Origin of the sequence: Paenibacillus sp. Cedars (genome assembly GCF_003184205.1) — a bacterium.
Taxonomy (GTDB): domain Bacteria; phylum Bacillota; class Bacilli; order Paenibacillales; family Paenibacillaceae; genus Paenibacillus_AQ; species Paenibacillus_AQ glucanolyticus.
In genome coordinates, this window is the sequence record NZ_CP020866.1 from 4,213,646 (window position 1) to 4,271,316 (window position 57,671).

General features: G+C 50.4%; 47 protein-coding genes and 1 pseudogene (2 of these 48 running past the window's edge). 14 read left to right on the forward strand and 34 right to left on the reverse strand.

The genetic code is table 11. The features are described from left to right. From B9D94_RS21175 to B9D94_RS21195, 5 genes are all read left to right on the forward strand, one after another. On the forward strand, window positions 1–70 hold the 3' end of the coding sequence (locus B9D94_RS21175; RefSeq protein ID WP_006208925.1) for a hypothetical protein. The gene continues 122 nt to the left of window position 1, outside the view; 70 of the gene's 192 nt are visible here — the last part of the coding sequence; its start codon lies off the left edge, out of view; it ends in the stop codon at window positions 68–70. A 141-nt stretch (window positions 71–211) separates the two neighbouring features. Further along, window positions 212–556, forward strand: a complete 345-nt coding sequence (locus B9D94_RS21180; protein WP_148247933.1) for a hypothetical protein — start codon at window positions 212–214, stop codon at window positions 554–556. A 235-nt stretch (window positions 557–791) separates the two neighbouring features. Continuing rightward, the gene (locus B9D94_RS21185) at window positions 792–1,283 is read left to right on the forward strand and encodes a cation:proton antiporter regulatory subunit (RefSeq protein WP_006208923.1); all 492 of its coding nucleotides are present in this window, start codon (window positions 792–794) and stop codon (window positions 1,281–1,283) included. Window positions 1,284–1,286: 3 nt separating this feature from the next. Continuing rightward, window positions 1,287–2,531, forward strand: a complete 1,245-nt coding sequence (locus tag B9D94_RS21190; protein ID WP_006208922.1) for a cation:proton antiporter — start codon at window positions 1,287–1,289, stop codon at window positions 2,529–2,531. Between the two features lie 17 nt (window positions 2,532–2,548). After that, the gene (locus tag B9D94_RS21195; protein ID WP_148247934.1) at window positions 2,549–3,418 is read left to right on the forward strand and encodes a YitT family protein; all 870 of its coding nucleotides are present in this window, start codon (window positions 2,549–2,551) and stop codon (window positions 3,416–3,418) included. Window positions 3,419–3,600: 182 nt separating this feature from the next. Here the strand turns inward: B9D94_RS21195 and B9D94_RS21200 are convergent, their stop codons facing one another. The 5 genes from B9D94_RS21200 to B9D94_RS21220 all read right to left on the reverse strand — a co-directional run bounded on the left by B9D94_RS21200 (window position 3,601) and on the right by B9D94_RS21220 (window position 8,781). After that, a complete protein-coding gene (locus tag B9D94_RS21200) occupies window positions 3,601–3,816 on the reverse strand; it encodes a DUF2905 domain-containing protein (RefSeq protein ID WP_006208920.1) in 216 nt (71 codons plus the stop codon). A gap of 111 nt (window positions 3,817–3,927) precedes the next feature. Further along, window positions 3,928–4,761 carry a carbohydrate ABC transporter permease gene (locus B9D94_RS21205; RefSeq protein WP_006208919.1) on the reverse strand — a complete coding sequence of 278 codons (834 nt, stop codon included), beginning with the start codon at window positions 4,759–4,761 and terminating at the stop codon, window positions 3,928–3,930. A gap of 2 nt (window positions 4,762–4,763) precedes the next feature. Continuing rightward, window positions 4,764–5,657, reverse strand: coding sequence for a carbohydrate ABC transporter permease (locus tag B9D94_RS21210; RefSeq protein ID WP_006208918.1), 894 nt, complete (start codon window positions 5,655–5,657; stop codon window positions 4,764–4,766). A 71-nt stretch (window positions 5,658–5,728) separates the two neighbouring features. Beyond that, window positions 5,729–7,057: an ABC transporter substrate-binding protein gene (locus tag B9D94_RS21215; RefSeq protein ID WP_148248836.1), complete on the reverse strand. Its 1,329-nt coding sequence runs from the start codon at window positions 7,055–7,057 to the stop codon at window positions 5,729–5,731. A 224-nt stretch (window positions 7,058–7,281) separates the two neighbouring features. Continuing rightward, on the reverse strand, window positions 7,282–8,781 hold the full coding sequence (locus B9D94_RS21220) for an arabinosylfuranosidase ArfA (RefSeq protein ID WP_148248837.1): 1,500 nt from the start codon (window positions 8,779–8,781) through the stop codon (window positions 7,282–7,284). A gap of 411 nt (window positions 8,782–9,192) precedes the next feature. Between B9D94_RS21220 and B9D94_RS21225 the strand changes: the two genes are divergently transcribed. Next, entirely contained in the window at window positions 9,193–10,110 is a 918-nt protein-coding gene (locus tag B9D94_RS21225; protein WP_006208915.1) for an ArsR/SmtB family transcription factor, read from the forward strand. A 1,365-nt stretch (window positions 10,111–11,475) separates the two neighbouring features. Here the strand turns inward: B9D94_RS21225 and B9D94_RS21230 are convergent. From B9D94_RS21230 to B9D94_RS21280, 11 genes are all read right to left on the reverse strand, one after another. Next, on the reverse strand, window positions 11,476–12,666 hold the full coding sequence (locus tag B9D94_RS21230) for a sn-glycerol-1-phosphate dehydrogenase (RefSeq protein ID WP_148247935.1): 1,191 nt from the start codon (window positions 12,664–12,666) through the stop codon (window positions 11,476–11,478). 159 nt (window positions 12,667–12,825) lie between these two features. After that, window positions 12,826–14,496 carry a ribulokinase gene (locus B9D94_RS21235; RefSeq protein WP_148247936.1) on the reverse strand — a complete coding sequence of 557 codons (1,671 nt, stop codon included), beginning with the start codon at window positions 14,494–14,496 and terminating at the stop codon, window positions 12,826–12,828. A 51-nt stretch (window positions 14,497–14,547) separates the two neighbouring features. Beyond that, complete coding sequence (araD, locus tag B9D94_RS21240; RefSeq protein ID WP_006208910.1) at window positions 14,548–15,237, reverse strand: L-ribulose-5-phosphate 4-epimerase; 690 nt, start codon at window positions 15,235–15,237, stop codon at window positions 14,548–14,550. Window positions 15,238–15,334: 97 nt separating this feature from the next. Beyond that, window positions 15,335–16,423: a GntR family transcriptional regulator gene (locus tag B9D94_RS21245; RefSeq protein WP_036643023.1), complete on the reverse strand. Its 1,089-nt coding sequence runs from the start codon at window positions 16,421–16,423 to the stop codon at window positions 15,335–15,337. Between the two features lie 101 nt (window positions 16,424–16,524). Beyond that, window positions 16,525–18,012, reverse strand: a complete 1,488-nt coding sequence (gene araA, locus B9D94_RS21250; RefSeq protein ID WP_036643022.1) for an L-arabinose isomerase — start codon at window positions 18,010–18,012, stop codon at window positions 16,525–16,527. Window positions 18,013–18,262: 250 nt separating this feature from the next. Then, entirely contained in the window at window positions 18,263–18,958 is a 696-nt protein-coding gene (urtE, locus tag B9D94_RS21255) for an urea ABC transporter ATP-binding subunit UrtE (RefSeq protein ID WP_006208907.1), read from the reverse strand. Then, window positions 18,936–19,775 carry an urea ABC transporter ATP-binding protein UrtD gene (urtD, locus tag B9D94_RS21260; RefSeq protein WP_006208906.1) on the reverse strand — a complete coding sequence of 280 codons (840 nt, stop codon included), beginning with the start codon at window positions 19,773–19,775 and terminating at the stop codon, window positions 18,936–18,938. The genes urtE and urtD overlap by 23 nt, the downstream gene beginning before the upstream one ends. After that, window positions 19,750–20,838 (reverse strand): urea ABC transporter permease subunit UrtC, encoded by a 1,089-nt coding sequence (gene urtC / locus B9D94_RS21265; protein WP_036643021.1) that lies wholly within the window; start codon window positions 20,836–20,838, stop codon window positions 19,750–19,752. The genes urtD and urtC overlap by 26 nt, the downstream gene beginning before the upstream one ends. A 15-nt stretch (window positions 20,839–20,853) precedes the next feature. After that, complete coding sequence (gene urtB / locus B9D94_RS21270; RefSeq protein ID WP_036643019.1) at window positions 20,854–21,759, reverse strand: urea ABC transporter permease subunit UrtB; 906 nt, start codon at window positions 21,757–21,759, stop codon at window positions 20,854–20,856. Between the two features lie 53 nt (window positions 21,760–21,812). Further along, window positions 21,813–23,072 (reverse strand): urea ABC transporter substrate-binding protein, encoded by a 1,260-nt coding sequence (urtA, locus tag B9D94_RS21275; protein WP_063478896.1) that lies wholly within the window; start codon window positions 23,070–23,072, stop codon window positions 21,813–21,815. Between the two features lie 320 nt (window positions 23,073–23,392). After that, a complete protein-coding gene (locus B9D94_RS21280; RefSeq protein WP_036643018.1) occupies window positions 23,393–24,292 on the reverse strand; it encodes a glycerophosphodiester phosphodiesterase in 900 nt (299 codons plus the stop codon). A gap of 291 nt (window positions 24,293–24,583) precedes the next feature. Between B9D94_RS21280 and kduI the strand changes: the two genes are divergently transcribed. From kduI to B9D94_RS21300, 4 genes are all read left to right on the forward strand, one after another. Next, window positions 24,584–25,417, forward strand: coding sequence for a 5-dehydro-4-deoxy-D-glucuronate isomerase (gene kduI, locus B9D94_RS21285; protein WP_148247937.1), 834 nt, complete (start codon window positions 24,584–24,586; stop codon window positions 25,415–25,417). 40 nt (window positions 25,418–25,457) lie between these two features. After that, window positions 25,458–26,207 (forward strand): DeoR/GlpR family DNA-binding transcription regulator, encoded by a 750-nt coding sequence (locus B9D94_RS21290; protein ID WP_148247938.1) that lies wholly within the window; start codon window positions 25,458–25,460, stop codon window positions 26,205–26,207. Between the two features lie 83 nt (window positions 26,208–26,290). Further along, window positions 26,291–27,043, forward strand: a complete 753-nt coding sequence (gene kduD, locus B9D94_RS21295; protein ID WP_148247939.1) for a 2-dehydro-3-deoxy-D-gluconate 5-dehydrogenase KduD — start codon at window positions 26,291–26,293, stop codon at window positions 27,041–27,043. Between the two features lie 270 nt (window positions 27,044–27,313). Next, complete coding sequence (locus B9D94_RS21300; RefSeq protein ID WP_148247940.1) at window positions 27,314–28,195, forward strand: transporter substrate-binding domain-containing protein; 882 nt, start codon at window positions 27,314–27,316, stop codon at window positions 28,193–28,195. A 118-nt stretch (window positions 28,196–28,313) separates the two neighbouring features. Here B9D94_RS21300 and B9D94_RS21305 read toward each other — a convergent pair whose 3' ends face one another. From B9D94_RS21305 to B9D94_RS21360, 12 genes are all read right to left on the reverse strand, one after another. Next, window positions 28,314–28,940 carry a 50S ribosomal protein L25 gene (locus B9D94_RS21305; RefSeq protein ID WP_148247941.1) on the reverse strand — a complete coding sequence of 209 codons (627 nt, stop codon included), beginning with the start codon at window positions 28,938–28,940 and terminating at the stop codon, window positions 28,314–28,316. A gap of 197 nt (window positions 28,941–29,137) precedes the next feature. Further along, window positions 29,138–31,498, reverse strand: coding sequence for a type I pullulanase (gene pulA / locus B9D94_RS21310; protein WP_253806010.1), 2,361 nt, complete (start codon window positions 31,496–31,498; stop codon window positions 29,138–29,140). 341 nt (window positions 31,499–31,839) lie between these two features. Next, the gene (gene ptsP, locus B9D94_RS21315) at window positions 31,840–33,561 is read right to left on the reverse strand and encodes a phosphoenolpyruvate--protein phosphotransferase (RefSeq protein WP_148247943.1); all 1,722 of its coding nucleotides are present in this window, start codon (window positions 33,559–33,561) and stop codon (window positions 31,840–31,842) included. After that, on the reverse strand, window positions 33,554–33,829 hold the full coding sequence (locus B9D94_RS21320) for an HPr family phosphocarrier protein (protein WP_006208895.1): 276 nt from the start codon (window positions 33,827–33,829) through the stop codon (window positions 33,554–33,556). Before B9D94_RS21320 ends, ptsP begins: the two co-directional genes overlap by 8 nt. Window positions 33,830–33,886: 57 nt before the next feature. Continuing rightward, the gene (gene ptsG / locus B9D94_RS21325) at window positions 33,887–35,968 is read right to left on the reverse strand and encodes a glucose-specific PTS transporter subunit IIBC (RefSeq protein WP_148247944.1); all 2,082 of its coding nucleotides are present in this window, start codon (window positions 35,966–35,968) and stop codon (window positions 33,887–33,889) included. Between the two features lie 276 nt (window positions 35,969–36,244). After that, a complete protein-coding gene (locus tag B9D94_RS21330) occupies window positions 36,245–37,102 on the reverse strand; it encodes a glucose PTS transporter transcription antiterminator GlcT (RefSeq protein WP_006208893.1) in 858 nt (285 codons plus the stop codon). A 163-nt stretch (window positions 37,103–37,265) separates the two neighbouring features. Beyond that, window positions 37,266–38,801 (reverse strand): flotillin lipid rafts scaffold protein FloT, encoded by a 1,536-nt coding sequence (locus tag B9D94_RS21335; protein ID WP_006208892.1) that lies wholly within the window; start codon window positions 38,799–38,801, stop codon window positions 37,266–37,268. Between the two features lie 4 nt (window positions 38,802–38,805). Next, window positions 38,806–39,339 (reverse strand): NfeD family membrane protein, encoded by a 534-nt coding sequence (locus B9D94_RS21340; RefSeq protein WP_036643002.1) that lies wholly within the window; start codon window positions 39,337–39,339, stop codon window positions 38,806–38,808. A 201-nt stretch (window positions 39,340–39,540) separates the two neighbouring features. Continuing rightward, window positions 39,541–40,704, reverse strand: a complete 1,164-nt coding sequence (locus B9D94_RS21345; protein ID WP_063478892.1) for an iron-containing alcohol dehydrogenase — start codon at window positions 40,702–40,704, stop codon at window positions 39,541–39,543. Window positions 40,705–40,871: 167 nt separating this feature from the next. Next, window positions 40,872–42,470 (reverse strand): UDP-glucose--hexose-1-phosphate uridylyltransferase, encoded by a 1,599-nt coding sequence (locus tag B9D94_RS21350; RefSeq protein ID WP_148247945.1) that lies wholly within the window; start codon window positions 42,468–42,470, stop codon window positions 40,872–40,874. Window positions 42,471–42,489: 19 nt separating this feature from the next. Beyond that, complete coding sequence (galE, locus tag B9D94_RS21355; RefSeq protein ID WP_148247946.1) at window positions 42,490–43,479, reverse strand: UDP-glucose 4-epimerase GalE; 990 nt, start codon at window positions 43,477–43,479, stop codon at window positions 42,490–42,492. Between the two features lies 1 nt (window position 43,480). Next, window positions 43,481–44,659, reverse strand: a complete 1,179-nt coding sequence (locus tag B9D94_RS21360; protein ID WP_148247947.1) for a galactokinase — start codon at window positions 44,657–44,659, stop codon at window positions 43,481–43,483. A gap of 187 nt (window positions 44,660–44,846) precedes the next feature. On the opposite strand from B9D94_RS21360, the gene B9D94_RS21365 reads away from it, so the two are divergent. Next, complete coding sequence (locus B9D94_RS21365) at window positions 44,847–45,719, forward strand: AraC family transcriptional regulator (protein WP_148247948.1); 873 nt, start codon at window positions 44,847–44,849, stop codon at window positions 45,717–45,719. A 107-nt stretch (window positions 45,720–45,826) separates the two neighbouring features. Here the strand turns inward: B9D94_RS21365 and mgrA are convergent, their stop codons facing one another. The 3 genes from mgrA to B9D94_RS21380 all read right to left on the reverse strand — a co-directional run bounded on the left by mgrA (window position 45,827) and on the right by B9D94_RS21380 (window position 48,533). Next, a complete protein-coding gene (gene mgrA / locus B9D94_RS21370; RefSeq protein ID WP_006208885.1) occupies window positions 45,827–46,852 on the reverse strand; it encodes an L-glyceraldehyde 3-phosphate reductase in 1,026 nt (341 codons plus the stop codon). A gap of 124 nt (window positions 46,853–46,976) precedes the next feature. Further along, window positions 46,977–47,729 (reverse strand): NAD-dependent protein deacylase, encoded by a 753-nt coding sequence (locus tag B9D94_RS21375; protein WP_006208884.1) that lies wholly within the window; start codon window positions 47,727–47,729, stop codon window positions 46,977–46,979. Between the two features lie 36 nt (window positions 47,730–47,765). Beyond that, the gene (locus B9D94_RS21380) at window positions 47,766–48,533 is read right to left on the reverse strand and encodes an HAD family hydrolase (protein WP_148248838.1); all 768 of its coding nucleotides are present in this window, start codon (window positions 48,531–48,533) and stop codon (window positions 47,766–47,768) included. A gap of 210 nt (window positions 48,534–48,743) precedes the next feature. Between B9D94_RS21380 and B9D94_RS21385 the strand changes: the two are divergent. Both B9D94_RS21385 and ilvD read left to right on the forward strand, forming a co-directional pair. Further along, window positions 48,744–48,983, forward strand: a pseudogene (locus B9D94_RS21385) (KGG domain-containing protein); the annotation flags it as partial. A 238-nt stretch (window positions 48,984–49,221) separates the two neighbouring features. Then, the gene (gene ilvD, locus B9D94_RS21390; RefSeq protein WP_063478887.1) at window positions 49,222–50,910 is read left to right on the forward strand and encodes a dihydroxy-acid dehydratase; all 1,689 of its coding nucleotides are present in this window, start codon (window positions 49,222–49,224) and stop codon (window positions 50,908–50,910) included. Between the two features lie 131 nt (window positions 50,911–51,041). Here ilvD and B9D94_RS21395 read toward each other — a convergent pair whose 3' ends face one another. Further along, window positions 51,042–52,424: a polysaccharide deacetylase family protein gene (locus B9D94_RS21395; protein WP_148247949.1), complete on the reverse strand. Its 1,383-nt coding sequence runs from the start codon at window positions 52,422–52,424 to the stop codon at window positions 51,042–51,044. A gap of 142 nt (window positions 52,425–52,566) precedes the next feature. Here B9D94_RS21395 and B9D94_RS21400 point away from each other — a divergent pair, with 142 nt between their 5' ends. Next, window positions 52,567–53,736: an AI-2E family transporter gene (locus tag B9D94_RS21400; protein WP_006208878.1), complete on the forward strand. Its 1,170-nt coding sequence runs from the start codon at window positions 52,567–52,569 to the stop codon at window positions 53,734–53,736. On the opposite strand, the gene B9D94_RS21405 is transcribed toward B9D94_RS21400, so the two are convergent. Beyond that, window positions 53,679–55,475 carry a peptidoglycan D,D-transpeptidase FtsI family protein gene (locus B9D94_RS21405; RefSeq protein ID WP_148247950.1) on the reverse strand — a complete coding sequence of 599 codons (1,797 nt, stop codon included), beginning with the start codon at window positions 55,473–55,475 and terminating at the stop codon, window positions 53,679–53,681. The two genes, B9D94_RS21400 and B9D94_RS21405, sit on opposite strands and share 58 nt — an antisense overlap. A gap of 169 nt (window positions 55,476–55,644) precedes the next feature. Next, a protein-coding gene (locus B9D94_RS21410) for a methyl-accepting chemotaxis protein (RefSeq protein ID WP_040680437.1) crosses the window boundary here: on the reverse strand, window positions 55,645–57,671 show its 3' portion. The gene runs 148 nt beyond the window's last position; only the last 2,027 of its 2,175 coding nucleotides appear in the window; its start codon lies beyond the right edge, outside the window; the stop codon is at window positions 55,645–55,647.

Sequence of the window (57,671 nt, forward strand, 5' to 3'; positions counted from 1 at the left end):
GGATAAGGATGAAACGAAACTCGATATCGAACCCCAGACAGAAAATTACGATAAACTTCGGAAAAAGTAGAATTAGACAAGCTTCAATATAATGTAAAAAATATAATCGATCTGTAAAAGTGTTTGAAAATTATTTATCGTTCTCATTTTGAGAACGATTATTTTTATGTTATGATTAACATAGAAGCTTGGGACGAAGGGGGGAGTAACTGTGAACCGTTTCTTAAAAACAGCAAGAGTCGTATGGATGCTGATACTTGTTTTGGTTACGGCATTTGCTCTTTACATTCCCGTCCAAGAGTATTACAGCAACGAAATTGAAGATGATCGGTACGTCTACAAGAACGACCTTCATCTGAAAGCGGCTGTTCTGAAACACTCTCAAATTCTCTCCAAACTTAAGGCAGCTGGCAACTCCTTGCCATTGTTCTTAATGTTTTCGGCCGTCCTTCTGCAGCAGGCTCCCAGAACACGTCTGCCCTATCGGCCGATTATTCCACTTCGGCTCCGGCTTTTATTATTATTCCCCATTAAATACACATCCATATTCGTTTAGTTATTCCTCCCTTTCGCATTCAAACTGACTGCGGTTTCTTAAATTCGCCAATTTTTCATCACTCATGCAGCAACACAACGAGCCTGTGCTGATTGACCTATGCACTTAGGTTTATATAAGACTGTGCAGAACATCATGAATGGATTGTTTTATTTGGCTACTCGTAATTTGGATATCCGTGTGACGTTGGTCTACCCATAACTAAAAGTGTATTTTCTTAGGAGGATTTTAACCTATGCATGTTCGCGAAACGGATTTACCCGGAATTGGCAAAAAATTTGTAATCGATACCCGTGGTGGTGATAAGCTGGTCATCATCATTCATGACGACGGTCGCCGTGAAATGTACCATTATGAATATGACGATCCGGAAGAAAGCATCTCCATGATCTCCCTGGATGATGATGAGGCTCGTCAAATTGCCGCCATCGTTGGCGGTCTGACCTATAAACCCAAGGCGCTAGAAACAATCGATATGGCGCTGGACGAATTGATTATTGAGTGGTACCGCATCGAGCCCCACTACTATGGGGCAGGCAAATCCATTGGTGATCTGGGCGTACGTCAAGCTTCAGGTGCAACCATCATTGCGGCAGTTCACAAAAACAGCAAACATATCAATCCCGGGCCTGACGTTATTATCACGCCAGATTCGACGCTTGTCGTCGTTGGCGAACGTCAACAACAGCGGCTATTTAAACAAATCTTGATGAACGGACGTGGTTGATGAATGGATCATTTGGTTTTAGAAGTCGGACTGGCGATTGCGTTGATCGCCCTGGCGGGGTTGCTATCAGCTAAACTCCGGTTTTCCGTCGTCCCTTTCTATATTCTTGTAGGGATGGCGGTAGGGCCCCACGCATTTCATTTTGGATCATTTGATTTTCGTTTTATAGAAAGTGCTCCGCTCATTGATTTCATGGGGCGGATCGGCGTACTGTTTCTTCTGTTCTACCTCGGCCTGGAATTCTCTGTCGGCCGGTTAATCAAATCAGGCAAATCCATCGTTGTCGGTGGGAGCATCTATATTGCCATTAACTTTACACTTGGACTTATGATCGGAATTTTTTCCGGATTTCCGGTGGCGGAAACACTGATTGTTGCAGGAATAACCACAATTTCATCAAGTGCTATCGTAGCCAAGGTGCTCGTTGACTTGAGAAGGACAGCTAATCCGGAGACCGAAATGATACTCGGGATTATCATGTTTGAGGATGTATTCCTGGCCGTATATATCTCTATTCTGTCCGGTCTCGTATTAAGCGGATCTTCTTCGCTGGGTGGAGTATTGATATCTGCGGTTATTGCACTCGGGTTTATGCTGCTTGTCATTATTCTGGGCCGAAAAGCCGTGCCGCTTCTGAATCGGGCGCTGAATATACGGTCTAACGAATTATTTGCACTGGTTGTTTTTGCCGCATTGTTCCTGCTGGCAGGCTTCGCTGAAACGATTCATGTTGCGGAAGCCATCGGTGCACTGCTTGTCGGGCTTGTCCTGGCAGAGACAGAGCATCGTGAACGGATTGAGCATTTGATTTTGCCATTCCGCGATTTCTTTGGCGCTATATTCTTCTTTAGCTTCGGTTTAACGATCGTACCATCCGAGCTTGGTGGAGCTGTATGGTTATCGTTGATCGCCGTTGTCATCACGCTGTTGGGTAACTTTATTGCAGGTATGCTTGCCGGACGCAGTGCCGGATTGTCTTCCAAAGCGTCCTCCAATATCGGTCTGACGATTGTCTCCCGCGGGGAATTTTCCATTATTCTCGCCAATATGGGTAAAGCCGGCGGGCTAGCTGCCTTCATTCAACCGTTTGCAGCCTTGTATGTGCTCATTCTTGCCATACTCGGACCATTGCTGACCAAGGAATCCAAGCATGTATACAACTTCTTGAACAAAATATTTAAATTTAAAGACCATAAGGAGAAGAAACCGGTTAAACCGAAGCTAAAGGATGAAAGTCTTGGCGGATAAAGGAGGGTACATTGCCTATGGTTCAAGTCCCGGTTCGTGTCACGAACGGTGCACAAGACGCCGCAAGCAAGGCAAGTACACCCAGAAGATTGATCATGGCTGCCATCGGAGGACTGATTGCGGCGTTCGGCTTAGATCTGTTTCTTGTACCTAGCGGAATCATTGCAGGCGGTGTGACAGGAATTTCAGCACTCGCTTCGCATCTGACAGGGCTTCATACAGGCATGTTTCTATTTGCACTCAATTTACCTTTGCTCCTGCTTGTTTATTACAAGTCCAATCGGGAAAAAGCCATTGCGGCAACGATCGGGCTGCTGACCTTTTCCATATGCTCGATCCTGTTCTTCCCGATGCCTGCTCTACTGGACAGCAAGATCGGGAGTGCAGGCATTGGCGGCATTTTCCTTGGGCTTGGCATCGGGATCTGCCTTCGTTACGGGGTTGTCCTCGATACCCTTCAATTACCCAAGATGCCGCAGCAGCTATCCCATCTGCTGACCCGGTTGAAGCTGCCCCACAACCATATCTTTATCAATATCATGGTACTGACATTGGCAGGGCTGCTGCTTGGCTGGGAACATGCGATGTATTCTGCCATCGCATGCCTGATGGCGCTGGAGACGGGTCGCATTACGACCTCCCGTCTTCCGCTTAAACGGGAGGTTCGGATTGATAGTACGAGTGAAGCAGAGATCAAACACAGTATGAAAGCCATCATGGGATATGAACCCCAAACGGAGAGTTTGAATGAAGATACAGGATTTGAGAACAACTCATTAAAATCCTCCCGGCTTGTCTACCGGGTTCATATTCTGGAGATGCCCAGACTAAAAGCGATCGTGAGAAGCCTTGATCCGAATGCGGAGATTACCATCATTCAGAAGTAAGTGTTCTCTCTTCCATGGAAACAGGCCGGCTTAGGGTTTGCCCTAGCCGGCCTGTTTTTTTAGATATCAGAGAGTGTAAACTCCGAAGTTTAGGCCTTCCTGATATCACAAGAAAAACATCCCCTAACCGCGGTCAGTCTTCTGAGAAAATACGTCGATAGACGTTTTTCTTATGAATTTCGTTATTTGCGAAACTGCTGGATCAGAAACAAAATCAAGGAGCCCACCACGCTGATGACTAAGCAGGTTACAATCGGAAAATAGATTTTGACATTGGGCTTATCCACAACGATGTCGCCTGGCAGCCTGCCGACAAATCGGCCAATGACAGGCCATAGCAGCCCAATCACGATCAGGGCGCCCCCTATCCATAACAGTGCCCTTGTTACAGGATGCAAACTATTTCACCTCATTCATCAAATCAATTCATCATACGAAAGGTTTCCTTGTATCATAATGGATTTGATGGACTCGCCGCAAGGCACGCGCACCTCGCCTACAGACGTGTTCTAGCCTTTCACTGCTCCGGCCGTCATCCCGTCGATAAAATACTTCTGGAAGCCCATAAACAAGATGAAGATCGGAATAATCGAGAAAAAAGAGCCCACAATCAACAAATCATAGTTGTTCCCGTAAGGGGTCAGCAGTGTCTTCAAGCCAATCGGAAGGGTATATTTGCTGTCATCGCTGAGTACCATGAACGGCCACAGGAAGTTGTTCCAGCTGTTCATCCCGTTCAGGATCGCCATGGCTGCGAAGGATGGCTTCATCACCGGCAGGATCAACCGCACATAGATCCCGTATTCCGTAGCACCGTCCACCCGCCCTGCCGCAATCATTTCTTTTGGAATCCCTCTTAAATACTGCCTGAAGAAGAAGATCGTAGCCGCGCTTGCAATCCCCGGCAGCACAATGGCCGAGTATGAGTTCATAAGGCCGAGATTGTAAATCAGCGAATACAGTGGAAGAAGAAGAATTTCAAAAGGAACCATCATGATGAGCAGCACGCATATAAACAGGAAATTCTTGCCGATGAAATCATAAGCTGCAAAACCATACGCAACGGTTGCGCTCACCAGCAAAGTTAATGTAACCTGTACCACCGTAAGCAGCAAGGAGTTGAAAAACCACATAAAATAAGAATGATTCCCTGTAAACAGATACGTGAAATTGTCCAGGTTCATTACCGACAGATCGAATTTTAAATTCAGGCCATAACGAATCAAGTCCTCACCGGGCTTAAAGGACGCGATGGTAACGGCGTAAAAGGGTACCAGGATCAGAAAACACAGTGCGGAGAACAAAATCAAGAGGATCACTTTGATCAGTGTTTCTCTTCTCATCCTCAATCCTCCTTCTTGAACATTCCTGAGAGTTTCAGCTGCGTCAGATTAATGATCATGGTAATGGCCAGAAGCACAATCCCCACAGCGGCCGCATACCCCAGATTGTTCTTCTCGATGCCTTGACGGTACAGGTAACCGACAATCGTAAGGCCGATATTTTTGGGAGAATTGTTGCCGTTCCACAGCATCATACTCTCAATAAACATAGCCAGCCCTGCATAAATGCTGATCGTTAATACATAAATCGTGGTCGGTTTCAATAATGGCATCGTGATTTTGGTAAACTTCTGAAAGGCCGAAGCCCCGTCGATGGATGCCGCCTCATAATAGTCATCCGGGATGTTCTTGAGTCCGGATAAAAAATACAGCATATTAACCCCCGTCCACCGCCATGTGGCCAGAGCCACCAAAGCAATGAAGCCGGTAACCTGTCCCTTCAGAAACTTCACCGGATCCACCCCGAACCAGCCCAATATGCTGTTGATGAGCGACCCTTCCATCTCTCCAAACATCAGCCGGAAGATAGTACCCGCCACAACAACCGACGTCAGTGCCGGGAAGAAAAAAGACGATTTGAAAAACTCTCTTCCCCACATAAACTTGTTGTTGATCAGCACGGCAAACAGCATCGGAAACGGAATCAGAATAAGGAGTGTCAGCAGCATGTAAATCGCACTGTTCATGACCGCCTTCAGAAAAATGCCGTCCCCCATCAGCTTCTCGTAATTAGCCAAGCCGATCCAATCAGCTTCCTGACCCAGCTGGATCTTCTGAAAGCTCATGCCAAATGAGCTGCCTAACGGAAGTACCCAGAACACAAGGAAAACCAGAATAAACGGCAGCACAAAAACATAAGGAGCAACCTTTTGAGAGTACAGAAATTTTTTAATCATCACTTTACTCCTTTGATAAGAGCCGCCCATCGTATGAGCAGCCCTTCGTTATGGTTACCGATGAGCCGGAATCATTTTAATTCCTGTTCGATTTGCTTCTGGGCATCGTTCAAAGCTTCTGTAATGTCCTTGCCATCCTCAAAAATCTCATTAAATGTCGTTGTGCACAGCACGTTGTTGATGGTGGGCGAAGCGGAGGTCGATTTGATTAACCGGATTTCATCCCGGATCTCATTCAGAACATCAAACGGGTTGTTCACAAAATATTGGACAAACTGATTCTCAGGGTTGTGCGTGACATCCTTCATATCCCAGACATCCATATTGACCGGATCAAACCCAAGCGTGTTCCATATCTCTTTGTTGGCATCCAGCGACAATTTGGCAAACGCCAGGAAGTCTTTCGCCAGTTGAACATCCTTTGCGGTCTTGGTAACAACGGTACCGGTTCCGCCGCCGCCAACGGATCTTGGCATGCCTTCTTCAATTACCGGGATCGGTGCGATCGCTATTTTTCCTGATAAATCGGACATGTAGTTGGTGTATCTGGACATTTGCCACAGCGGCATGAAGGCGGTAGCATAATTCCCTGCATTAAACTCCCCATAAGCCTCTTCCGTATCAGGCTGACCACCGGCGATAGTCGCAATGGCATTGCTGTCCTGCAGATCCTTGAGCAGTGTCATAGCCTTGATCATGGGCTCCGAATTCACGACCGGATTGCCAGAATCGTCGGTGAGGTCGGCCCCTTGCTGCGCCAACAGCATGGATGCCTGCCAGGCTGCACTTGTATCCGCCGTTCCCATATATTTGCCGGTTTTTTCATAGACCTGGATGCCGGCCTGCTTGAAGTCCTCCCAGGTCACGATATCCTGATAGTTAACACCAGCCTCCTCCAGGATTTCGGTATTATAGAAGGCCACGGAGGCTCCAACATGAGTTGGGACGCCGTAATTCACGCCATCCTTGCTGTAAAGATCAATCCGGGATTTGACGATGGTATCTCGGTATGGATCAATAACGTCATTGAGCGCTTCCAGCTGCGGAGTTCCAGCTAGAAAATCCGGGAATTTGCCTAACTCGATATCGGCAATATCAGGGGCACCCGTGCCGGACTGAACCGCGATGGATAGTTTATTGTGCATGTCGTCATATGGCATGACCGTCACGTTCAGCTTAATCTGGCGATCCGGATTCTCGGCGTTCCATTTGCCCAGCATCTTCTCAAAATGCTGTCCGTGCAGCTCAACGAATGTCCAATAGGAAAGCTCCGTGGCGCGTTCTCCCGCCCCTCCGTCCAGAACCGAGGTTTCTCCCCCTGTATTGTTCGCTTTACCGCATCCCCACAGGAACAGCGTCATGCCTAACACCATAAGCACCATTATCCATTTTTTCCTCATCATACGGGACCTCCCTCAATTTTCATTCCTATATCCTCTACACTCGAAAACAGTACTTCAGCCTTCAGTTCTTCAGTCTTCAGATCTTCAATACTTTAGTTCTTCAATACTTCAGCTCTTCAGTACTTCTGTATCCTGCTGAATAGAAAGCGCTTTCATATTGTGTGTAATTTGATATGATTTTGAGAGATGGAGCAGCCCTTGGGACCGCTCCATAAGTTAACTCAGGCCTTTTTCAAACGAATAACATTCCAGGATGCCTTGGCAAGTCGTGCCGTCACATGTCCGCTGTCAAGATTGGCTTCTCCCCGGTTGTGGGGTTTTACCGTCTCCTCCGACGCGGTATTCACGGCCTTGAGGTCGTCATGCTCCATTACGATATGCTCGATAAGCCGGTATCCTTCAAAGCTGCGCACATCGCATTCGAGGTCCAATGCTTCCTCCAGATGACGGTTCACGGCAAAGATCGTAATCTCTTCGTCGGCTTCGTTATGAACAACCGCACTATCCAGGTACGGAACATCGGTAAAGTCCTTGGAATCATACTTCGGCGAGTCGACGATCGGCAGCAGCGATACACCCCGGCCATACTTCGAAACGTGAAGATATGGATAAAATATCGTCTGCTTCCAGGCGCGTCCCCCATTCTCTGTCATGATCGGAGCAATCACGTTCACGAGCTGCGCCAGACAAGCCATCTTCACCCGATCTGCATGACGCAGGAACGTAATGAGCATGCTGCCCACCAGAATGGCGTCCTCGAAATTGTACACATCCTCCAGCTGAGGCGGAGCCACGCTCCAAGGATCGATCTGCCTGTCTGCATCGTTGGAATGATACCAAACATTCCATTCATCGAAGCTGAGGTACATCGTCTTTTTGCTGCGTTTCTTGGCCTTGATATAGTCGCAAGTGGACTTGACCGTATGGATAAAGTGATCCATATCCAGCGTAAGCGCCAGGTAATTGGCCGTATCGTTGTCGCGGTTACCGTAATACTGATGCAGGGATATGTAGTCCACCGCCTCATACGTATGATCCAGCGTTGCGGCTTCCCATTCAGGGAATGTTGGCATGCCGGTGCTTGAGCTGCCGCACGAAACCAGTTCAATCGAGGGATCAACCAGCCGCATCGCTTTTGCCGTCTCCAGTGCAAGCCTGCCATATTCCGCAGAGGTTTTGTGTCCAATCTGCCATGGTCCGTCCATCTCGTTGCCAAGGCACCACGTTTTGATCTTGTGGGGCTGTTTATAGCCGTGACTGCGGCGCAGATCGCTCCAATATGTACCTCCAGGATGGTTCGTGTACTCCAGCAAATTTCTGGCGGCATCAATACCCCGGGTGCCCAAATTCACAGCCATCATGACCTCCGAGCCAACCTCCTTGGCCCAGGAAATAAACTCGTTCGTGCCTACCTCGTTCGGTTCCAGCGTCCGCCAGGCAAGCTCCAGCCGTTTCGGCCGCTCGGTCACGGGTCCTACTCCATCCTCCCAGTTGTAACCGGAGACAAAGTTCCCGCCGGGGTACCTGATAATGGGGACATTCAGTTCCTTAATCAATTCCTTCACGTCACTTCGAAAGCCCCCTGCATCCGCCGTCTCATGACCGGGCTCGTAAATCCCTCCATACACAGCACGACCAAGGTGCTCAATGAATGAACCATAAATGCGGTTATCAACTTGCGCGATTCGAAACGACTTATCCACGATCATCCGTGCCTTCATTTTCTCAGCTGCCAAGTCCTTCACCTTCCGTTAAAATAATTATGAAACATTTTAAATAAACCTGAATGAATTCGTTTTCAGATATAAAATATCATATGAGGAGTGCTATGTAAATATACAAATATAAAATGATTTATATAAATAAATAATAAATGAATTTTCAGTAGAGAATTTAGTTTATTTTTGTCGAAATTCGCTTATTTTGTTGATATCCATGCTTTTTATCTTGATATAAACCTCAAATAAAAGAAGTGTCTGCTATCAAAATGATCTTTTTCTTCACAAGATTCTCGAAGATTTGGAACACATCTTTATTTCGCGCTGGTGTTGATTTATAATTATTTGAAATAAACATCATTCCCTGTACACATCGTTATTTAATCCCTTAATCGGAAGAAGGTTCGAGATAAAATGATCTACATTAAAGATTTAATGAGCGGGCTTGATATCTTTAAAGCCCTTAGCTCCGAAATTCGCATTCAAATTCTGGAGCTGCTGGCCAAGAACCAAAGCTTGAACCTGAACGATCTGGCAAATAGGCTGAACCTCAGCAACGGTGCCATCACCATGCATATCAAGAAATTGGAGGAGAGCGGTCTGATCGAGATCAACACCACAGGCGGGAAGCACGGCATACAGAAGATTTGTTACTTGAATAAAGACACACTGATGGTTGATCTTCGCAGCAAGGACATTGATAATTTGTACGAGGTGGAGATTCAGGTTGGGCATTACAGCGACTACCAAGTCATTCCGACCTGTGGATTAGCCACCAAGGACAGTATCATCGGGGATTTTGACGATCCACGCTATTTCGCAGATCCAGAGCGGATTCATTCGGAAATCATCTGGCTTACCGAAGGTTTCCTGGAATACCGGATTCCGAATTATTTGAAGTCGAACCAGTCATTCCGCGAGATCCAATTCTCGTTGGAGCTCGGTTCTGAGGCTCCGGGATATTGCGATAACTATCCATCGGATATTTTCTTTTATGTCAACGGCATCGAGATTGGCAGCTGGACAAGTCCCGGTGATTTCGGCGACAAACGCGGCACCTTCAATCCCGAATGGTGGCCGCCCCATTTGAACCAGTACGGCATGCTGAAGCTGATCCGGATCAACAAGGAAGGCAGCTTCATCGATGGATGCCGCATTTCGGACGTAGGCCTGGACCAGATTCAACTGGATTACAAGAGCGAGCTCACCTTCCGGGTTGCTGTCAACGAACGATCGGTCAACAAGCGCGGCTTAACCATTTACGGCAAACATTTCGGCAACTACAGCCAGGACCTGCTGGCGCGTGTGCTGTATGATGTGAAGGAAGAGTAAGGGTACATGATGGGGAAGTTCTGCGTAGGCAGCTTCTACTCAACATCGGACATATGAACAAAACAGCTGGATGCAGGGAAACCCTGCTCCAGCTGTTTTTCTGCCGAGGGTGGCCGGCCTCTGGCGAGAGCGGTGGACTCTGCTGTAGGTGGCTGACCTCTGGCGAGGGCGGTGGACTCTGCTGCAGATTGCCGGCCTCTGACGAGGGCGGTGGCATCTGCTGTAGGTGGCTGACCTCTGGCGAGGGAGATTGCCACTACTGCAGATTGCTGACCTCTGACGAGGGCGGTGGCATCTGCTGTAGGTGGCTGACCTCTGGCGAGGGCGGCTAACTCTGCTGCAACTCGTGGATTTCCCAGGGCTAACGGACTGAGAATCCGTTATTCACGCCAAATGGCGTTATGTAGAAAACTAACGGACACGAAAGACGTTATTCTGTAGAAATTGCCGGAAATCAAACTGATTTTGTGATAATAAGGACTCCTGAGTCCGTTAAACTCCAAATTGGAGTCGATTACGGAGAATAAGAGCAATGGAGTCCGTTAACGCGCCGGGGGATGCAAAAAGAACGCAAAGAGCAGAGCTAACAAGGATCCTTGAACAGCACGCGAGCGATCGAGCCGCCTTCATCGGTCTATGACTTTCTGGAGGAGGATAATATGGTGCAAACAGTGACAGGTAGAACAGTAAAATAAGGAGTATGACTAGAGGAACAGTCACAGAAAGACAGCCACAGGATGAACAACACTGGAGGGAACATAACTGAAGGAAAAGTGGCATAAGGAATAGTTACTGAAGGAACAGTTGAGGAACACAGGAGGGATAGAACACCTATAGGAGGAGCAACCACAAGTCATCAACCACAAGTCATCGATCACAAGTCGAACTGCCTCAATTCGAACAACCACATGTCAAACTGCCTCGAGTCATACAAAACTCAAGTCGAACAACCACGAGAGTAACTGTATGATAGTATAAGAGCGTCTAAACAGAACAAAAAGGGGCATCCACTAGAATTCAGATCTTTTGGACGCCCCACCTCATTAACCAAACAAACGATCTCTCATATATGGTCGCCAGCATCGAGCCTGCCCTTGACCACGCACCGTGCGCAGTGGGAAGTTGCATCACCACGCGCAGGGAGCCCCGTCTGCACCAATTCACACTGTACGTACAGGGAACCGTACATGCAGGGAGCCGTGCATGCAGGGAGCAATGTGCACCATGAACACACACGCACAGGGAACTGTACGCACCTCGCACAAAATGCAAACGAACAGCCAATCCCATTTCCAAGTTATATTCAGTCCAGTTAATTTCAGTACCTGTAGTCACCAGTTAATCATCCACTATCATGTTATCTCCCTATCGATTTGCCCCAACTTTTGCCTCATTTAAAGCCCTTAAAATAGTATGGCGGTCACGGAGCGCGTGCGCCTCCTTCAAGCTCTGATGAAACAGCTCCTCATCGATTCCAAGCTTCTGGAGGCTTGAAGGTCCTCCAGCCTGCTGCAGTAAGATAGCAAGCTCTTCCTTCGCAGGAACCTTTCGCAGCCATTCCTGAACTGACGTTCGGTACTGCTCCCAATCTGTAGGCTCGGCATACGGATAAACTCCGTGATCTGCCGCATCATGATAAAGGCTTGAAATCTCGCTGCAAGCCACCCCCACCTTGGCACCATGAAGGAGCGCGCGCTTGCCCAGGCGCAAATACGCCATCTCCCAATAATGGGACAGATGATGCTCCGCCCCTGAGGCGGGATGGGACTGTCCGAACAGCAGCATCGCGATGCCGGATTCAATCAAGGCCGTCATCAGAATGCGGATGCCTTCCTCCGTGCGATCGCCGATGGCCTGCACATGCTTGACGCAAACCTCCAGCGCCTGTTCTGTAATGGCGGCCACTCCTTCATCATAGGGCTCGCCTGCCGTGGTAGAAGAGAATTTCCAATCCAGCAGCGATGTATATTTGCCAAGCATATCGCCAAAACCGGCGGCAACCAGCGGCTGGGGTGCCTTAACAAGTATATCCAGGTCAGCGAATATGGCGAGGGGAGCCGTAGCCGCAAAGGTCTGCTTGATTCCCCGGACTACAATCGGCGCGCCTGCTGAAGTAAAACCATCCACAGAAGGAGCCGTAGGTACCGAAATGAACGGCTTGCCGGTCCGGTGAGCTACAAAGCGGGTAATATCATGAATCGTGCCAGATCCCACAGCGATCAGGCATCCTGTCCGCTCCGGCTCCACTTCAATAAGCAGCTGCATCAGCGAGCGTTCATCCGCCACAACGTCTCCTTGCTCATCGGGCTTGATCAGACACAGCCGGGAATTCACACCTGCTGCTTCCAGGCAGTTCATCAACGTTTGTCCGGCAGCTTCATATGTGTTCGTATCCGCTACCAAGACCGGTGACTGAAGACCCTGCCGAATCAGATACAGAGGCACATCAAGAATAACTCCCCGCTCAAGCGCCATATCATCAAGACCACGGAACGTTGGCTGGACTTCCTTCATCTGACTCATCAAACGTTTTGCGTAGTTCAGAGATTCCGTCATGCAGTTCCTCCCCTTCATTCTATCCATGTATGATCCTTGCCAATTTCTCTCGATCTATTCCCATCCTGACAGCAGAGCTGACCTTGCGAAGCTATAACCCGATAGCCATCCCCGGTATCCCACGCTCAACCCTTCCAGCTGTTTCTACCTGCCTATGGTTTATTCAGCCGACTGCTTAATCCGCTTCAGCCGTTTCATCACGTCATTTTCGCCCCGTCCAAAATAATCATGCAGCTTGCTGTACTCCCGATACAGCTGCTCGTACACTTCCACATGCTCCGGAATCGGTTTAAAGGTTTCTTCCTTCACCCGAGCCATCTTCGCGGCAGCATCGATAATCGAATCATATCCGCCCTGTGCCTGACCCGCAGCGACAGCGGCAAACATGGCAGCCCCGAGCGCCGGTGTCTGCTTGGAGTCGGCCACCACAATTTCACGGTTGGTGACATCGGCATAGATTTGCATTAAAAGGTGGTTCTTCTGCGGCAGTCCGCCGCAGGCATAGAGGACGTCCACCGGCACGCCATTCTCGTGAAAGGCGTCCACGATTTTGCGTGTACCAAACGCCGTTGCTTCCAGCAAGGCACGGTAGATTTCCTGCGGCTTCGTCAGCAGAGTCATCCCTAATATCAGCCCGGTCAGGTCTGTATCCACCAGCACCGAACGGTTGCCATTCCACCAGTCCAGCGCGAGCAGACCGGTTTGGCCCGGCTTGTAGGCAGCCGCTTCCCGCTCCAGCCACTGGTGAATGCCGATTCCGTCTGCAGCCGCAGCTTCTGTTACATACGCGGGAAGCGCTTCCTCAACGTACCATTCAAAAATATCGCCGACGGCCGATTGTCCCGCTTCATAACCGTACAATCCCGGGATAATGCCGTCTTCCACGACCCCGCACATCCCCTCAACCCGCTTCTCTTCGGTACCGAGGATCATATGACAGATCGACGTTCCCATCGCCATGACCAGCTTGCCTGGAGTAACCACACCGACAGCCGGAACCGCCGCATGAGCGTCAACGTTGCCCACTGCAACAGCGATACCGGGGGTTAAACCCATCACCTCGGCCATGGTTTCTGTAAGTCCACCCGCTCGGCTCCCAAGGGGTCTGACCTCGCCCCGGAGCTTGGTTTCCGCCAGATTCTCCAATCTCGGATCCAGTGCTTTAAAGTAGGCCTTGCTTGGGTATCCATCCTGCTTATGCCATATCGCCTTGTAACCAGCCGTACAGCTGTTTCGGACCATATTGCCAGTCATTTGGGAAATGACCCAATCCGTCGCTTCCAGAAACATATCCGCACGTTCATATATAGCCGGCGCTTCATCGAGAATTTGCCATACCTTAGCCATCATCCACTCGGAGGAGATCTTCCCGCCGTAACGCGGCAAAAAGGATTCTCCGCGCTCAGCGGCAATGGCGTTGATCTTGTCAGCTTCGGGCTGCGCGGCATGATGCTTCCACAGCTTCACCCAGCTGTGCGGCTGATCCGCCAGCTCCGGGTGGAAGCAGAGCGGCTCGCCAAGCTCGTCAACCGGCAGCATCGTGCATGCCGTAAAATCAATGCCGATGCCAATCACATCCGCCGGATCAATACCGGATTGTTCAATGACAGTAGGCACGGAGACCTTCAGAACCTCCAGATAATCCCCCGGATGCTGAAGCGCCCAGTCATACTCAAGTTTCTGTCTGGAACCCGGCAAAAACTCATCGATGACATGATGCCGATATGGCGTAACATGATCCGCGACTTCCTGCCCGTCTGCCAGATTAACCAATACCGCACGTCCGGACTGCGTCCCGTAATCGACGCCAATGGTATACTTTTTCCCCATCTCATTTCCCCCCACAGATGAAATCATGAATGATGATGACCATGACAAATTTTACTTTTGACCGTAATAGGCATTAATCCCATGCTTCCGCAAAAAGTGACGATCCAGCAAATTCTGATCCATCGGTTCAATAGCAGGGTTGATTTGCTGCATGCGAGCCGCAATCTTCGCGCACTCTTCCAGAACCACTGCATTATGCACCGCATTATGGGCATCCTTGCCCCATACAAACGGCGCATGAGAATGGACAAGCACGCCGGGCACCCGATTCGGATCCAGATCCGCGAAACGCTCCACGATGACGTTGCCCGTCTCCCGTTCGTAAGCCCCTTCGATCTCTTCACGGGTCATGGGACGCGTAACCGGAATCTCCCCGTAAAAATAGTCGGCGTGCGTTGTTCCATAGGCAGGAAGCGCGCGTCCGGCTTGGGCCCAGCTCGTTCCCCATGGCGAGTGGGTGTGCACAATCCCGCCAATCTCTTTAAAATTCTGATAGAGCACCAGATGAGTCGGCGTATCGGAGGAAGGCCGTAAATCGCCTTCAACTACGTTTCCCTTCAGATCGAGCACGACCATGTCATCGATTGTCAGCTCTTCATAAGGAACGCCGCTGGGTTTAATAACAAACATCCCGCGTTCCCGATCAATGCCGCTTACATTCCCCCATGTAAATGTGACAAGTCCGTACTTCGGAAGCTCCAGATTTGCCTCCAGCACCTGCTGCTTTAAATTCTCCAACATGAACAATCTCTCCTCTCTATATTTGAAAAATATAGTTGTACGTACAAGTTGGCATGCAGGGGTCCGTCTTTCCGGACCTCAAATCTTCTATAATGACCTACTGTTTTTTCACTGATTCTCTCTCCACCAGCTCAGGCTCATAAATCGTATCGGAAATTTCCGTTTGATTCTCGATCATACTGATCAATTGTCTCGCGGCAGTGATCCCCATCTCCGTCTTTGGATGAGTCATCGTTGTCAGCTTCACACCGGAAGCAATCGCAAGTGTCGAATCATCGAAGCCGACCATGGATACATCCTGTGGAACCTGTAGTCCGCATTGCCCCGCGGCCTCCACCAGAGACACGGCCAGCTCATCGTTGTAACATACGAGCCCTGTCGGGCGCTGCTCATCCGGCTGCTTCAGCAGTTGTACGGCCTGATCGTAAGGGAAGCTCCCCTTCTGCTCGGTTGTGTAGGTAACCACCCGCTCCGGCGATACGGGAATGCCCGCCTCTCGATGTGCCCGCAAGAAGCCTTTTAGCCGATTCACGCCCTGAAGATCGTCCCGCTTGAAAAACCCGGCAATCGCCGTGTGTCCGTTCTCGATCAAATGGCACGCTGCCTTGTAACCGCCTAACTCATCATCAAGCTTGAGGCAAGGACAATCCAGCTCCCGATACTTCTCGTTAATCATCAGAAACGGAATTCCCTTCTCCTGCAAGGATAAGAAATACGACAGGTTTGGATTGCCTTCCGCACTCTTGGTCGGTTCAATAATCAGCCCGCTAAGCGGCTGGCTGGTCATAAGCTGAAGGCTGTCCATCTCCTTATCCTTGTTATTATCCGTGCTGGAGAGCAGCAGGCGATATCCCTTGCTTCGCAGCTCGGCTTCGGCTCCCCGGACAATATGCGGAAAGATGTAATCCGAGATGTACGTCGTAATGATCCCGATCGTCTTGACCTGCTCGCTCTCCCGGCGCTCCGGATTTCTTGCAAACGTTCCTTTGCCCTGTATCCGTTCCAGCCAACCTTCCTTCTCAAGCTCGCCGAAGGTCTGGCGTACCGTCTGCCGGCTTACGCCGAACTGATCCGCAATTTCATGCTCCGAAGGGACCTGTTTACCCGCCTGAAGCCGGCCCGATTCAAACCAGGAGAGCAGTTCGTTTTTTAATACAATATATTTGGGTATCCGTCTATTATTCATCATTCACCTCTAGCCTCACGCACTCATTATGTTAGGATTTGGAGTAATCCCAAGTTATCTCGCTATTGTAACACAGGCCAGGCGAATGCCGACAGAACCAGTTACCGCAGGCGATAGGCCGCTTCGCTCCAGCGGAGCTCATTCTTAAACCGCTGCAAGGTGGTATCCTTGTCAATAATAACCGCTTCAATACCCGCCATATCGGCCCAATCGCTCAGATGCTCAGACGTCATTGCATAAGAGAGGACGGTGTGATGCGCCCCGCCAGCCAATATCCACGCTTCTGCAGACTCGCGAAGGGATGGCTGCGGCTTCCATAACACACGGGCCACGGGCAGCTTCGGCATCGGCTGCTCTACCTTGACGCCATCGACCACGTTCACGAGAAGTCTGAAGCGATGTCCCAGATCAATCAGTGAAGCGTTGACTGCCGGACCGTCCTGGCCGTTGAACACGAGACGGGCCGGGTCTCCCTTTCCTCCAATTCCGAGCGGATGAACCTCCAGCGTCGGCTGATCCAGGGCGATGGTCGGGCATACCTCCAGCATATGAGATCCAAGAATCATATGGTTTCCCGGCTCGAAGTGATAGGTGTAATCCTCCATGAAGGAAGTGCTTTTATTGCCCGCAAGGACCTTGAGTACGCGCGTCAAAGCCGCTGTCTTCCAGTCCCCTTCGCCGCCGAAGCCGTAGCCGGATTCCATCAGCCGTTGAACGGCCAGTCCCGGAAGCTGCTTCATGCCGTGCAGATCCTCAAAGGTCGTCGTAAATGCGCCAAACCCGCCCTCTTCCAGGAAACGGCGCAGTGCAATTTCGATCCGGGCTTGATACGCAATGGAATCACGCACATGCCCCTCGCTAAGCCCTTCTTTTGCTATCGAATACCGCTCTGCATATTCATTCAGGAGCGCCTTTACATCCTCATCTCCCACTTCATTCATGGATTGCACAAGATCGCCAATGCCGTAACCGTTGACGGACCAGCCAAGCTTAATTTGGGCCTCCACCTTATCTCCTTCGGTTACCGCGACCTGGCGCATATTGTCACCGAAACGCGCCACTTTCAGCCTGCGGCTTTCGGCATAAGCCGCGGCCGTCCGCATCCAGCCGGCGATGCTGTCACGAACTTCCCCATCTTCCCAATGACCCACAACCACCTTGCGGGCAATGCCGAGACGGGCACCGATATGACCATATTCACGATCACCGTGGGCGGACTGGTTCAAGTTCATAAAGTCCATGTCAATCGATTCCCAAGGAATATCCCGGTTGAATTGGGTATGGAAATGAAGGAGCGGCTTTTGAAGTTGGGATAGGCCTGCAATCCACATCTTGGCCGGAGAGAACGTGTGCATCCAGGTCATTATGCCTGCACAGGACTCATCGTTGTTGGCCTCCAGAATCAGATTGTATATTTCATCCGGTGTCGTTACGATCGGTTTGAACAGAATAGGGTACGAAAATACAGGATCTTTCCCCATCTCCGTTGCCACAATGCGGGAATGCTCAGCTACCTGCTCCAGCGTTTCAGGACCATACAAGTGCTGGCTTCCGGTAACAAACCAAAAAGAATGCGGTTTCAATTTCATGATTAGAACGCCTCCTGAATGAATGCTTTGTCACTATCTTGTACATACCTATGATTAAATTATTTGTTTTATGATAAATTGTACGCACAAGTAGAATCACTCACATTCTACCCCCGCTCCTGAAAAATAGCAAGACGAAAATAAAAAAAGAACTGTCCCATAGGCTGAAAATGCCGGCCTATATGACAGCCCCTGCTCCCTCCCTCAAACTGCATGTTCCCGGTCGCGATAACCTAAGATTCAAGCAGCTCTATACCGTCAAATAATGCTCGAACTGCTCCATGTCAATGGCATCTTGAACGCCTTCGGCTACAACCGTGCCTTTATCCATGACATAAATATAATCCGCTACGCTCCGCACAAACTCGATGCTCTGCTCCACCAGGATAACCGACGTTTCTCCTTTGGCTTTGATCCCGCGGATCACGTCTTGAATTTCCTCCACGATGGACGGCTGAATGCCCTCCGTCGGCTCGTCAAGCAGCAGCACCTTGGGCCGAGAGGCCAGCGCCCTGGCAAAGGCGAGCTGCTGCTGCTGTCCGCCGCTCAAATCTCCGCCCTGACGATGGTACATTTGCGGCAGTACGGGAAACAAGGCTAACACATCCTCCGGAAAAACCTTGCTCCTGGGCACGCATGGCTCAAGCCCGAGCAGCAAATTCTCTTTCACGGTGAGCTGAGGGAATATCTCGCGCCCTTGCGGGACATACCCGATGCCTCCACGCGCTCTTTTGACAGAATCCCAGCCGGTAACCTCCTGTTCTCCCAGACTCATCCGCCCCTGACGGATCTTCAGCTGTCCGGTTAAAGTGCGCATAAGCGTAGTCTTTCCAACGCCGTTGCGTCCGATCAGACATACAACCTTCGCCGGGTCGACTACCATGGATACGCCGCGCAGGACGGCGCTCTCTCCATAACCCGATTCAATGCCCTGCAGCTTGAGCATTGGTCTCCCTCCTTTTGCCCAGATACACCTCGGCAACCATCGGATCGCGCTGAATTTCCGCCATGGAGCCTTCCTTCAGCAGTTTCCCTTCATGCATCACCGTAACCTTCGCGGCAAAAGAACGAACGAAATCCATATCATGCTCAACCACAACAACGGAACATGCCTTGGCGATATCCTGAAGAAGCATTCCTGTCTTCATCGTCTCCTCATCCGTCATTCCGGCTACCGGCTCATCCAGCAGCAGCAATCGCGGCTTCTGAAGCAGCAGCATGCCGATTTCCAGCCACTGCTTCTCCCCATGCGACAGAGAACCTGCCCGAACATGGAGCCGATCAGGAAGCCCGATCTGCTCCAGCACCTTCTTCATCTCGAACGTGGTGCATCGATTTCTCCTTACCTTAAGCGCCCGAAACACACTTCGATCGGGATCGAGTGTCAGCTCCAGATTCTCTTTAACACTCAAGTTTGCAAAAATCGAGGGTGCCTGGAATTTCCGCCCGACACCGAGACCTGCAATTTCATAATCCCGCTTTTTAGTAATGTCCAGGCCGTCCCCCAGCAGCACGCGTCCGGCAGCAGGCCTTGTCTTCCCGCAGATCACATCCAGCATCGTGGTTTTTCCAGCACCGTTTGGGCCGATAAGAAAATGCAGTTCATTCTTGCGAAGCGCCAGATTCATGCCGTTTACCGCCACGAACCCGCCAAAAGTCACCGTGATATCCTCTGCGGACAACACGATTGGTGAAATGCCGATTTCTCTCACTTCTCCACGGACTGGGACGGAAAAATCAACCTTCTTTGCGTACGGCTGCATGGACAGTACCTCCTCTTCGGGATAATGACGAAACCACCTTGCTCCATACTCCTACCAATCCTTTTGGCATCAACACAACCACAATGACAAACAAAGCGCCCAATACGAGCAGCCAGCCTTCCGGGTAGGCTTCGCTGATCCCGGTTTTGGCCGAATTCAGCAGCACTGTACCGATAATCGCGCCGATAAGGGTCCCCCTCCCGCCCAGAGCCACCCATAATACCATTTCAATGGACGGGACAATCCCCATCATGGAAGGGGATATAATGCCTACCTGAAGTACAAACAGCATTCCGGCAAGCCCGGCCAGACCGCCCGAGACGGCAAAAGCAAACGTCTTGTAACGGGAAGGGTCAAATCCGAGAAACCGCACCCGGTTCTCTCCATCCCTTGACGCTTCCAGCACTTGACCCACGCGGCTGCTCACAATCCTTCTGCACAGCACATATGCCCCTGCCAAAGCAGCCAGCGTGATGAAATACAATCCGATTTTGGTTGACGGCGTGTTCAGGTTAAAGCCCAGAATCGAAGGGTATCCAGTCAGTCCGTTCGTGCCCCCCGTCCACTCCTGCTTGCCTACAAACAGCGTGACTACAATCATGACCAGAGCCTGGGTCAGAATCGTAAAGTACACGCCCACGATCCGGTTGCGGAACGTAAAGAAACCGAGAATCAAAGCGAGCAGCGCCGGAAGCAGCATCCCGAGTATCAGGGCAGCGGGAAACGACCGGAAGGGCTCCCAGAACCAGGGCAGTCCCTCCACACCGCTCCAGCTCATAAAATCGGGCAGGGACGTCCCGCTGGCCTCGAGCTTAAGATACATCGCCATAGCATAAGCGCCAAGTCCGAAGAATACACCGTGTCCAAGACTTAGAATACCGCCATATCCCCAGATCAGATCAAGTCCGACCGCCAGAATCGCCAAAGCCAGAAATTTTGTCAACAACCCCAAGCGAAAAGGGGTCATGAACAAAGGAGCCATACACATGAGAAGCAGCAGAACACTCCACAGAATCCGTTTTGTCCGGCTGCCGGGATTTCCTGTCAACCATTTCAGCACCATACCATCCCCTCCTCTCTAATCCAGACTGCGCGTTCGAAGTGCAACAAGCCCGCGAGGCTTCCACTGCAGGAAAGCCACGATTAAGGCGAACACCAGCACTTTGCCGATGGAAGCCGAAGTGTAGGTCTCAAACAGCGTATTAAACATACCGATTCCCAGCGCCCCGGCAACCGTTCCGATCAATTTTCCAACACCGCCAAGCACGACCACCATAAAGGCATCCACGATGTAGTAGGTTCCAATCGACGGACCGATGGGTCCGAGCAGCGTCAATGCGCAGCCGGCAATACCCGCGATACCCGAGCCAATCGCGAACGTGAGACCATCCACACGCCGGGTTGAAATGCCAAGGCATCCCGCCATGTTCCGGTTCTGCATCACCGCTCTCATCCGCCTGCCCTGAACCGTTCGATAAATATAGAGATACATTGCCGTCAGCACCAAGGCCACCAATACAATAATGAACAACCGTTTATAAGGAAGCACGATGCTTGAAGTGATCGCAAGCCCTCCGTTCAGCCAGGATGGGCTGGTTACGGCCACGTTCGGAGCGCCGAAGATGAACCTTGCGATCTGCTGCAGCATCATCCCGACACCCCATGTAGCCAGCAAACTGTCCAGCGGCCTTCCGTACAGGTGCCGAATCAGAATCATTTCAAGCAGCCAACCGATGAGGGCAGCAACCACAAAGGAAACCAGCAGCGCCGCTATGAAATAAGTATCAAACCAGGATTTCGGCATATACGCGGTAAACAAGCCCTGGGTGACATACGTGGAATAGGCGCCGATCATGATCAGCTCGCCATGGGCCATATTAATAACATTCATCAATCCGAACGTCACCGCCAAGCCAAGTGCAATCAATAATAAAATCGAGCTGACACTCAATCCGTTGAACACCTGCAGGATTGTCATTTCCATTTCGGGAGCCTCCTTTCACGAAAAGGCCCGGGAGCCTTTTCGTGCCTACTGCTTTATTCTCCGCTTAACCCCTTCGCCCAATCGTACGTTTTCAGATACGGATCGGGTTTAACAGGTTCTCCCGAGTTCCAGAGCTCTTTAAACTGACCATCTGCCTGCACTTCGCCAATGCGCACCGTTTTGTAGATGTGCTGATTGTCGCCGTCAATAGTGACTTTGCCTTCCGGTGCAGCAAACTCGATGCCTTTAGCCGCTTCCTTGACCTTGGCTACCTCTGTTGAACCGGCCTTCTCTACCGCAGCCTTCCATAAGTACACAGCGGTATATCCCGCTTCGATCGGATCGGCTGTAACCCGGTCGGAACCATACTTCGCTTTGTATTTATCAACAAAGGCTTTGTTCTCCGGCGTATCCGTAGACTGATAATAGTTCCAAGCTGCCAGATGCCCCTCAAGAATGTCAGCGCCTATTCCGCGAATTTCCTCCTCCGCCACGCTTACGGACAACGTGGTCATATCCTTGGAAGTGATGCCCGCATCCTTCAGCTGCTTGAAGAATGCCACGTTACTGTCGCCATTCAGCGTGTTATAGACGATATCGGGTTTCGCCTCTTTGATCTTGGCAATAATCGTACTGAAATCGGTATGACCCAGCGGTGTATATTCCTCTCCCGCAAGCTCCCCTCCCTCTGCAGTCAGCTGTGCCTTGATAATTTTGTTGGCCGTCCTCGGGAACACATAATCCGATCCGAGCAGGAACATTTTGCTGCCCCGATTCTCAAGCAGCCAGGATACCGAAGGCACGATTTGCTGATTGGTTGTTGCACCTGTATAGAAAATGTTAGGGGAAGATTCTAACCCTTCATATTGGACCGGATAAAATAAAAGACCGTTGTTTTGTTCGAAAACAGGGAGCATCGCTTTACGGCTGGCGGAGGTCCACCCTCCGAACACGGCAGCAACCTTATCCTGCTGCAGCAGTTTGCCCGCCTTCTCGGCGAAGGTCGGCCAATCCGAGGCACCGTCCTCGATCACAGGTTCGATCTGCTTGCCCAGCACACCGCCTGCCGCATTAATTTCTTCGATCGCAAGCATTTCGGCATCCTTGACGGATACCTCGCTGATCGCCATCGTTCCGCTTAGGGAGTGAAGAATGCCGACCTTGATTGAATCACCTTTGGCTTCGATTGGCGCGCTGCCGTTATCCGCTCCGGCATTCGGAGCAGCTTCCTTTTCCGTAACACAGCCTGACATCAAAATGGCGCATAATACAAAAGAGGCCCATCCCTTTACAATTACGCTCTGTTTCTTCATACGCTCCCAACTCCCTTTTTCTGTTTCCGAACATTCTGTCTGCATCTTCTTATCTCTGTTCGTTAATCCACATTATAGTTGCCTTATATTTCCTGTGTCAATAATACTCACATAAATTTATTTATTTTTTTCGTTTTTAGTAAAATCGTCGCAATTTTTCAATATTAAATGTTAATTAACATAACATTAAATCAAAATTACAAATCGAATGATCGTCAATTTTTAATTTATGTAATATATTATTACACAAAAATAAAACAGCCTTTTCTTAAAAAGGCTGTGGTGTAGAGACTATCTATAAAGGTTGTTTATGTTTTTGACTATCGGATGGTCTTCCTGTTCGTAATTGAGATAGGTACCCGATCCGGATAATCCGTAATGATTCCGTCTACGTTAATCTGAAGCACATACGGAATTTGCAGCATATCCCGAATGGTCCAGACAAAGGTTTTCATCCCGGATTGATGGATCTTTTGAACTAATCCCTTGGTGACAAGCCTCATCGAGACATTCACGTATTCCGCGTAAGCTTTCATATCCTGCATTCGCTCTCTGGACAACTCGCCTGAACTGGTGATGACCACACCAAGCGGAATATCTGGCATCAGTCTATGAAACCGGAGCAGCGCATCCGTGTCTGCCGACTGGACAACAACCATTTCCTTATATCGCTGAGGTCCGTTAGCACCCTTCATAACCTTTTTCAGCCCATCTGCAACCCCCTGCTCAATGCCTGGGTACAAATCAGGCGATTTCAATTCGATCAGCAGCCCGATTCGTCCCCCGAAATGCTCAAGCACCTCCGACAGTGTCGGAATCAATTCGCCTTTGTATTCCGATCCGTACCATGAGCCGGCATCCAGCTGCCGCAGCTCCTGAAAGGTTAAATCCCCCACATTTCCTTGACCGTTCGTCGTCCGATCAACCGTCGTATCGTGGATGACCACCATTTCTCCGTCCTTGCTCATCTGGACGTCCAGCTCCAGCATGTCTGCTCCCATATCAAAAGCTTTGGCAAAGGAGGCCATCGTATTTTCAGGAGCGGCGCCCGACGCCCCCCGATGAGCGATATTGATCCAGGACTGATTGGCGTCACCCTCGGACCCGATCCAGGCTGCCTGTTCTCTTATGTCATGCAAAGGATAATTCGGCACATCGGCAGATATTCGGAAACCGGTAACCATGAGCGCAGCCGTCATGATAACGATCATTTTTTTCATATGCTATCAATCTCCTATTGGATCGAACCCTGCTGATTCATAATAGATACCTAGCTTACACTCAAGCTGAACCAGCTTTCGTTATCACTTCTGATGCTAATTCTTCCCTATACAGCCGAATTTCAGTCAGCCCGACTTCCCCTTACAGATAGATCGTGCAGAGCCTGGAGGGAATCATTTTTGTGCAATTAATATTTTTGGTATTGTAATATGAACGTAAATGGAGTAATTTGTACTTATATGAACATTATTTGATTTATTTACAATAGAATAACGAGGAGATGAATGATAATGGAAAGACGTTATGCCTCACACCCTAATGAAGTGAAACAATTTGACACGGACCGGCTCCGCAAGGAATTCCATATTCCCGCCCTGTTCACACCTGACAAGCTGGAGCTTGTCCTTACCCATGAAGACCGTTTGATTATTGGCGGTGCTGCTCCGGTTCGGGAACCCATCACACTGGAAACCGACCTTAAAGAGCTGGGCGTTTCCTCTTTCCTGGAGCGTCGTGAGCTTGGCATTATTAATATTGGCGAACATGGAACCGTACGGGTGGACGGCACGGAGCACGAGCTCAGCAACAAAGAATGTCTCTACGTTGGCATGGGGGCGGAAAAAGTCATTTTCACAAGCACGGATCCTGAACATCCTGCCAAATTCTATTTGAACTCGGCTCCGGCGCATCAAACCTTCCCGACTGCCAAAGCTACCCTTGAAGAAGCCGATTCCAGCGCATTGGGCGATATCAAAAACTCCAATGATCGTGTCATCTATCGGTTTATTCACCAAAAAGGCATTCAGAGCGCCCAGCTCGTGATGGGTATGACCCTGCTGAAGGAAGGAAATATGTGGAACACCATGCCTGCCCATACCCACCCAAGACGCATGGAGGCCTATCTGTATTTTGATTTGCCGGAAGATGCGGTTGTCATCCATCTCATGGGTCAGCCAAACGAGACACGGCACATCGTGATGCGCAATGAACAAGCCGTGATTTCGCCAAGCTGGTCTATCCACAGCGGAGTAGGCACAAGCAATTACACCTTTATCTGGGGTATGGCCGGAGATAATAAAAGATATGATGATATGGACCCCGTGTCCATGAAGGATTTAAAATAGAGGGGATTCATCATTAAGCTACGGAAGAGTTGAGATTCATATGAACCCGTTACGACGCTATGAAAAAATAATGGAATTCCTTCTCACCCACAAAGAAGTGACTGTCGCGGATTTGAGCCAGCAGCTGCAAGTGACAGGGAAAACAATTCGCGAGGATCTGACCAAGCTGGAGGAACAAGGCCTTATCGTTCGTGTGCACGGCGGAGCTGTCCTCGCCCACAGCGATCAGTTTGGCATCCTGCCATCCAAAGAGCCGCTGGCAAAGAATCGGGACGAAAAGACCGAGATTGCGCTAAAAGCACTGGCCCATATCAACACCGGCGACATCATTGCGCTGGATGGAGGCAGCACCACACTGGAGATTGCCCGCAGACTGGATGATGTGTCCTTAACAGTCATCACGAACGATGTGTACATCATCAGTGAGCTGGCCACCAAGAACAACATCCGACTTGTGGTTCCAGGCGGCTACCGGGTAAGGAACATGCTTGCAGGTCCTGAAGGCGTATCGTATGTGAAGCAGTTGAACATTCAAAAAGCCTTTATCTCGGCCACCGGCGTTCATCTTGATCATGGATTGTCCATTTACACCGGGGATCTGATCCCGTTCAAGCGTGCTTTAATCGAAACCGCGCTTTCGGTTTATGCCGTTGTTGACCACCATAAATTCGGTCAAACCGCACTGAGGACCTTTTCCACCCTTCAGGAGATAAGCGGCATCATTACCGATACAGGCCTGCCCTCCGATACGATAAAACAATATGATGCAGCGGGTGTCACCATGCTGTAACTCGCTTGCTTGAAAGGAAACACTCGAGCAAGCCACTTAATTTCAACCTTATGAATTGAACAAAATGAGAGGGGATGCTGTGCATGAACAGGTTTGATTTATCTGGCAAAACTGCAATCGTAACCGGATCTGCTCGCGGTCTTGGCCAAGGAATCGCGATTGCCCTTGCCGAAGCCGGTGCGGATATCGTCGCCGTGTCCATGAATACGAGCGCGGAAACAATTGAGGCGATCACATCTTTTGGCAGAAAGGCTTCTGAGATCAGGGTGGACTTAAGTGACCAGAGCCAACTGCAGCATACCTTCGACCAAGCGCTGGAGCTGACGGGACACGTGGATATTCTGGTGAACAACGCCGGCATTATCCGCCGGACGCCGGCCAAGGATCATGCTGCCCAAGATTGGCTCGATGTAATGGATCTGAATCTGAACACCGTATTTATGCTGTCCCAACTGGCAGGCAGACATATGATTGAGCGCGGCAGCGGTAAAATCATCAATATTTGCTCCATGCTTTCCTATCAAGGCGGAATCAACGTACCCGGCTACACCGCAAGCAAACATGGTGTCGCCGGTTTGACCAAAGCGCTGGCTAACGAATGGGCGGCCAGCGGCATCCAGGTCAACGGAATTGCCCCGGGATACATTGAAACCGATAACACGGCAGCTATCCGCCAAGACGAGGACCGCCGCGCTTCCATAACGGATCGCATCCCAGCCGGTCGCTGGGGTAAACCTGAGGATATCGGCGGACCTGCTGTCTTCCTAGCTTCCGCCGCTTCGGATTACATGAATGGACATGTGCTTTGCGTTGACGGCGGATGGATGGCCCGCTAACATCAATACACGGTTCAACCTGAACCTGACGTTATCATAAAGCTCCTACTGGACGGACGTTTATAAGGTTACGCCTTCTGCTGCTATTATGCGCAGAGATAGCGCAACCTCTTTTTTTGTAATTGCACCCTCTCTTTAAATGATTCAACTCTCCCGATCCTCACTAAAGTCCTGACATTTCACGAATATACGAACCATCCTTTGGGACATGCTAACTTTACGATATGGGCCTCGAAGGACCTTGAATAAAGAAAGGATGGTTTGGGCGTCATGCGCGGAACAAAATCGATACAACGTATCCGTTTGCTCTCCCTGTTCACACTGATCGGTTCCATTATGCTTGCCGGATGTACGGTCAACAGCAACGACCGGGTGCCAACCCCGAATATGGGTGTAAATCCGTACCGGGTGAACACCGGCTACCTGCTTCGGAATGCCGTGGAGCGCGGAACCTTGCGAATTGCGACAGAACGGGATTATCCCCCCTTCAGCTACCATGGAACAGGTGGAAGACTAACCGGGTTTGATGTGGAGGTTGCCGAAGAGGTTGCACGTCATATGGAATTAAAGGCAGAATTTGTGGAAACCGAGTGGAAGAATCTGCTGCCGGGTTTAACGGAAGGCAAATATGATGCGGTATTTAACCAAATCGAAGACCGCCCCGACCGGAGGGCACTTTATGATTTCTCCGTAGCTTATCTGTCCTCTACTCCGGTTCTGCTCGTGCGTTCAGACGAAGATCAGGTCCGTACCTTCCCGGATATTAAGGGAAAGCGCGTTGGTCTGAACCCAACAGGAACCTATAATGATATTGCCAAAAAACATGGGGCGATAATCGTTCCGGTCAAATATATATATGACGCAGCCCGTATGCTCGCAAGGAGTGATCTTGACGCCATAATTTCAGACCCGCTGTCTGTGACCAACCTGAAGCAGCAGTTTCCGGATATGCCGGTTACTACCGTTCAATCGGCCAACCAGACGTTCGAGGTCTCTGCCGCCTTCGTAAAAGGCAATCCGGATCTCGTAGCCGCCGTTGATAACGCTCTGGCTACCATGCAGCAGGACGGAACCTATCTGACCATATGGAACAAATACTTTGGAGATGCTCCATCAAGTTACAAAGGCATTCATGATCGCAAGAATAAGTAAAAATGGCTAGTGAATCTTGAGGACAACCATGCACCACTTTCAAAATTGTCATCTCACCAAAAATAAGACGCCTGCTCCGCTGGTTACCAGCAAAACAGGCGTCTTTTTATCGTGCATATTAGGATTCTTCGGTTGTCTCTTCCGCATTCGCTTCCTCAGTACCTGCGTCCTCGGTCTCTGCAGCCTCCACAGCGCGAGGCACGATGACACTTGCCAGCACTTCCTCCTCCGATGCGTGTAAGGTAATGCCCTTCGGAACTTTGATATCCGCAACGGTGAGTTTGTCCCCAATCTCCAGAGCGGATACATCCACTTCAAGGGTCGAAGGCAAATCACCCGGCAATCCTTCTACGTCTATCGCATTCAGCTGGGTTTGCAGAATACCGCCCGTCTTGGTGCCGACAGCAGTCCCCTGAAAATCCACTCCAATGCTGACGCGAACCGGCTTGTTCATCGAGATCCGCAGGAAGTCCACATGGGAGACATTGCCGCGTCTCTTCTGAATGTCCTTAATCAACACCGGGATTTTACCGGAGCCTGGAATATCAAGCTGGAACACCTCTGAGCGGCCCGTATGGAACAGCTTGGACGTATCTTTGAAATCAACAGCTACAGGGATGCTTTCCTCACCCGCACCGTATACGACACCGGGAATTCCACCATTCTCACGAAGCACACGGCGAGAAGCCCGCGTAAATTCATTTCGAACATCGGCTTTGAGTTGAACGTTGTTTCCTTTTGACATGAGTGACATCCTCCTTTATCGAAAACAAAGTCTATCTCATTATTACCCTATTTAGCTGCTAACTAATCATGCAAAAAAGATGTTTTGCAATTCAAGTCAGAGGGTAATACATAGTACCCCTTTTGAAAATATAAAAACGGGAGCCCCCTCTTCAAAAATGAAAAGGAGGCTCCTTATTTTTTTGCGCTGAAGATGTTTCAGCTGGCCATATCCCGCTGACCTTTCTTGTTGAATCCTTCGTCCTTCCCGCTTCGAAGTGAAAACCGGACTTCCACTTCATCTGGCGGAATATCGATAAACCAGTCATTCTCGCCTTCCCGATCCTCCCAATCGTTAAGCCTGACGATGCAGCCGACCCGCTTGGTTCCGGAAGCGACATGGAAGACCACCCGGGCTTTACCGCTGCTGCCCTGGGTAAACAGTACACTGCCATCCTGTACACCCGTTCCCCATACCCATACGTTCCAGCCATCATACGCCTGGTCACGTCTCTCGTACTCAACCTCAACGGTGACGAGCCCCTTCTTCATTTCGGTTCTATCCTCATACAAAACCATCAGGGATAGTCCTGGCACGGTGACGGCCCCTTGATCCGACGTCTCAATCGTCTCGGTTCCTGCATGTTGTTCATTCACAACGATATTCCAGCGATACAGGGTCGGCGGGAGATCAACCGTCATTTCATGTTCATTCCCGTTAACGACAACCACGATCTGGCTCCAGCTGTCACCTGCAGCATTATTCATGAGCCGGTAGGCGATAATCCGGTCGCTGCTGCGCAGCACCTCCATATGCTCTTCGATCTCTTCTCTTGTGGTCATACGAAATGCCGGGTGGGCTTTCCGCAGGGCGATAAGACCCTTGTAATAGTCAAAGACGGGTCTGAAGCGTTGTTTGTTGCTCCAGCGGATCGCATTAATGGCGTCCCCGCTGCGGTAGCTGTTATGATCGCCGAATTTCGTGCGAAGCAGCTCATCACCGGCATGCAGCAGGGGAATCCCCTGGGAGAGAAGCACGATGCCATTAGCCAGCAAGCTGCGGCGAACAGGCACTGCCCGCATCACATCTTCATCCGATACACCGGCATATGGATTTGAAGCAGCCGTTGCCTGCCATACATCGCCGCCGTCTGGCAGCTTCCCGTCCATCAGATGCAGCAGACCCGCCTGCTGCTCCATCCCTTCTGCAATTAAGATTTTGTCCCACAGGTTTAAATTATCGTGAACTGTGACGTAATTAACCGTCTCGCTCGGATGAAGGGCAAAATCATGGATGGACCCCATCATCCCTTCCACAACAGCCCCTTCATACCACGGCTCGCCAGTAGCAAACCCCCGGCCCCGCCCGTCATTGTCGCCCTTGATGGCATGCCGGAAATGATCATTGAATACAGCAAAGCCTTGATCACGCTGACTTCCCTTGACGGTCTGCTCCGTCAGCGGGCTCATTCCCCCTGTCCAGGGCTCACCATAAAACAGAAGAGAGTTATCCACCTCATGACGCAGCTCGCTTACAATCTCTCTCATCGTAGTGGTATCGATCAAAGCCATCAGGTCAAACCGAAATCCGTCGATATGAAATTCTTTGGCCCAGTATCTTAGAGAATCCTTAATATATTTGCGCACCATCGGTTTCTCCGTGGCCAGCTCATTCCCTACGCCGGAGCCATTCGACAGGGCACCGCTTACGTCCTTCCGGTAGAAATACCCCGGAGCCAATCGTTCAAAGGGACCATCATCCACTGTATACGTATGATTGTAAACCACATCCATCACGACACGGATTCCCCTCGAATGCAGAGCCAGGACCATTTCCTTCAGCTCCCGAATGCGTGAGGCAGGATCTGTGGGGTCTGTGGCATACGATCCTTCAGGCACATTGTAATTCTGCGGATCGTATCCCCAGTTATACTCTCGACTCAAATGGCCTGTTGCATATCCATCCAGCTCGTTAACCGTTCTAAAGTCAAATATCGGCAGCAGGTGCACATGCGTTACGCCCAATTCTTCAAGATGATCCAGCCCAACCGCGTTCCCGCCCATATCCCGCAGGCCGCCCTCTGTAAAAGCCTTATACTTTCCTCTATATTTCATTCCCGAATCGGCATGGATCGAGAAATCGCGTACATGCAGTTCGTAGAGCACCGAATCCGTAGGCTTAAGCAGCTCGGGTCTAACATCCAGCTCCCAGCCTGGAGGATTGCTTTTTGCCAGATCAATTACAGCGCCGCGGCTGCCATTAGCCGAGACGGCTGTTGCATAAGGGTCAACGGCATAACGGACAGCGCCGTCCGTTGACTCGATTTTGAACATGTAATAGGTTCCATGCAGATCCCCGTTCACTTTAGTCGACCATACACCTTCATCATTCCGGTCCATACCGTATAAGGTACCGCCCTCGTGATCTGTCACGAACCCCTGAGGATCATACTCTCCTGCACCTTCATACAAAGCCAGCGACACATGAACCGCATCCGGAGCCCACACCAAAAAGGCAGTCCCTTCTCTGCGATAAATCGCTCCCAGCTTCAGACTCGTGCAGCTCTTGATCATGTCCATACTCATCATCACCGTCACTTTTAAGTAGATTTACTTCCTAGTATGGGCGCCTGAATCATAAGACAGACCTCTAGCACATGAATTTTAGAACGCTTTCATATATCATGGTATGCCAAAAGCCCTGATTTGGTTTGGGTTTGAAGCCAAGTCACTATATATTTAGGCTATTATACTAGCAATTATGCCAGCTGTCTTTCTTTTGATCAAAAAAAAACATCTGCCCAATGGACAGATGTTATCAAGGTCATATATTTAAACGTGGAAAAAGTTTTGTAGAGTCCCTGGAGAAAACCCGGTTGCTTCATCAGGTGTTCCAAATTCTTCGATCAGGCTCATCCGCCTTATTCGGCTGCAGCCTCTATGGATTCGACCAGAGATACAACTTCCTCTGCGGTACCCATCTCGAGCGCTTTGGCTGCGAGGGCCTGCATATCGCTGCGGGACAGCTTCCCGATCTGGCTGCGCGCTGGCAGAATGGATGTAGCGCTCATGCTGAACTCATCCAGACCCAGACCGAGCAGAATCGGAATCGCTGTAGAGTCACCAGCCATTTCACCGCACATCCCAACCCAGCGACCCTCGCGATGAGCGGCATCGATGACCATTTTGACCAATCGCAGAATCGCCGGATTGTATGGCTGGTACAGATAGGCCACCCGTTCATTCATGCGGTCAGCCGCCATCGTATACTGAATAAGGTCATTGGTTCCGATGCTGAAGAAATCAACCTCTTTGGCAAACTGATCGGCCAGCACGGCGGTGGATGGAATCTCCACCATGATCCCCAGCTGAATCTCCTCGGATACCGGAGTGCCTTCGCTCACAAGCTTGGCCTTCTCTTCTTCCAAAAGAGCTTTCGCTTCACGGAATTCACTCAGTGTCGCTATCATTGGAAACATGATGCGCAGGTTGCCGTGGACGCTCGCACGCAGCAGCGCGCGCAGCTGTGTTCTGAAGATATCCTGACGGTCCAGGCACAGCCTTACGGCGCGGAATCCGAGGAACGGATTCATTTCCTTCGGCAGATCCAGATATGGCAGCTCCTTGTCCCCGCCGATATCGAGGGTACGGACAACAACCGGTTTGCCTTCCATTTTTTCCAAAACCGATTTATAAGCGACATATTGGATCTCTTCCGAAGGAAGTTTGTCTCTGCCCATGTACAAGAACTCGGTGCGGTACAGTCCTACTGCTTCCCCGCCATTATCCAGTACGCCAGCTACGTCATTCGGTGTCCCGATGTTGGCAGCCAGCTCCACATGGATTCCGTCCTTGGACACGGTCGGTTCAGAGCGAAGTTTCTTCCACTCCTCGATCTGTTTGGCGTAGGCTTCCTGCTTCGCACGGTATTGCTCCAAGATAGCTTCAGTGGGATTAATAATGACATCCCCTTCAAGTCCATCAACGATGATCCAATCCCCGTTTTGAACCGAGGAGAGCACGTTCTTCGTTCCGACAACGGCCGGAATTTCAAGGGAACGGGCCATGATGGCCGAATGCGAGGTACGTCCGCCGATATTCGTAGTGAATCCCTTAACGAACTTGCGGTTCAGCTGTGCCGTATCCGACGGAGTCAGGTCTTCTGCAACCACGATGACTTCTTCGCTGATCTCCGAAGGGCTGACATAATTCAGTCCCAGCAGATGCTTGAGAATCCGTTTGGTTACATCGCGCATATCGGCCGCCCGCTCCTGCAAATAGGCACTCTTCATGTTCTCGAACATTTGAATGAATTGGGTAGCCGTTTCATTCAATGCAAACTCAGCATTAACCGATTCGGAAGCGATTTTTGCCTTGACCGGCTCAATCAGTTCCGGGTCATTCAGGATGAGAAGGTGAGATTCGAAAATCTCCGCCTTCTTCTCCCCGAGCTCCTGAAGTGTGCGGGCTTTGATCGCCTCGAGCTCAGCCTGAGACTGAGCCAGTGCTGCATCCAGCTTCGCGAGCTCGACATCCGTATCCGTCACTTGCTTTTCGGTGACCGAATAGTCAGGATGCTCAAGTGTAAACGCCCGTGCAATCGCGATGCCCGCAGATGCCGCGATTCCTTTCAGATTATTCATGAACCTCTCCTAACCCTTCGTTCACCATCACTTCTTGAAGTGCTGTAAGCGCCTCGCTCTCATTGCCGCCTTCTGTGATCAGTGTCAAAGTGTCACCTTGCTCCAGTCCAAGAGACAGAACGCCCAGAATGGATTTCAGTGTTACTTTTTTGCCGTTAGCTTCAGCGAATGAATTCGTGTCTTGAAATTTATTAGCTGTGTTTACCAATGCCGTTGCCGGGCGTGCGTGGATTCCATCTTCGTCAATAATTCTGAATGTTTGTTGCATGTTCATCATCCTACTTTCGTAAAGTTATTTTTATGATTCCTTAATATCCATGTTGGGCTAAGGTTTCGTTATGGTTATGATTCCTTGTTCGCCACGTTTTACTTCACCCGTCTTGTTCAGCTTCACAGAAGCACCTTCCGGCAGATTTGAGAAAATAATAGGAGAAATAATCGATTTTGCATTCTCCTTCACATATTCCAGATCCACCTGCATGATTGGTTGGCCCGCGGATACCGAATCGCCTTCCTGTACAAGAACTTCAAATCCCTGCCCCTTCAGCTTAACCGTGTTGACACCGATATGGACAAGGACTTCTTTGCCGCCATCGGACATAATGCCGACAGCGTGCTTACTAGGGAACACATTAAATACCGTTCCTTTCACAGGAGAAGCAATGGTTCCGTTGTGAGGAATAACCGCAAACCCATCCCCGGTCATGCGTTCTGCGAACACAGGGTCAGGCACGTGGGAGATATCCACCAACTCTCCGTCGACAGGGGATACAACTTCCTCCATCACAAGCGTCTCGCCATCCTGAGTCGCCTGGAATTCCTCACTGGCTGCCGGCATGCTTTCTGCTGGGGCTGCTTGAGGTGTCGAGGACGGTGTTATTCCGGACATAATGTCCTGAATTTGCGACTTAATCGTATCGGAGCGGGTTCCAAATATCGCCTGGATATTATTCCCCACCTCCAGCACGCCTGACGCACCGAGCTGCTTCAGCCTAGCCTTGTCAACACTGCCCTTCTCCTTCACCTCAACGCGGAGACGGGTAATACATGCATCCAGATGCGCGATGTTCGACTGGCCTCCAAGTGCAGTCAGAATGTGAAGCGGCAGATCATCTCTACTGCTTCCTCCTGCTGACCCGGATCCGGACTCCGCAGCCGATGCAGATGCTTCCTCCCGGCCCGGTGTTCTCAGATTGAATTTCCGAATGACAAAACGGAACCCAAAGTAATAGATCACTGCCATGATAACACCAACGATGAGCACATTCCACCATGGCGTCCGATTCGGAATGACACCGAATATCATGTAATCGATCAGGCCGCCGGAGAAGGTCATGCCAATCTTCGTGTCCAGAATATGCATCGTCATGAAGGAAAGACCCGCAAACAGAGCATGCACGGCGAACAGGATCGGCGCCACAAACAGGAATGAGAACTCAAGCGGCTCCGTGATTCCTGTCAAGAAGGAGGTCAGTGCAGCAGACCCCATAATACCTGCTACAAGCTTTTTGTTCTCTGGTCTTGCTTCATGATAGATGGCCAGGGCGGCCGCAGGAAGACCAAACATCATAAACGGATATTTCCCCGTCATGAATGTACCCGCGGTAAACTCCACGCCGTCCCGAAGCTGAGCCATGAATATATTCTGATCACCGCGTACCATTTGACCTGCCTGGTTCACATATTCACCGAACTCAAACCAGAATGGGGAGTAAAAAATGTGGTGCAGACCGAATGGAATCAATCCGCGTTCCACTACGCCGAACACAAAAGCGGACAGCGTCAAATTTTGCTCCAGCATGAAATGGGATGCCGTGTTAAGCGCCGACTGAATCGGTGGCCATATAAACACCATCAACAGACCAAGCAACACCGAGGTTGCGGCTGTCATAATCGGGACAAACCGTTTGCCTGCAAAAAAGCCCAGATATGACGGAAGCTCTATTTTGTAAAATCGTCGGTACATGCTTGCAGCCAATATACCGACGATGATCCCGCCAAATACTCCGGTTGCCAGTGTCGGAATGCCCAGTACGCTGGCATATTCGTAATTCGTGCCGATCATCGATGGCGTCACGCCAATGACACTTCCCATGGTTACGTTCATAACCAGGTAACCGATGATGGCGGCAAGTCCGGCCACCCCTTCTCCGCCGGCTAAGCCGACAGCAACGCCGACTGCGAACAGCAGAGACAAATTCGTGAACACGATTTGACCCGCGTTCATCATGACTGTTGCAGCCGCTTGCACCCAAGCTGCGTTCAGCCATGGAGCATACTGCAGGAAATCGGGGTTAACCAGCATATTTCCAAGACCCAGCAAAAGTCCGGCCGCCGGCAATATTGCCACTGGCAGCATCAGAGCTTTACCGACCCTTTGCAGTACGCCAAAAAGCCGTTTGAACATGAAGTTTCTCACCCTCTGTCTAGTTGTTGTCACAAGCGAATGTAAAAGGCACAGTAAAACAAACAAACCAAAAAAGGCATGAGTAACCACGGGAAATGGTGGTCTAATCTCATGGATTAGATTACCCAAAAATGGGTAATTACAACCAATTTCCTGCTGTACTCATGCCTGATCGAATCAGTTACACGTTAATTTGATGTTTTACTTAATAACTGATCGTATTGTAACACCGTTCATTTATCGTTGCAACCACATGAAGAGGACTTAATAAAATCTTCACATTTGCTCGTTCTGGCCTTTGCGCTGCATCAGCCGCTCCAGATGGATGGTCAGATAACCAGCCTCTGCTGGATAGACAGGCTTCTTCAGCCGCTGCTCCATGATCTTCGTCAGCTTCCACGCCAAGGAATATGTCTCAGGATATTCACGCTTCAGAAGACCGTCCAGCGAACTCGTCTCATTCACCGCTTCCCCCCGCCTTATCCGCTCCAGCGCGAACCGAAGATGGGTCAACAGGCGGGAATAATCCAGCGTATCCTTCGGTATGGCATAATCCATCTGCTGCTCCACGGTATGTACGAGATCCGCGATCAGCTCCGAATGCTTGCGAACTTCCGAAATATGCTGGTTCGTAAGAGCGCCATGAAAATGAAGGGCTATAAATCCGATTTCCTCTTGACCCAGATCCACCCCGAGTTTATCCCGAATGGTACGGACCGCGTATTCTGCCATCTCATACTCTTCAGGATACATCTCGCGGGTTTCATATAAGAAAGGATTATGAATATAAAGCCCCTGGGCGTGACGTTTAATAGCAAATGCGATATGGTCGGTCAACGCAATGTGGATATGCTCATTCAGAGGAGCCTCACTGGATTTCGCAGCATTCAGAATAATATCATTCATCGCCTCAATCAGCTTCTCATCGATATGAGGCACCAGCTGCTTATACTGCTCCTGCTCCTCCGGTTTAGTCAAAATGAACATTTTCTCGGCAGCGGAGGCCGGGATGCTGTCTTTATTCCTGCGATTAAAGCCAATTCCCTTGCCGATGACAACAACCTCCCCGTGCTGAGGATGCCGCGCTATGATTACATTGTTGTTCAACACTTTAGCCACTTGTAAGCTGCTCACATTCGCACCTCTTTTTGATTCAAACGCGTATACTCGGATATCTTATCAGAAATATGAGAGCACAGCAAAATCATTTGTGGTTGCCAATGTATTCAAGGTGCTGTACCACTGCCTGTCAACACACATGCCCCGATTCAAATCGCATCTAACTGCGTTTAAACGATTATGATTCTTCCTTCGCTGCGCTTGTTTCTACAGGAACCGGCACTGGCACCAGCTCCGGCTCGACCGCAACCGACTTATGGACAGCTGCTGGTTTCTTGGTCAATCCCTTGATCAGCTCTTCCACATCAATTCCCGATACGCTCTTCAGCATTTCAGGCGCCGTAGACATAAGCTCGGTCACATAATTGCTCACGCGAGCCGCTCCCTCGCCTTTGCCTGTATCGACAACCGTCAGCTTATCGATGGACGAGATTGGCTGAGCAATCTTGCCAGCAAGCTCAGGCAGCATTTTTACAATGATGTCGAGCACCGCAGCTTCTCCGAACTTCTGGAACGCTTCGGCAAGTTTTTCTTTGGCATCGGCTTCGGCAATACCCCGAAGACGAATGACTTCAGCTTCAGCCGTACCTTTTGCACGCTCTGCATCAGCGACCGCCATACCATCCAGGCGCTTCTGTTCGGCAGAAGCTTTTGCCTGTGTCTCGATGGAGTACTGCACGGCATCCGCTTCGCGCATCTTGCGGGCTTTATCCGCTTCGGCTGCCTGCTCCACCGCGTAGCGATCCGCTTCGGCTTTTTTCTTCACGTCCGCATCATACTGCTTCTCGCGGACCATGATTTCTTTTTCCTGCAGATCGATTTCACGTTCCTTGCGGACGAGCTCGACCTTCATCTGCTCTTCAACCACTGTTTGTCTGGCACGGGCTTCCTGGATATGGTATGCCTGGTCGGCTTCCGCCTTCGCCGTATCCTGCTCCTTCTTAAAGGAAGCGACCTTCAGTTCTCTTTCCTTCTCAGCTTCAGCGATATTGGTATCGCGAACGACCTCAGCCTTCTGTCCTTCTTCTTCCGCACGGGCTTTCTGAATCCGCGCATCCCGAACCGCTTCCGCTTCGGCAATCTCTGCATCCCGCTTCACCGTGGCAATCCGCGGCTTACCTAGTGCTTCCAGGTATCCATGCTTATCGCGAACGTCCTTAATGGTGAAGGATACGATCTGCAGACCCATCTTCTTCAAATCTCTTGCCGCAACGCCTTGAACCTCCTGCGCAAACTTGTCGCGGTTACGGTATACTTCCTCCACCGTCATCGAACCCAGAATGGCACGCAGATGACCCTCAAGCACTTCCTGGGCTTCGCCTTTCAGCGCTTCAATCGGCTTGCCCATGAACTGCTCGGCTGCGGTCGCCACGTCTTCAATGGAGCTTCCGACTTTAATAATGGCAACCCCATCGGCCATCACGGGCACGCCCTGCTCCGTGTACACTTCAGGGGTCATGACATCCAGCTTATGGGATAAGAGCGATACGAATTCGGAACGTTGAAATACGGGTAGTATAAAAGCGCCGCCGCCGCGTACGATTTTGATTTTGCGGCCGGATTCATCCTCCGATAAATTTTTGCTCCCCAGGAATGAACCGGTTACAATCATCGCTTCATCCGGACTCACCGTTTTGTAACGAGCCCAGAATGCAAGTCCCAACACAACAATAACGGCTACGACAATGGACGGAATTACTAAGTACTCTGGCATTGAATCAATCATCTCCTTTTCGTTCTTCCAGTTCGGACACTCTCAGGACACCATCAACAACGTCGATAACTACCACGCGGACACCTGCGGGAAGGATCTGACGATCAAAACTGGACGCAATGTGCATGGTGTTGCCTGCTCCAATCTTGACCATTACTTCACCAAATCCCTCTGCAGGGAGCGGTACAGTTACAACGCCAATCCTGCCCGCCAGCTCTTTAATAGAGAAGCCTGTCGAGTTCTCGCTGTTCTCCATCGGTTTGACATACCCAAAGTAGACGAGAATCGAGATGACGATAGCTGACAGGATAGACAGCGTTACATGGGCACCTGCTGCCAAATTCGTGTATTTCATCAGCATGATTCCGGTACCGCCAAATACGGTGATTCCCCCAGCGATTACAACCGGATTGAAAAAATCCACTGACAAAAAGTCCAACAATCCGTCAAGTGCCGAGCTGAGTATGTCACCAAGCACCACGGTTACGATGGCGAATAAGACGCCTCCGATCAGACAGCCCCAATATAACGCTTCCATGTTGATTGCCCCCTCTGGAATTCCTTACTGTGTATAACAAGTAATACGGCAAAATGTTTGCTAAAGTTTCAATTATTTGCCTCAAACGTATGAAAATCTCTGCATATCTATATTCCACACGCCATGACAAAAAGCCTGCTCGGTATGAACCGGCAGGCTTGCATCGTCCCCCCTGCTATGCGAGCAACAGGTCAGGGCGCATTAAAGCGACATTTTATAAATTTCAACAACGTCTTCGCGCTGCAGCTTGCGGAAATTGCCAAACGGTCCAAAACGCATCGCTTTGTCGGCCATAGCCTCGATCTCGCGATCGTCGATATTGTAAGCTCCCAATGTGCTAGGTGCGCCGATGGAAGTCCAGAAACTGCGAAGGGCTTCAATGCCTTCCAATCCGATCTCCTCATCGGTCTTTCCTGTCGGATCAACTCCGAACACATTCACAGCAAGCGACTTGAAGCGCTGAGGATCTGCGCTAAGATTGTATTTCATCCAGTTCGGGAAGAGTATCGCCAGGCCGCCGCCATGCGGAATGTCGTATACGGCAGATACCGCATGCTCAATATTGTGGGTAGCCCAGTCTCCCGCCATTCCCATATTGATCATGCCGTTCAGGGCCATCGTTCCACAGTACATCGTCGTCTCGCGAAGCTCATAGTTCTCCAGATCCTCTACGAGCTTGGGTGCTGTCTCTATCATGGTGCGAAGTATCGTTTCGCAGAATCCGTCTTGCACCGGCGTATTCGTATCTTGGTGGAAGTAGTGCTCCAGCACGTGAGACATAATATCAACGACACCATACACGGTTTGGTCCCGTGGAAGGGAGAACGTATGTACAGGATCCAGAATTGAAAATGCAGGGTAGGCGTGCGGGCTTCCCCAGCCCATCTTCTCCTGGGTCGTCTCATTGGTAATAACGGAGCCGCCATTCATCTCCGAGCCCGTGGCAGCCATCGTGAGCACGGTCCCGAGTGGAAGAGCCCCTTGCGGAGCCGCCTTGCGCTCTACGAAATCCCACATGTCGCCGTCATATTTGGCACCAACGGCAATCGCCTTGGAGCAGTCAAGCACACTTCCTCCGCCAACAGCCAGAATGAGGTCAATGTTATGCTTCCGGCACAACTCAACGCCCTTATGAACCGTGGACAGACGCGGATTCGGTTCCACTCCGCTCAGCTCTGTTACCACAGCATTCGCTTCTTGCAGCAACGCGATGACCTGGTCATACAGCCCGCTGCGCTTGATGCTGCCCCCGCCGTATACTAGCAATACATTCTGGCCGTATTTGGCCACTTCACTACTTAAAGCGCTCAGTTTGCCCTTGCCAAATATCAACTGAGTCGGATTATGAAATACAAATGGTCTCATATTTATTACCTCCATCGCATCGTGTTTGCAGCTATTATTCAATCATGCATGCTCATTCATTTTATATCATTCCTCCTGTGTAAAACAAACAACCGTTCCTCTCTGCGGAAAGGACCGGCTGTTTTTGCTATTAACGCAGTTAAATGGATATTTTTTATCACGGAGAACTACATGCTCTCACGCTGGAATCCCATACGGCTTAGAAATTGCTCAAAAGCCTGCTGTCCGTCTTCCGTCTGTTTGTACACACCGGCATGCTCCAGGATCGTGGTGAACTTCTTGCCAACTTCCTGGCGGATCAGCTCCATAGCCTCAGCCTTGTCGGACAGGGCGGCTCCCCGTTCCCGCAGCTCTTCGATCCAATCGCCGTGAACAGCAAGCGGATGGTCTGGGGCCTGGCTGTCCGCATACAGTTTCTCGTTCCCGACCAGAACCTCGGCAATTTGGTCCAGCTCTTCCTTGAGCCTGCCCGGCAGGATCGCCAGCCCCATAACTTCGATCAAGCCGATATTCTCCTTCTTGATATGAAACATCTCCCGGTGAGGATGAAAAATCCCTTCGGGGTGCCGTTCACTGGTCCGATTGTTCCGCAACACCAGATCCAGCTCATAGATGCCTTCGTCATTTCGCCGGGCAATCGGCGTAACCGTATTATGGCGGACTCTCTCTCCCTTCACCTCGCTGAACGCTTCAATGTCTTGCGAAGGGTCACTGTAGAATTTCCAATTCTCATAGATGCTGTTGGCACATTCAAGGAGCAATCCCCGATCACTTGAGGCCAGCCGGATAACCGACATCGGCCACTTCACGATGCTGACGGACACGCCGGGATAAGCCTCATGTGAGAAGCCCGCCACCTTCGGTGCTTTCTGAATCGGGAAGGAATGACGGCCTCCTTGGAAATGATCATGCGTAAGAATTGAGCCCCCCACGATCGGGAGATCCGCATTCGACCCGAGAAAATAATGCGGGTACGCATCCACAAAACTCAAGAGGCGGGCAAGCGTCTCCCTGGTCAGCTTCATCGGCACATGATCATGATGGAACACGATGCAATGCTCGTTGTAGTATACATAGGGCGAATACTGGAAGAACCAGCGCTCCCCGTTTAACTCCAGCGGGATAATCCGCAAGTTTTGCCGTGCCGGATGATTGACCCTGCCAGCATAACCGACATTCTCACGGCAGAGCTGACATTTGGGATAAACAGGCGGTAGCAGCAGCTTTGCCATAGCGATTTCCTTCGGACTTTTCTCCGGTTTGGATAGGTTAATCGTGATCTCAATATCGCCGTACGCGCTGGCATGTCTCCAATACTCATTCTTGGCTACCCGATCCATGCGAATGTAGTTGGAATCGATGCACAGATCATAGAACTGTTGTGTAGCTGCAATGATCCCCTGCTCCTGCTGGGCTGCTCGAAACCGGGCTGTCACTTCCGAAGGCCTTGCCATAAGACGGCCCATGATTTTGGCATCCAGCAAATCCCGGTACGTATCCGTGTTCTCCGGTATGAGTCCGTTCGCCGCACCGTAATCGATCAAAATGTCCAGCATGGCCTGGGGTCCATCCGGAATCTGCTCATTCACTTCGTCGCCATACGGCTCGCTGAAGCCGAAGTCCTCCAGCAGCAGATTGCGGCTGTAATCCACATCGGCTGCCTCGATAAGGCCTTTATACAGGGCAAATCGCACCAGCATTTCTATCGCATGCAGAGCCTGCTTCGATTGCTTCGATTCGGGAGTTCCTGATGGTACTGATTTCATCGCCGTAGTCCCCCTTGGATTAATTGTCTCCGTAACCGTGCGGATGACTGCTGTGCCACTTCCATGCACTATCGATAATCTCTTCAAGCGACGTTTTGGATGGCGTCCATCCAAGGACGGTACGCGCTTTATCTGAAGAGGCTACTAATACAGCAGGGTCGCCGGAACGCCGTGCCTCCATGACAACCGGAATGTCAGCGCCAGTCACCTGCTTCGATGTCTCAATAACTTCCTTTACCGAGAAGCCTAGCCCGTTGCCGAGGTTAAATACATTGCTGGGTTCCCCACGGCGGAGATACTCTACCGCGCGCAGATGGGCGTTCGCAAGATCGCTGACATGGATATAGTCACGCACGCATGTTCCGTCCGGCGTAGAATAATCATCGCCAAACACGGAGATGCTTGGGCGCTGCTTCAAAGCGGTTTGCAGCACAAGCGGGATCAGATGGCTCTCCGGGCGGTGATCCTCTCCGATGGAGCCGCTGGCATGGGACCCGGCAGCGTTGAAGTAACGAAGAGATACATATTTTACACCAAGCACGGTATCAAACCAGGACATCATCCGTTCCATCATCAGCTTGGTTTCCCCGTACACGTTCGTTGGCTGCGTCCGGTCCGTTTCCTCAATCGGCACCTTCTCAGGCTCACCGTAGGTAGCAGCCGTTGAGGAGAAGACGATTTTGCGTACACCTGCTTCATTCATCGCTTCCAGCAGACAGAGCGTTCCGTATACGTTGTTGTCGTAATACTTCACCGGGTCCTTCATGCTCTCGCCGACCAGCGAATTCGCAGCAAAGTGGATAACGGCATCGATATCATTCTCCGAGAACAGCTGGTTTAGCAGCGTCTTGTCGCGCAGATCGCCAACATACAGCTTTCCGCCAAGGAGCGCTTCGCGATGCCCGGTCTCCAGACTGTCGATAACAACAACCTCTTCTCCCTTCTCAAGCAGTTCCGCCACAGTGTGAGAACCGATGTAACCTGCACCGCCAGTTACTAAAATCGCCATATTATTCGCCCTCCTTCACTTCATGCACACCTTGACCAACGCCGCATACATAGAAATCCGGCCTCAGTCCGGTTCTGCTTTCATACTGCTGCCCCACTTCCGCTATGAAGCGTTCCACCGCATCCTCGTGGACCAAAGACACCGTGCAGCCCCCGAAACCGGCCCCCGTCATCCGGGAACCAAGCGTTCCTGGGATGCGCTGGGCTTCCTCAACGAGCGCGTCCAGCTCATCGCCTGTCACTTCATACAGATAACGCAAGGAGTCATGGGACTGGTTCATATACTGACCGAACGATTCCAGATCCCCGTTCTGCAATGCTTTCACGGAATCAAGAACGCGCTGGTTCTCCTCCACGACGTGCTGGGCGCGTCTTCGGACCGTTTCATCCTGGATGTTGTCCTGTAATGTTACGAATTGATCCGGGTTCAGCTGTGCGAGATACGTTAGTGCAGGAAGCTCATTCTGCAAAATCTCCAAAGCACGGTCGCACTCACTTCGGCGTTCATTGTATTTGGAGTCGACAAGCCCCCGTCGTTTATTGGTATTGGAAATCACGATTTTATATGGTCCCGTCTGGAACGGTACAAGCTCATACTCAAGGGTATCGCACATTAACAGAATGGCATGATCCTGCTTGCCGTTAGCCACGGCAAATTGATCCATGATGCCGGAATTGACGCCAACGAACAGGTTCTCCACTCTCTGTGAGAGCTTCGCGATCTCCACGGTGTCCGCTGCTTTGCCCTGCATGCTCAAGAGCGCGTAAGCTGTGACCACTTCGATGGAGGCAGAGGAAGAGAGACCCGCGCCGTTAGGAATATCCCCATGGTAGAGCAGGTCATACCCGCTGCTAAGATTGGAGCCTATTTTATGCAATTCCGTAATGACGCCAACCGGATAATCCGTCCATTGATCGCTTTTGTAACGGTAATCCTCGTCCAGGCTGATCGTTAATTCATAAGGGATATTGGTTGAAGAGAAGCTTACCTTCTTATCGTCACGCGGACGGATAATCAAGGTTGTGCCAAACTCCAAGGCTGCCGGAAGAACGTAACCTCCGTTATAGTCCAGATGCTCCCCGATCAGATTCACCCTGCCGGGTGCGTTAAATATCCGAACCTCATGCCGGCTTTCTCCGTGCTTGTCCATGAATCTTTGCATAAGCTGTTGTGTAGTCACTGCCCATCACTCCATCCTGTACATATGGTAGTTTTACTGTCTTCAGTATAATGGAAACCTCGTTTAACGATAATGAAATCTTGTGTGTTACATATGGATTTATGTGACTTTAAAGGGTACAATAAACTCATAATTAAAACAAACCTGCAATCCCGTATTTTCCCAATCCTATTCTAAAGGAAAAATTATGATGAAACCAACCTATTCTGTTGCCTCAAATCCTGCCCAACAGGGCAGCGGGTGGCTCCACGTCCGATTTGCGGGGGAAAGCCAGACCAGACCTGAGCATGCCCTGGGGCCGAAAATATACGATCATTACTTGCTGCATATTATCGAATCAGGATATGGCATATTTCGAACGGAAACCGATATGTACCAGCTGGGTCCCGGCGATTGCTTTCTCATCCATCCCGGTCAGATTGTCAGCTATGAATCTGACGCGAGTTGCCCGTGGCAATACCGGTGGGTCGCCTTTGACGGAGAGCATGCCGGTGAAGAAGTGAATCGCCTGGGGCTCACGCCCGACAAGCCCGTCCTGCATCTCATGGAGGCGAACAACCCGATTCCCGGATATGTCTCCCTCATCCAGAAGCATTTTCAATCCAGGGAAGAAAGCTCCCACATCGCCGCCATTGGTTACCTGCATCTGATCTGGGCCGAGATCCTGAACCGCAGCGACCGCCCGTCGCTGCTGTCGCTTGCAGAGCCTCAGGTTCAGCGCACAGTGAAGCAAATGATCAATTACATGGCTTCCCAATATGCCCACCCCGTCTCCATCGAACAGATGTGTGCGAGCCTGGGTTACAACCGCGCTTACTTGTCGCGCATATTCAAGCAGGAAACAGGCATGACCCCGATTACGTACCTGCTCAAATTAAGGATCGACCAATCCAAGCGGCTGCTGCGCGAACGTCCTGATTTGTCCATCGAGCAGGTCTCCGCATCCGTAGGTCTGACCGACCCACTTTATTTCTCGCGCCAATTCAAACGCCTTGTCGGCCGATCGCCAACACGATACCGGAAGGACATCATGTCCGCAGCAGCACCAACGGAGCCATAAGCGAGTTCATGATCATATTTGCACCAAAAAAGGAGCGCATATCAGGCCGGGTAATACATCCTGAGGCGCTCCTTCTTCGTTTCGCTAGGTTTAGTTTGGCTATTGCATCAATTATTCTGGCCCTCTGCAGTTGATCCGTTCTCCGTCCTCAGAATCGCTTCAATGCGGTCCAGCTCTTCCTTCGAGAACTCCAGATTGTTCAAGGCAGCCACATTGTCTTCGATCTGGCTTACCTTGCTCGCGCCGATGAGGGCAGATGTCACTCTGCCGCCCCGAAGCACCCACGCCAGGGCAAATTGGGCAAGACTTTGGTTCCTCGCTTGCGCGATCTGGTTCAGCGCCCTGATCTTGCGCAGCACCTCAGGCGTGATGTTGCTTTCGTTCAAGAACACGGACGCGCTTGCCGCACGCGAATCGCCAGGTACGCCGTTCAGGTATTTATTGGTCAAAAGTCCTTGGGCAAGCGGGGTAAACGCGATGCTTCCCACACCATTCTCGTCCAGAACATCGAGCAAGCCGTTCTCCACCCAGCGGTCCAGCATGGAATAACTCGGCTGGTGGATAAGCAATGGAGTGCCCAGGCTTTTCAGAATGGAGATCGCTTCCCGCGTCTTCTCCGGCGAATAGTTGGACACCCCAACATAAAGCGCTTTGCCGGAACGTACCAGATGATCCAAGGCGACCATGGTTTCTTCAAGCGGCGTTTCCGGATCCATCCGATGATGATAGAAAATATCGACGTAATCCAGGCCCATCCGCTTCAGACTCTGATCGAGACTTGACACCAGATATTTACGTGAACCATGGTCCCCGTATGGCCCAGGCCACATGTAATAACCCGCTTTGGATGAAACAACGATTTCATCGCGGTAGGCTTTGAGGTCACGGGAGAGAATTTTGCCAAATGTCTCTTCGGCAGATCCTGCAGGCGGTCCATAATTGTTCGCCAGATCGAAGTGGGTAATGCCCAGATCGAAGGAACGCGTAACCATGCTCCGCCCGTTTTCATACGTGTCGATACCACCGAAATTATGCCATAATCCAAGGGAGATTGCCGGAAGTTTCAGCCCGGAACGCCCCACACGGTTATATTTCATTCCTTCATAGCGGTCTTCGCTAGCCACATAGGTCACTTGCAATCCCTGCCTCTCTAAAGTGAATAGATCCATTGCTAAATTCATCTTAACGTGTTTCGCTGGACTTTGACAAGAAAACGATTACAGTTATTCGTGCAGCAACACGCCGCAGCTGTCGCCGCTACGTGCTGATCAGCTTATCCACTTGTGTCATGACCTGCCCGATCCGATCGGCGATCAAGAGGCCGGCCCGGTGATCGTACGGGGTCGGATCTGCATTCAGCAGAGCCACCTTGCTTCCTTGAAAATAGGATATCAGCCCAGCCGCAGGATGAACCGTCAGGGAAGTCCCGCCGATGATCAGCAAGTCCGCTGTCGATATTTCCTGGATCGAGCGCATAATAATGTTCTGGTCCAGCTCCTCTTCATACAGCACGACATCCGGTCTGATCAGCCCACCGCAATCCTTGCAGCGCGGGACAACTTCCTTAATGTCCATAATATCCTGCAGGCTGTAGAACCTTGCGCAATCCATGCAATAATTGCGGTGTACAGAGCCGTGAAGCTCCATCACATCGGAGCATCCTGCGCTCTGATGGAGTCCGTCGATATTTTGCGTAATCACCGCTTTCAGTTTCCCGTCAAATGCAAGCCTCGACAATAGCCGGTGACAGCCGTTTGGCTGTGCATTCGGATGAAGCATCTTGCTTCGGTAAAAATCATAAAACACGTCCGGATGCTTCATAAAAAACGTGTGGCTAAGCATAACCTCCGGCGGATATGGCGATTGATGCTCGCTCTGGTAAAGCCCGGCTGCTGAACGGAAGTCAGGTATTCCGCTCTCCGTGGAGGTACCGGCGCCCCCGAAAAAAACAATGTAGTCGCTCGCTTCGATCCATGTTGCCAACTGCTCGATCTTCTCCCTGTTCTCCACTCTAAACACCTCCGTACAGCCCTAAAAATATCACGTCTACCTGTGCACGTCTAATTCATTATAATCGGATATGACAACATCGGCATCTGTTAGATGTGATGTGTCCCCTTCATCCGTCAACAACCCTACGGCCAGGGCCGCACCTGCTTGTTTGGCCATCTGCATATCCCCATTGCTGTCACCGATGACAACCGTTTCTTCCGGCTTCACTCCGAGGAGACCGCATGCCGTTTCGGTCATCTCCGGATGCGGCTTACCGTTTCCAACCTGATCTCTTCCTATAATGACGGTAAAATAAGAGCGCAGCCCCATCCACTCCAGCTGTTCCAGTGCACCCGAGGTCTGATCGGACGTGACCACTGCCATTTTCACAGAGGCCAAACTGCATTTCCTCAGAAAATCCTCCAGACCCGGCATCGGAAATGCCGGTTTTCGCTGACGAACTTCATACATCGCATTTTTCGTGATCTGATTGACCTGCACGATGGCTTCGTTCCAAGGCATTCCCGCTGCGTACAGTTGCCATGCCAGCAGCCCCGTCGTCTCTTCCACGGTCCCCATGGCGAGCGGCCCCCTGACATCGTAACCGGACACGCGCCCGCTTACATCATGCTTTGTGCCCAGCACCTTCTCTGTGGGCAGCGTAAAGCCGGCTCCCATCAGCCCCAGCCGCTCCTCCATGTACTTGAGGACATACTCGGCCCAGCCTCCCCACAGCGCCATGAAATGGAGCAGCGTACCGTCTTTATCAAACAAGATCGCTCTGCAGGGAATGGAGTGTCCCTTCACTTGAAAAAACGGCAATGTCATAAAACCTCCCTATCCTATTCATGATCATACTCTTATTAAACCATGAAATAAACTCTGATTTAAGCGGAATTGCCGCTTTCCTTCAGAAATTCATCCCAAACTGACATTTACCAATCTTTAGTCGATTGTTTTGATTCATGACAAATAAGTCGTGGTAAGTAACATATACGCATAGCAAATACGACGGTAAAGGAGTGATTTGTGATGGCACAAAACGGCAATCGCAAGATGACCCGCGAAGAAGCTGGACGTCTTGGCGGCGAAGCGACAGCAAAGAATCATAGCCGCGAGTTCTATAAGGAAATCGGCAAAAAGGGCGGCAAAGCGACGTCCAAAAACCACAGCCGCGAGTTTTACCAGGAAATCGGTCAGAAAGGCGGCGAAGCCACCTCGCGGAATCATGATCGTGAATTCTATCAGGAAATCGGCCGCAAAGGCGGCAAGAAATAATGATAAACACTCGAATGAGCAGCCTGCTCCCATTCATGGGACAGGCTCTTTTCATGCCGCAGCAACAGGCCTCCCTCCATTGTTTCCTAATTAATATCATGTAGAAAAACCTACCTTTTTGTGATAGACTCATTTAAAACCTATTCGCTGTTCACAGGTACCCGGCTGCTTTGCCGGAAGACCGCGCTAAAGCGCAACAATTTTATAATAGATCTGGGGGGAAATCGACATCATGGCAACCAAAAAAATGCGTTCAGACATGATCAAGAAAGGCTTTGACCGCGCACCGCACCGCAGCCTTCTGCGTGCAGCAGGCGTTAAGGAAGAGGATTTCGGCAAACCGTTTATCGCCGTATGTAACTCCTACATCGACATCGTTCCCGGTCATGTGCATCTGCAGGAATTCGGAAAAATCGTGAAAGAAGCGATTCGTGAAGCGGGCGGCGTTCCATTCGAATTCAACACCATTGGGGTTGATGACGGCATCGCCATGGGACATATCGGCATGCGTTACTCACTGCCAAGCCGCGAGATCATCGCGGACTCCTTGGAGACGGTCGTATCCGCTCACTGGTTCGACGGTATGGTCTGCATTCCGAACTGCGACAAAATCACGCCGGGCATGCTGATGGGCGCCCTTCGCGTTAACATCCCGACAGTTTTTGTCAGCGGCGGACCGATGAAAGCCGGCGTGGACAGCAAAGGACGCAAATTGTCCCTGACCTCTGTATTTGAAGGAGTCGGCGCTCACCAGGTTGGTAAAATCAATGATGATGAGCTGCTGGAATTGGAACAATTCGGATGTCCCACTTGTGGATCCTGTTCGGGCATGTTCACGGCCAATTCCATGAACTGCCTTGCCGAGGCGCTGGGTCTGGCTCTGCCGGGCAACGGTACCATCCTTGCCATCGCTGAAGAGCGTAAGGAATTCGTAAAACAATCAGCTACACAATTGATGGAACTTGTGAAAATGGATCTCAAGCCGCGTGATATCGTAACGGTTGAAGCGATTGACAACGCGTTTGCACTGGATATGGCCATGGGCGGTTCCACCAATACGGTGCTGCATACCTTGGCACTTGCTCATGAAGCTGGTCTCGACTATCCGCTTGAGCGTATCAATGAAGTTGCCGACCGTGTTCCTCACATCTCCAAACTCGCTCCAGCTTCGGATTACTTTATCGAGGATGTACACTTGGCAGGCGGTGTTAGTGCGGTCCTGCACGAGCTCCTCAAGAAACCGGGTGCATTGCATGGAGATCGTATCACCGTAACCGGCAAGACGCTGGCGGAGAACGTGGAAGGCTGTGAAATCCAGGACACCAACGTTATCCATCCGATTGACAGTCCTTATTCCGAGCGCGGCGGACTCGCTGTCCTGTACGGCAACCTGGCTCCTGAAGGTTCCATCATCAAGGTCGGCGCTGTTGATGCGTCGGTTGGCGGGTATCATAAGGGGCCTGCCATCTGCTTCAACTCCCAGGATGAGGCGCTTAGTGGCATTGCCAACGGCAAAGTCAAGGAAGGCCATGTGGTTGTCATTCGTTATGAAGGTCCTAAAGGCGGTCCGGGTATGCCAGAAATGCTGGCACCAACCTCGCAAATCGCCGGTATGGGTCTTGGAGCCAAAGTCGGCCTGATCACGGACGGACGCTTCTCCGGTGCTTCCCGTGGTATCAGTATCGGTCATATCTCGCCGGAAGCTGCCGAAGGCGGACCTATCGCATTCGTTGAAGATGGCGATATTATTGAGCTTGATCTGATCAACCGCACCATTCAATTGCTGGGCGTCAGTGATGAAGAAATGGCGATTCGCCGCAGCAAATGGGTCGATTTCGAGCCAAAAGTTAAAACCGGTTACCTCGCCCGCTATTCGAAGCTTGTAACGAATGCAAGCTCAGGCGGCGTATTGAAAATCTAATTACAGCATAGCAAAGGGGGTTATTCCTCGCAGGCATTGAACAGCCAGCGGGAATAACCCCCTTTTTTATATCGATGAACATTTAATGTCATAATTAATCATGATAGCAGTAAAAAGTCCAATCTTTCCACTTACATTCCTTGCGATGCGCTGGCAACTGCCAAATCCCCCATCTGTTCCTGCTGCAATTGCTGCGGTTCCTCCTTTGGAGGCTGAACCTGTGTCTTCTTCTCAGCATAACGTTCGATCAGAACGTCCACTGGCATCATGAGCATTTTCGGCTCCATCATCTGGCTTCCTTCCTTCAGGCGGGCCTGACCTTTGGGATGAATAACACTGAGCAGCAGTTTAAGATACAGTCTGGTCGAACTTGCGAACAGCCCCCGCGGTAAATCCATGACATGAAATCCGAACTGCTCCGGTCCCCGTGAAATCATGGTAACGGCATACAAACCTTTGACATCCTTGAATTCGGGACGCTCCAGCACCATATTGGCGAGGGAAGGCAGATCGTTCTGCACGGCGCGAATCATTTTAATCGCAAGCTGCACCTCCGAACGGGAGCGGCTGCCAATCTCGAACAATTTTTTGTTGTCAAAATGAAGCTCAAGGACCTCATCTCCCTTTTCCAGGCGGCTTCCATCCTCCATCACGACGGTTTTCCCGGCAAACGGCCGTTTGCGGAAATGGAGCATCGGGTCTGAAGGAGAGACCGTTTCGAGTGCAAACACGGCATGAAAGACTTTTTCCCACAAAAGCCACAATGAAACCATCACGCGCTTCAGAGGAGACAGCTTCCTCGCTTTCGCTTTGCTCTCCTTAGCCATCATATCGTCGATTCGGATACTTCTCATCCCCTTCTGCTCTGCGGCATTCAGTACACGCTCCAATGCGATGAGCATCTGCTCCGGTGCGTCCGGGTTTGCTCCCATGGTCGTCCCGCAGTCATGAAGCAGCATCACCTCGCCGCCGCGAAGCTTGGCTAGCATTCGCTGAGTCAGTTTGTCAGCGCCGATCTTGCTGCGCCAGTCATTAAACATGGATGACCACAAGATGATGCGACAACCGGTATTCTTGGCAAAATCGAACAGATTCACAATTCCCCAAGGCGGTCGGTAATAACCTGAACGTTCACCAGTTATGGTGTAGATAATATCATCCGTTCGCTTTACTTGCTTACGAACCGTCACAGGTCTCATCAGCCAGTTGCTCTTGTGAACATAGTTATGGATCCCGATCAGATGGCCTTCGTGATGAATGCGTTTTACAACTTCTGGATGTTTCTCTGCATGGGAACCAACCAGGAAAAAGGTCGCTTTCATATCATACTGCTTCAGAAGATCCAGAAGCCTTGGCGTATAGAGAGGATCAGGCCCATCATCAAAGGTTAAGGCGAACTCTTTTGTGCCTGTGCCCCTGCGAAATACTCGGAAACCAAATATTCGGGTCAGGATGCCGGGAATAAATGCATAAAAAGATGAAAGGTAAAACAACCATAGCAGTAATGTTTGCATGCTAACTCCCCGCTTTTTCTTTCTTTTTCTAATTAACACACTATTATTATTTTAGCATAGCACTTAAAGAAATAGGCTTTTTTTTCACAAATCGTGTACAATGATATCAATTAATAAAGTATAAAGGAGCCGATATTCCACTATGCTTCCCTTGTATAAAAAATATTGGAGAACCGCTTTCGATATTGGATTAATCGTACTTACGGTTTACCTGGTCATGTACATATTCAGCAAGCTTTACCAGATTGCGGCTCCCGTGTTTTTATCTTTCCTCGTTTTCCTGATTATTGAGCCTTTATCCAAATTCCTGCACCGCAGGGGTCTTCCGAAGCCGTTTGCCGCCGCGATATCCGTTCTGCTCTTCCTGCTGATTATCCTCGGCATCTTGTTCGGAGCAGGGGCACTCATTGTATCGCAGTTCATGAACCTTCAGGAGAATTTGCCGGCTTACACCGCAACGATTCAAAAACATTTCTCCGAGGGTCTGATCTTCCTGCAAAGCAAGCTCGAGGCACTGCCGCCTGATCTGACAGAACGGGTTAACGGCTATTTTCAAGACATTACCGCTTTTGCTCAAGGGGCTGCCGAGTCGTTCTTTCATTATATCGTTGGTTTCATGGGTTCATTCTCCTCGTTCATCACCAGCTTCGGGGTAGCGATCATTCTCGCCTTTTTCCTGAGCATTGAGATTGGCAGCTGGCGGAGAATCGCAAAAGAAAAAACGCCCAAAACCTTCAAGATGGCCTTTGTCTTTCTGAAGGAAAATGTATTTAAGGCGATCGGTTCTTATTTAAAAGCTCAGATGAAGCTGGTCAGCATTACGTTTGTTATTGTATACATAGGGCTGTTGATATTAGGTACAGGCAACTCGCTGTCCATTGCGCTTATCTGTGCTGTATTCGATGTATTGCCGCTGCTGGGTGTTCCCGTTATTCTTATTCCGTGGATTGTTTATTTGTTTATTGTCGGCAATACAGGTCTTGCCATTGGACTAATCGTTCTGCTTGCGGTTGTCATGATCTCCAGACAGCTGCTTGAACCGAAGATTACAGGCAATTCAATTGGCGTATCATCTGCATTTTTGATGTTGTCCTTCATGATGATTTCGCTGTCCATATTTGGAGTAGCCGGTTTGATTCTGGCTCCGATCCTGCTGATTCTCATTAAGGAATTGCTTACACAAGGATACCTGCAGCAATGGATTCATCTGCCGAGAGAAGAATTCGATGTGTCTCCTTGGGACATGTCCCGCTCTTATGCGGAGCCCGAGCCCGAGGGCGATTCAACCGAAGCCAAGAAGTCAGAAACCTGACCGAATATCTCCGTCGCCTGATTGCTGCTGCTTGGACTCCGATTCTCCACCAACACAGCCACAGCGTATCGTGGCTTCTCCACGGGGCCGTAACCGACAAACCACTGGTTGTTTCGGGGACGGCCCTTTACGGTTACCTGAGCCGTTCCAGATTTCCCTGCAAGTGTCCATTTCCGGTTTTTCAAAGAACTGCCTGTCCCCTCTTGAACCACATCCTCCATCCATTCCAGCAGAATGGATGAGGTTTCCCGGGAAATACCTTGTGCTGACTTACGCTCCTTAAGCGGATGGGTATCCTGAAGCAATCGGCCATTAGCGTACCGAATCTGTTGTAGAATACGAGGTTTGGTCTTTGCACCGCCGTGAAGCAGAGTCACAATCGCATTTGCCGCCTGCAGCGGGGACACGGCCGCATCCCTATGCCCTATGCTAGTCTGTACCCTAACCCCTGCATCAGAAGAATCCACGGAGTCCGAGAATACCGTCCCCTTCTCCTCATGATCCAATGGAACAAAAGAACGAAGACCTAAGAATTCCTGTGATCTCCAGCCCACAGTTTGCCCAAAACCAAGCGCCGATGCCGCATCCGCTATTTGCTGTGCGGATAATCTTTCCGCAAGGGTAGCGAAGACGACATTACATGATTCGGCAAAACCCTCGCGAAGCCCAATCGTTCCATGTCCTCCCTCTTTCCAGCAGGAAAGTCCGAACTTGCCGTATTCGCCGTCACAATGGAAGTGCTCTTCAGGGGAGCTTAAATCATGCTCAAGAATTGCAGATGCCGTGACAATTTTGAAAATGGAGCCAGGAGTTGCCGCTTTCAAGGCACGATTTTCCCACTGCCCGTCCTTTGGATGAATCTGCTCCGGATTATAGAACGGCCTTGAGACCATAGAAACAATATCGGCATTGTGCGCATCCAGTACAACAACGGCCCCTTCCTTCATGCCCGCTTTCTCCGTTATAGCTTCGATCCCTTTTTGAATATCAATATCAATCGTTGTGGATACCCTCAAGGGATAGTACGGATTATCCGGCGCCTTTACCATCGGCTTGATATCCTGTATCACCTCATTGGTACTGTTGACTGGAAAATAAACGATGGTAGGACCTTCTCCCCGTATCAGTGAATCCATCGTTTTCTCCAAACCGCTCGTCCCCGTAACTTCCGGATAATCACGAAAAAACAGATTCTCCTTCCGCTGGCCGGATACAAAACCAAGCCACTGCATGCCCGATTGGCGATTGCCGTAGCGCTGCTCATAAGGAAGAACCTTCAGTTTGGGAAGTTCAAGCTCTTGGATCTGCTGGATCTGAGCTTTGGTTAGGGTACGAGGAATGACCGTATTCTCTCCATGCCACAACTTCGGCTCCTTTAGCTTGCCCCATGTCTGTACCAAACGATCCTTATTTGTGCCCAGGATGCGGGCCAGCTGAACTAACTGATTATGGGAGTCCTTCAGCTCTTTCTCGCTTACCGGGAACAACACCACTGTCCAAACCAGCTTACCCGTGAGCGGCTTTCCGTTCCGGTCTGTAAATTGACCGCGGCCAGAATCCAGCACAATGCCCCGTTCGCGCTGTATGAGGGAGGCCTCAACCATCGTATGCCGACTGCCGGGGACCCGCTGATGTTTCATCACAAGCTGCACCCATGCGAGTCTTAGGGTCAAAATGGCGATAAGCATCGTCAATATCAGCCATCCGTATGTAATTCGCTTATTTCGGATCAGCCTCATGTCCTGCTCCTCCAATTAGTTCTTTGTTTCTCCATTATTTCCATGTGGAACCTGAATCAATCACATTGAACTGATAGGGGAGGATTATCAGAAGGTAATGAGTGAGCCGGGTAGACAAAAAAGACTGCTCCATCAGTCTTAACTGATAGAGCAGTCTATGAATGGAATATTACAGTCTAAAGCGAGACAAGGTCTCTTTAAGCTCATTCGATACATTTTCCAGCTGTGATGACAGATTAACCAACTGACTGCTAACACTTTGCTGCTCCGTTGAGAGAGAAGCTACCTCTTCGGAAGTCGCCGAGGATTCCTCGGCAACCGCACTGACGTTGCTCATCGCTTCAGAGAGCACATTCTGGGATTCGTTCAGCTCATCAATGGAATGCGTTACAGAATCCAAACGTTCGATAAAGTCTACCATCTGCTGCTGGACGGATACGAAGATGTCATTCGTTTCCTTCACGGCATCCATCTGGCCTTTGAACAGTGGATTTGCATCCAGCAGTACCTGAACGGTTTCATTCATTTCGGTCATGATACGGTCTGTGATCTGGCTAACCATATCTATGGATTGCCTGGACTGGTCCGCCAACTGGCGGATTTCATCGGCGACAACCATAAACCCTTTGCCCGCTGCTCCTGCACGGGCCGCTTCAATCGTTGCATTCAAGGAAAGGATGTTCGTTTGCTTCGTGATGTTCTGAAGTACATCCAGCACTTTGACAACCGAAGAAGTCGTTTCCTTCAAGCCATCCACCTTGTGCATCATGGAACGTGTCATATCCTCGGTCTGGTGTGTCTTGTCGAGCAAGTCGCTCAGATGCTTCGTGCCCAGCTCACTGGAGCTTTCCACATGACGGGCCGATTTGCCCATCTCATCGTTAGCCGTAACAACAATTTGCATCTGCTTCGAGATATTGTTGGTCAGATCGCTGCCGCGCTCGGCTTCAACTGCCAAGCTGCTGGCTCCGTTCGCAATCTCCTCGGTGGCAACGGCAATTTCTTTTGCAGAGATGGCCGTTTTCTTCGAGGCATCACTTAACTCTGCAGCCGTCTTGAGTACTTCCTGAGCCGTATTGCTTGTTTGCTGCACGAGGCCGGTAATCTGCTCCATCATATCGTTAAAACTTGCGGAGAGCTGACCGATTTCATCCTGGCTCTTATGGTCTGTGCGAACATTCAGATTACCTTTTGCGCCTTCCTTCATCAGGAGGTTGAGCTTGCCTAATGGACGGGCAATCATTCTCACCATCCAAATACCGATCAGTATGGCGAATATAACGTCAACGGCTGCCACTATCAGCGTAATTGTCAAAATGCTCGTTGCATCCTTCGTCAGTTCACTGGTTTGAACCGATCCCACAAGCTTCCAATCATTGGTGCTCAGCGTATTATAAACGGCCAATACCTGCTTGCCGTTCTCATCCTTGGTTCTTACGTTATCCGTCTTCGTTTCTGCCTTGAATTCCTTTGTAAATGCCCAAGCTGTCTCTGAACCCACGATCGAACTCTCACTGGAGGATACAATCGTGCCCTCTGGGCTGATCAACTGCAGCTGGCCGTTTTCACCCAGGTCAATCCCCTTCAGTTGCGTATCCAGTACGGAAGCGTTAAGTTCAAACATAACAACGTACGTAGAAGTCAGATCATTCATTGATCCAAGAGAGCGTGCAATCGTAAAGTACGGAGCTCCGCTGTTCTGCGTTGTTGGCAGCCACACAATCTTTTTGTCGCCATCCTTCAGCTCTGTATACCAGCTTTGTTCAAGCACGGTTTTGGAGGTCTCCGAGGTTTGCCCCGCCGAGATCATCTTCTCACCTTTGTCAGGGATCAGATAAATAGCCCTGATGGACGAATCTGACGTGATTTGGTTAGATAGTTTATCCCGAATGCTGCGTTCTACGGTAAACGAATCATAATCACTCAAGTTTTTATCCGAGTACTCTGACAACAGCTTCTGCAGTTCAATATCATAGAAAATTTGCCGTCCAGCGTTCTCGTACTTATCCAAGATGATGTCGATTTTCTCAGAAGTTTGAATGATCGTCTGCTGATTGCCGTTTGCAGCATTCTTCTCAATGGTGCTCTTCGCTTTACTGTAAGAGAGATAACCCAACACGATAACAAAAAATACGATCGCTGACAAAAAGATTAAAAACAACCGGATCCCTACGGATTTTGCCGGGTTCACAGGCA

Excerpts from the sequence above, each read along its gene's own strand:
- B9D94_RS21185 (WP_006208923.1), top strand. The coding sequence starts at position 792 with ATGCATGTTCGCGAAACGGATTTACCCGGAATTGGCAAAAAATTTGTA.
- B9D94_RS21190 (WP_006208922.1), top strand. The coding sequence starts at position 1,287 with ATGGATCATTTGGTTTTAGAAGTCGGACTGGCGATTGCGTTGATCGCC.
- B9D94_RS21195 (WP_148247934.1), top strand. The coding sequence starts at position 2,549 with ATGGTTCAAGTCCCGGTTCGTGTCACGAACGGTGCACAAGACGCCGCA.
- B9D94_RS21205 (WP_006208919.1), bottom strand. The coding sequence starts at position 4,761 with ATGAGAAGAGAAACACTGATCAAAGTGATCCTCTTGATTTTGTTCTCC.
- B9D94_RS21210 (WP_006208918.1), bottom strand. The coding sequence starts at position 5,657 with ATGATTAAAAAATTTCTGTACTCTCAAAAGGTTGCTCCTTATGTTTTT.
- B9D94_RS21215 (WP_148248836.1), bottom strand. The coding sequence starts at position 7,057 with ATGAGGAAAAAATGGATAATGGTGCTTATGGTGTTAGGCATGACGCTG.
- B9D94_RS21220 (WP_148248837.1), bottom strand. The coding sequence starts at position 8,781 with ATGAAGGCACGGATGATCGTGGATAAGTCGTTTCGAATCGCGCAAGTT.
- B9D94_RS21225 (WP_006208915.1), top strand. The coding sequence starts at position 9,193 with ATGATCTACATTAAAGATTTAATGAGCGGGCTTGATATCTTTAAAGCC.
- B9D94_RS21230 (WP_148247935.1), bottom strand. The coding sequence starts at position 12,666 with ATGACGGAATCTCTGAACTACGCAAAACGTTTGATGAGTCAGATGAAG.
- B9D94_RS21235 (WP_148247936.1), bottom strand. The coding sequence starts at position 14,496 with ATGGGGAAAAAGTATACCATTGGCGTCGATTACGGGACGCAGTCCGGA.
- araD (WP_006208910.1), bottom strand. The coding sequence starts at position 15,237 with ATGTTGGAGAATTTAAAGCAGCAGGTGCTGGAGGCAAATCTGGAGCTT.
- B9D94_RS21245 (WP_036643023.1), bottom strand. The coding sequence starts at position 16,423 with ATGAATAATAGACGGATACCCAAATATATTGTATTAAAAAACGAACTG.
- araA (WP_036643022.1), bottom strand. The coding sequence starts at position 18,012 with ATGAAATTGAAACCGCATTCTTTTTGGTTTGTTACCGGAAGCCAGCAC.
- urtE (WP_006208907.1), bottom strand. The coding sequence starts at position 18,958 with ATGCTCAAGCTGCAGGGCATTGAATCGGGTTATGGAGAGAGCGCCGTC.
- urtD (WP_006208906.1), bottom strand. The coding sequence starts at position 19,775 with ATGCAGCCGTACGCAAAGAAGGTTGATTTTTCCGTCCCAGTCCGTGGA.
- urtC (WP_036643021.1), bottom strand. The coding sequence starts at position 20,838 with ATGGTGCTGAAATGGTTGACAGGAAATCCCGGCAGCCGGACAAAACGG.
- urtB (WP_036643019.1), bottom strand. The coding sequence starts at position 21,759 with ATGGAAATGACAATCCTGCAGGTGTTCAACGGATTGAGTGTCAGCTCG.
- urtA (WP_063478896.1), bottom strand. The coding sequence starts at position 23,072 with ATGAAGAAACAGAGCGTAATTGTAAAGGGATGGGCCTCTTTTGTATTA.
- B9D94_RS21280 (WP_036643018.1), bottom strand. The coding sequence starts at position 24,292 with ATGAAAAAAATGATCGTTATCATGACGGCTGCGCTCATGGTTACCGGT.
- kduI (WP_148247937.1), top strand. The coding sequence starts at position 24,584 with ATGGAAAGACGTTATGCCTCACACCCTAATGAAGTGAAACAATTTGAC.
- B9D94_RS21290 (WP_148247938.1), top strand. The coding sequence starts at position 25,458 with ATGAACCCGTTACGACGCTATGAAAAAATAATGGAATTCCTTCTCACC.
- kduD (WP_148247939.1), top strand. The coding sequence starts at position 26,291 with ATGAACAGGTTTGATTTATCTGGCAAAACTGCAATCGTAACCGGATCT.
- B9D94_RS21300 (WP_148247940.1), top strand. The coding sequence starts at position 27,314 with ATGCGCGGAACAAAATCGATACAACGTATCCGTTTGCTCTCCCTGTTC.
- B9D94_RS21305 (WP_148247941.1), bottom strand. The coding sequence starts at position 28,940 with ATGTCAAAAGGAAACAACGTTCAACTCAAAGCCGATGTTCGAAATGAA.
- pulA (WP_253806010.1), bottom strand. The coding sequence starts at position 31,498 with ATGGACATGATCAAGAGCTGCACGAGTCTGAAGCTGGGAGCGATTTAT.
- ptsP (WP_148247943.1), bottom strand. The coding sequence starts at position 33,561 with ATGAATAATCTGAAAGGAATCGCGGCATCTGCGGGCATCGCGATTGCA.
- B9D94_RS21320 (WP_006208895.1), bottom strand. The coding sequence starts at position 33,829 with ATGCAACAAACATTCAGAATTATTGACGAAGATGGAATCCACGCACGC.
- ptsG (WP_148247944.1), bottom strand. The coding sequence starts at position 35,968 with ATGTTCAAACGGCTTTTTGGCGTACTGCAAAGGGTCGGTAAAGCTCTG.
- B9D94_RS21335 (WP_006208892.1), bottom strand. The coding sequence starts at position 38,801 with ATGCCAGAGTACTTAGTAATTCCGTCCATTGTCGTAGCCGTTATTGTT.
- B9D94_RS21340 (WP_036643002.1), bottom strand. The coding sequence starts at position 39,339 with ATGGAAGCGTTATATTGGGGCTGTCTGATCGGAGGCGTCTTATTCGCC.
- B9D94_RS21345 (WP_063478892.1), bottom strand. The coding sequence starts at position 40,704 with ATGAGACCATTTGTATTTCATAATCCGACTCAGTTGATATTTGGCAAG.
- B9D94_RS21350 (WP_148247945.1), bottom strand. The coding sequence starts at position 42,470 with ATGAAATCAGTACCATCAGGAACTCCCGAATCGAAGCAATCGAAGCAG.
- galE (WP_148247946.1), bottom strand. The coding sequence starts at position 43,479 with ATGGCGATTTTAGTAACTGGCGGTGCAGGTTACATCGGTTCTCACACT.
- B9D94_RS21365 (WP_148247948.1), top strand. The coding sequence starts at position 44,847 with ATGATGAAACCAACCTATTCTGTTGCCTCAAATCCTGCCCAACAGGGC.
- ilvD (WP_063478887.1), top strand. The coding sequence starts at position 49,222 with ATGGCAACCAAAAAAATGCGTTCAGACATGATCAAGAAAGGCTTTGAC.
- B9D94_RS21395 (WP_148247949.1), bottom strand. The coding sequence starts at position 52,424 with ATGCAAACATTACTGCTATGGTTGTTTTACCTTTCATCTTTTTATGCA.
- B9D94_RS21400 (WP_006208878.1), top strand. The coding sequence starts at position 52,567 with ATGCTTCCCTTGTATAAAAAATATTGGAGAACCGCTTTCGATATTGGA.
- B9D94_RS21405 (WP_148247950.1), bottom strand. The coding sequence starts at position 55,475 with ATGAGGCTGATCCGAAATAAGCGAATTACATACGGATGGCTGATATTG.